Genomic DNA, 57671 nt, shown 5'->3' on the forward strand with positions numbered 1-57671 from the left:
GGATCGCCAACTACACCCAGGGCAACTTCGCCACCTACGAGCGCAACCCCGACTACTGGGACAAGACCGCCATCGACGGCAAGGAGTACCAGCTACCCTTCGTCGACAGCTTCACGTATCGCACCGTCAAGGACGAGAGCACCCAGCATTCGCTGCTGCGCACCGGCCGCGTGGACATCATGGAGCTTGTCCGCTGGAGCGCGGTGGAAGAGCTCAAGAAGAGCGCGCCCGATCTTCAGTGGCGCCGGGCACTCATGCATTCGGGCTATCTGCTGGCCCTGCGCAACGACGTCAAGCCCTTCGATGACGTACGCGTACGCCGCGCGCTGAACATGGCCGTCAACAAGCAGGAGATCATCGACGCGCTCTGGGGCGGCAACGGCGAGCTGCTGGCCTTCCCGCTGCATCCGGACTACCTGGGTATCTACGAGCCGCTGAAGGACATGCCCGAGGAGGTGCAGGCGGTCTTCAAGTACGACCCGGACGAGGCCAAGAAGCTGCTGGCCGAGGCGGGCTATCCCAAGGGCTTCAAGTTCCAGGCCCAGGTCTGCGCGTGCAATGCGACGCACATGGAGCTGATGCCGCTGCTCGCGGCCTACTACGAGCAGATCGGCGTCACCATGGAGATCGTACCCATGGAGTACGCGGCTTTCTTCGGCGCAATGAATGGAAAGAATCATGCCGCCGGCTACATGATGCAAAAGGGCCACAGCAATCCGACCACGGCGCTGCGCAACTCCTATACCCCGGGCGACCCCTGGAACGCGGCCGTGTATGACAACCCCAAGTTCAACGAGGGGCTGCAGGCCGCCTTCGACGAGCGTGACAATGAGAAGCGCGCCGAGATCCTGCGCGAGATCACCCGCGTCGGCCTGGCCGATGCGCCCTACGTCTACCTGCCCACGCCCTACATCTACCGCGCCTGGTGGCCGTGGGTGAAGAACTACGACGGCGAACTGTTCGCCGGTGCGGTCAAGCCCGGCCCGGTCTATTCGCGCATCTGGATCGACCAGGACCTGAAGAAAAAGATGGGGTATTGAGATGACCTTGTCGCCCATCTTTCGTGTACGACGTCTCTGCACCGCCGGCACGCTCGCGCTGGCCGCCGCGCTGGGTGTCGCCAGCGCCCAGGCAGCCGAAGCGCCTCGCCATGGCGGCCGCCTGGAAATCATCAACTACTACTCCCAACTGAGCGCGCTCAGTTGGGACCCGGCCGACTTCGCCTGGAAGATCAACGAAGATGCCGGCCATATCTACGATTCGCTGATCGTCGGCGACCTGGACCAGGCGCAGAGCCGCGGCGGCAAGTTCAACTTCGAGCCCGATGCCTGGCTGGCGCCGGAGGCCCAGCGCGGCGATCTGGCCGAGAGCTGGGAAGTCAAGGACGACCCCCTGCGCGTGGAAATCAAGCTGCGCGAGGGCGTCAAGTTCCCCGCCAAGGAAGGCGTGATGCAAGCCCGCGACCTCACCGCCGAGGACGTGGCCTACAGCCTGAACCGGATGCTGAAGTCGCCGCGCGCCATACCGCGCTTCTATGACTTCGTGGACCGCGTCGAGGCCAGCGGCCCGCGCGAGGTCACCATCTTCATGTCGCGCTACGACAGCGACTGGCCCTATCTCCTCGGCTACGGCTACTACACCCAGATCTATCCCAAGGAAGTGGTCGACAAGGGCATCAACGACTGGCGCAACGCCAACGGCAGCGGCCCCTTCAAGCTCACCGCCTACACCCAGGGCAACTCGGCCACCTACGAGCGCAACCCCGAGTACTGGGACAAGACCACCATCGACGGCAAGGAATACCCGCTGCCCTTCGTCGACGCCCTCACCTACCGCACGGTGGTCGACGAAAGCACCCGGCTCTCGCTGCTGCGCACCGGCCGCGTGGACATCATGGAGAACATCCGCTGGAACTCGGTCGAGGAGCTGAAAAAGAGCGCGCCCGATCTCCAGTGGCGGCGCGCCCTCATGCACGCGGGCAACCTGCTGGCCCTGCGCAACGACGTCAAGCCCTTCGACGACGTGCGCGTGCGCCGCGCCATGAACATGGCCGTCAACAAGCAGGAGATCATCGACGCCCTGTACGAAGGCAATGCCGAGCTGCTCGCCTTCCCGCTGCATCCGGACTACCTCGGCATCTACCAGCCGCTCGAGGAGATGCCCGACGACGTCAAGCAGGTCTTCACCTACGATCCCGAAGGCGCGAAGAAGCTGCTGGCCGAGGCCGGCTACCCCAAGGGTTTCAAGTTCCAGGCCCAGGTCTGCGCCTGCAACCCCAACTTCATGGAGCTGATGCCCCTGCTCGCGGCCTACTACGAGCAGATCGGCGTCACCATGGAGATCGTGCCCATGGAATACGCCGCGATTTTCTCGTCCATGAACTCGCGCAAGCACCTGCCCGGCTACATCATGCAAAAGGGCCTGAGCAACCCGGTCGCGGCGCTGCGCAACTCCTACACCAAGGACGACCCGTGGAACACCCCGCTCTATGACAACCCCGAGTTCGAACAGCGCCTGCAAACGGCCATGGCCGAACGCGACGACGCGAAGCGCGCCGAGATCCTGCGCGAACTCACGCGCACCGTCCTGGCCGACGCCCCCTTTGTGTACCTGCCTACGCCCTACGTCTACCGCGCCTGGTGGCCGTGGGTGAAGAACTACGACGGCGAATTGTTCGCCGGCGCGATCAGACCGGGTCCGATCTACGCACGTATCTGGATCGACCAGGATCTCAAGAAGACAATGGGTTATTGACATGGCCGTTGCCACTACCGAACACGAGCGCGTCGGCGCGCTCGACGCGCCAGGCGCGCCGCGATCCGACGCGGCGCCCTCCCGTCCGCTGCTCAGCGTGCGCGGCCTGGTCACCCGGTTCCGCACCGAACGTGGCCTGGTCACCCCGGTCAACGACGTCTCGTTCGACCTCGCTGCCGGCGAAACCCTGGCCCTGGTGGGCGAATCGGGTTCGGGCAAGAGCGTCACCGCGCTCTCGCTGCTGCGGCTCATCCCGACGCCTCCCGGCAAAATCGAGAGCGGCAGCATCACGCTCGAGGGCGAAGACCTGCTGGCGCTCGACGACAAGGGCATACGCCGCATCCGCGGCAACAAGATCGGCATGATCTTCCAGGAGCCGATGACCTCGCTCAACCCGTCCATGACGGTGGGCATGCAGGTCGCCGAGCCGCTGGTCCTGCACCACGGCATGTCGTGGGACAAGGCGATCGGGCGCGCGGTCGAGCTGTTCAAGGAAGTGCGCATTCCCGACGCCGAGCGCCGGGTGCACGACTACCCGCACCAGTTCTCCGGCGGCATGCGCCAGCGCGTGATGATCGCCATGGCGCTGGCCTGCGGGCCGCGCCTGATCATCGCCGACGAGCCGACCACCGCGCTGGACGTCACGGTCCAGGCACAGGTGCTCGACATCCTGAAGGAACTCACGCGCGAGGTGCAGTCCTCGCTGATCCTCATCACGCACGATCTCGGGGTGGTCGCGCGCTACGCCGACCGGGTGGCGGTGATGTACGCGGGGCGCATCGTCGAACTCGCTCCCGCGCGCGAGCTGTACGCCCGCCCGCGCCATCCCTACACCCTGGGCCTGATGGCCTCGGTGCCGCGCCTGGACACCGCCTCGCACGAGCGTCTGGTCCCCATCGAAGGCCAGCCGCCCGATCTCGCCAACCCGCCCGCGGGCTGCCCTTTCGCCCCCCGCTGCCGCTATGCCATGCCGCGCTGCACGACCGAGCGTCCACCGCTCGAAGCCGCCGCTCCGAACCACCTGAAAGCCTGTTTCGCCGATGTCCATGCCTGATACTGCTTCCGCCGCTACGGCCACCCAGGCGCCGCCGATCCTGGAGGTCGACGATCTCGCCGTGCACTTTCCCGTCACCAAGGGCGGTTTCTTTCAGCGCCAGGTCGGCGCGATCAAGGCCGTCGATGGCGTCTCGTTCACGCTGCGCAAGGGCGAGACGCTCGGCCTGGTCGGCGAGAGCGGCTGCGGCAAGTCCACCACCGGCCTCGCCGTGCTGGGCCTGTCCCCGATCACGCGCGGCCGCGTGCGCTTCGAAGGCCACGACGTCAATCACCTGTCGGGCGCCGAAACGCTGCGCTTTCGGCGCCGCGCGCAAATGGTCTACCAGGACCCCTACGGCTCGCTGAACCCGCGCATGACGGTCGAGGAGATCGTCAGCGAGCCCCTGCGCATCCACAACCACCCCGGCGGCGCCCCGGTGCGGCGCAAGCGTGTCGCCGAACTGCTCGATCTCGTCGGCCTGCTGCCCGCCATGGCGCAACGCTACCCGCACGAGTTCTCGGGCGGCCAGCGCCAGCGCATCGGCATCGCACGTGCGATCGCCCTGGAGCCCGACCTCATCGTCTGCGACGAATCGGTCTCGGCGCTGGACGTGTCCATCCAGGCGCAAGTGGTCAATCTGTTCATGGACCTGCAAAAGCAGCTCGGGCTCACCTACATCTTCATCGCGCACGACCTGGCCGTGGTGCGCCACATCAGCAACCGGGTCGCCGTCATGTACCTGGGGCGCATCGTCGAGATCGCCGACCGCGACGACCTCTACGACGACCCCAAACACCCCTACACCCAGGCGCTGCTCTCGGCGATCCCGGTGGCCGACCCGGTAGTGGAAGCCTCGCGCGCGCGGGTCAAGCTCACCGGCGAAGTGCCCAGCGTGATGAAGCCGCCCTCGGGCTGCCGCTTCCATCCGCGGTGCCCGCACGCCATGCCGGTGTGCAAGACCCAGGACCCGCCGCTGCGGCCGCTGGGGGCCGGCCTGCGCAGTGTGGCCTGCCATTTGCACGATCCCGCCATCGTCAAGGGGCACGCATGACGGCCGGCGCCCGCGGCGATGCCGCCGACGGCCTGGCCGCGCAGCGCGCGGCCGAGGCGGCGCGCTGCGCCTATCCGGGCGCACGCGCGCCGGACCGCCAGTACCGCATCGACAGCGGCGGCATCGAACTGGCCGTGCACGAATGGGGCGATGCCGCGGCGGCGCCGGTGCTGCTGGTGCACGGCGCCTTCGACTTCGCACGCACCTTCGACGTCTACGCCCCCCTGGTGGCGGACGCCGGCTACCGCATCGTCGCCTACGACCAGCGCGGCCATGGCGACTCCGACCATGCCGACCTCTATAGCTGGGTCGCCGACGAGCGCGACATGCTGGCCGTCGCCCACGCGGTCTCGCCCGAGCCCTGCCCGGCCATCGGCCATAGCAAGGGCGGCTCCATGCTCGCGCACACCATCCAGGCGCTGCCGCACCGCTTCACCAAGTTCGTGGCGATCGACGGCCTGCCGTTTCGCAGCCCGCACCCGGAATCCGCCATGCGCGAACGCAAGTCGATGACGGCGGAGAAGATCACCGAGTGGCTGGATCACCGCCAGCGCGCCGTACACGCAGCGCGTCGTCCGGGCACGCTCGAGGAGCTTGCACAGCGGCGCGCCCGCATGAACCCGCGCCTCTCGCACGAATGGCTGTGCTACATCGCCACCCACGGCGCGCGCCGCGACGCCGACGGCTGGCGCTGGAAGATCGACCCCTCGATGCGCATGGGCGGCTTCGGGCCTTTCCGCTCGCGCTGGATCACCGACCGGCTGCCCGGCTTCCCGGTGCCGATGCTGGCGATGTTCGGCACGGTACGCGAGCCCATGGGCTGGGACGTCACCGCGGAGGAGCTCGCGCCCTGGCTGCCGTCCACCACGCGCGTCGAAGTCTTCCAGGACACCGGCCACTTCCTGCACATCGAACATCCGCAGCACGCGGCATCGCTCACCATCGACTTCCTGCGGTCATGACCCAGTTCCTGCAACACAACCGTATCCGCCTGGCCCTGCACACGCTCAAACCCGGCGACGGGCTCGCCCTGCTGCTGCTGCACGGGCTGGGCGAACGATCGCCCGCCCGGCTGCCCGACGAGTACGCGCGCTGGCGCGGGCCGGTCCACGCGCTCGACTTCACCGGCCACGGCGCTTCGCAGATTCCGCGCGGCGGCGGCTACACCTGCGAGCTGCTGATGGCCGATGCCGACGCCGCGCTCGCCCACCTGGGCCGCGCCACCGTGGCCGGCCGCGGGCTGGGCGGCTACGTCGCGTTGCTGCTGTCCGGCGCGCGGCCGCAGCGGGTGCATGGCGCCATCCTGCGCGACGGCCCGGGCCTCGCCGGTGGCGGCACCAACACCAAACAACCCTACATTCCGGTCGTCGATACGGGCCAGCCGGCGCCGCCCGACCCGTACGCCCTCGCCGATCTCGCCACCGATGCGCGTCCGCCCGGCTACGCGGCCCACTACGCCACCCTGGCCAACCTGAACTCCCCCCTGTCGCGCCCCATCGCCATCTGCACGCGCGAGCAGCCGGAATGGCTGAGCGCGGTCATGGCGCTGGGCATCGAACGCGTCGAGCTCGCCGACGCCCTGGACGAGTACGCTGCCGAGGCACCATGAGAACCGCCGTCGCGCCGGGCGCCGCCGCCCCCGAGCGCATCCTCACGGAACGTGAGTACCGGGTACAAGTCTGGCGCGACCTGCGCCGCAACTACATCGCCAACCTCGCGCACGGCCTGCTCGGCATGACCGGCTTTCGGCTGGTCAGCGCGCCCACCTTCGTGCCGGCCTACGTGTTCCTGCTGTCGGGCTCGCAGCTCGCGGTGGGCTTCGCATTGTCGGCGCAGTTCCTGGGCATGGCGCTGTCCTCGATCTGGGGAGCGACCCTGATCGAGCACAGGCGCCGGGTCATGCCCATGGTGCATTTCGTGGGCTGGATGATGCGCGTGCAGATCCTCGCGCTGGCGCTCTCGGCCTGGTGGCTCACCGGCGGCGAGGCGCTGGTGGCCGCCTGCATCTTCCTCACCCTGTTCGGCTTCTTCGGCGGCATGCAGGGCGTGAGTTTTCACTTTCTCTTGTCCAAGGTGATCCCGGTGAACAAGCGCGGCCGGCTCACCGGCATGCGCAACTTCCTGGGCGGCCTGACCGCGGCCGGCGTGGCCTGGCTGGGCGGCAAGTATCTGGTCGGCGCGAACGCCTTCGGCAACGGCTACGCCAGCACCTTCTTCGTGGCCTTCGTGCTGACCAGCCTGGGGATCACGGCGCTCTCCTTCGTGCGCGAGCCGGCCTCGCCCCAGGTGCGCGTGCGCCGCCGCCTGCTGGGCAGCCTGCGCGACCTGCCCGAGCTGCTGCGCGCCGACCCCACGTTCACGCGCTTCTTCATCGCGCGCGCCCTGGCCGCCTTCGGCATGATCGCCGTGCCGTTCTACGCCATCTACGCGAGCCGCTACGTCGACCTGTCCGGCACCATGCTGGGCGCGCTGTCGGTCGCCTTCCTGCTCGCCCAGACCTTCAGCAACCTGGTCTGGGGCCGCATGGCGGATCGCTACGGCAACCGCCTCGTGTTTCTGGTCAGCGTCAGCCTGTGGGCGGCCGGCACGGTACTGCTGCTCGTCGCCGGCAACCTGCCCGGCTTCGTCGTCGCCTTCGGCGCGCTGGGCGCCGGGCTGGGCGGCTTTCAGGTCGGCTCGCAGAACCTGGTGCTGGAATTCGGCTCGCGCTCGGACCTGCCCATGCGCATCGCCGTGTCCGATACCGCCTGCTACGCCATGATGGCCTCCGGGCCCGTTCTCGGCGGGCTGCTCGCGCAGACTCTCGGCTTCACCATCGTTTTCTGCATCGCCATACTCGTGAAGAGCCTGGCCGTCGCCGCCATCCTCAGCGTACCCGAGCCGCGCCGCCGCCGGCTCGTGCGCACGCTCTGACCCCATCAGGAGCACCGCATGCAAGACCGCACTTATCCCGAGTTCAGTACGCGCTACCCTCTGCTCGTCACCACCTTGATGAAGCGCCCGGTCAGTCTCTATCCCGAACAGATCGGCGTGGTCTATCGCAACCATGTGAGCGGCGAGTACACCCGCCTCACCTGGGCCGGGTGGCACGAACGCGTGTGCCGCCTGGCCAACGCGCTGCGCGGCCCGCTCGCGGTGAGCCCCGGCCAGCCGCCCCGGCTCGGCGATCGCGTCGGCACCCTGGCCTTCAACACCCACCGGCACCTGGAACTGTATTACGCCGTACCGGGCATCGGCGCGACCCTGCACGCCGTCAACATCCGGCTCTCGCCCGAGCACATCACCTACACCATCCGGCACGCCCAAGACCGCGTCCTGTTCGTCGACGACATCGTGCTGCCGCTGCTCGAAGGCATCTGGGACAAGGTGTCGGACGTGGTGCGCACGGTCGTCTACATGAGCGACAAGCCCGGCCTGCCCGACACCCGCATCCCCAACCTCATCCACTACGAAGACCTGCTCGCCGCCCAGCCGCCCGAGCACGAATGGGCCTACCTGGACGAGGACACCAACGCCACCCTCTGCTACACCACCGGCACCACCGGCCTGCCCAAGGGCGCCACCTTCACGCACCGCCAGCTCTACCTCATGACGCTGCACATCCTCGCCGCGCAGAACATGAGCAACACGCCGGCGCACATCAGCCGCGAGCACCTGGGCGAGAACGCCGTGCCCATGCTGAACACCCCGCTGTTCCATGCGCATGGCTGGGGCGCCCCCTTCTTCTGCGTGTTCTCCGCGCAGAAGATCGTGCTGCCCGGCTCCTTTACCGTCAAGGGCTTCTGCGAACTGGTGCAGACCGAGCGCGTGACCTCGGTGAGCGTGGTGCCGACCATCGCCGCCATGCTGCTGGAATATCCCCAGTTGCACGAGTACGACCTGTCCAGCCTGACCCGCGTCGGCGTGGGCGGCGGCGCCCTGCCCCTGGGCCTGAAGACCAAGCTCGAGAAACTGCTGCCGAGCTTCCAGGTGTCGTCCGGCTACGGCATGACCGAATCCGCGCCCGCCGCCGTCAACGCCTTCGTCAAGAAGCACATGGTCGACTGGGGCAAGGAGCGCCTGGACGGCGTGCTGGTCAAGACCGGCGTGCCCATGCCTGGCCTGGAAGTCCAGGTCGTCGACGAAGCCGGCAAGCCCGTGGCGCGCGACGGCGCGAGCATCGGCGAGATCGTCATGCGCGGCCCCTGGATCACCGAGAAGTACTACGACAACCCCGAGAAGACCGCCGAAGTCTGGTATGACGGCTGGTTCCACACCGGCGACATCGCCACCGTGGACGCCGACGGCTTCATCGTCATCGCCGACCGCATCAAGGACGTCATCCGCAGCGGCGCCGAGATGGTGCCCACCGTGCTGCTCGAGAACCTCATCGCCATGGCCGACTTCGTGCTCGAAGCCACCGTCGTCGGCGCCCCCGACCCCGTGTGGGGCGAACGCCCGCTCGCCCTGGTGCGCCTGCGCCCCGGCCATGACGCCGGCGCGACCGACGTGGTGGACTTCCTCTTCGAACACGGCGTGCAGACCGGCCGCATCACCAAGTGGATGGTGCCGCGCCTCATCACCCTGACCGACGACATCCCGCGCACCAGCGTGGGCAAGTTCAACAAGAAGGCGGTGCGCGACCGCATCGACGAGTACGTGGCGCAGGCGGTGGACGTGTCGGAGCACGTGGGGAAGACACAAGGGTGAGGCAGGCGAGCACGAACACGCGCACCTCTCAGCCGGTTCGATAGTCAGAGCGCCCGCTTGCGCAGCCGCAGCGCATTGCCCACCACCGACGCCGAACTCAGGCTCATCGCCAGCGCGGCGAACATCGGCGAGAGCAGCCAGCCGGTGAGCGGATACAGCAGGCCGGCGGCCAGGGGTACGCCCAGCCCGTTGTAGATCAGCGCGAACCACAGGTTCTGCTTCATGTTGTCCACGGTGGCCTGCGACAGGCCTCGCGCAATGGAGATGCCGCGCAGGTCGCCCTTCACCAGGGTGAGCTGCGCACTGTTCATCGCCACGTCGGTGCCGGTGCCCATGGCGATGCCCACATCGGCCTTGGCCAGCGCCGGCGCATCGTTGATGCCGTCGCCCGCCATGGCCACCACACGGCCGCCCTTCTGAAGACGCTCGACCAGCGCCAGCTTGTCGGCAGGTTTGACCTCGCCGTGCACCTCGTCGATGCCCAGCCGCGCGGCGACGGCCTTGGCCGTGGTTTCACCATCGCCCGTCGCCATGACGATGCGCAGGCCCGCCTGGTGCAGATCGGACAAGGCCTCGGGCGTGCTGGCCTTGATCGGGTCCGACACCGCGAGCAGGCCCGCGAGCCGGCCATCGGCGGCGAGGTACATCACGCTCGCCCCCTCGGCGCGCAGCGCCTCGGCCTGCGGAGCCAGTTCGTCGACCGTGACGCCGGCCTGTTCCATCAGCACGGTGTTGCCGAGCGCCAATGCGCGGCCGGCGACGCGCCCGCGCACCCCGATGCCGGAACCGGATTCGAAATCCTCCGGATTGTCCAAGGTCAGCGCCTGCGCCCGCGCCTGCCGCACGATGGCGTCGGCCAGCGGATGCTCGCTGCCCTGGTCCAGGCTGGCGGCCAGGCGCAGCACCTCGTCGGCGCTGAAACCCGCGGCCGGCACCGCTCGCTCGAAGGCCGGCCGGCCTTCGGTCAGTGTTCCGGTCTTGTCCACGATCAGCGTGTCGACGCGGCGCAGGTTCTCGATGGCCGCCGCATCGCGGAACAGCACGCCCTGCGTGGCGCCGCGGCCGGTCGCCACCATGATCGACATCGGCGTGGCCAGCCCCAGCGCGCACGGGCAGGCGATGATGAGCACCGACACCGCATTGATGAGGCCGAAGACCCAACTCGGCTCGGGGCCGAAAAAGCCCCAGCCGAAGAAGGTCGCCACCGAGATGGCGACCACCGCCATGACGAACCAGCCGGCCACGCTGTCGGCCATGCGCTGCATCGGCGCCTTGGAGCGCTGGGCCTGCGCCACCATCTGCACGATCTGCGAGAGCATGGTGTCCGAGCCGACGCGTTCGCAGCGCATGACGAGCGCGCCGCTGGTGTTCAGCGTTGCGCCGATCAAGCGCTCGCCTTTGCGCTTGCTGACCGGCACCGGTTCTCCGGTGAGCATCGATTCGTCGACCGAGCTGCTGCCCTCGATCACGACGCCGTCGACCGGCACCTTCTCGCCGGGCCGCACACGCAGCCGATCACCCACGTGGACATGCGTGATCGGGATGTCCTGCTCACCACCGTCGTCGTTGATCCGCCGCGCCGTCTTGGGCGAGAGGCCCAGCAGCGACTTGATCGCCGCCGACGTCTGCGAGCGCGCCCTGAGCTCGAGCAGTTGGCCCAGCAAGGTCAGCGAGATGATGACCGCCGCCGCCTCGTAATACACGCCGATGCGACCCATCGAGACGAAGGAATCCGGGAACACGCCCGGCATGACGGTGGCGACGACGCTGTAGAGGAACGCCGCCCCCGTTCCCAGGCTGATCAGCGTCCACATGTTGGGGCTGCGATTGACGATGGACTGCCAGCCGCGCTGGAAGAACGGCAGACCGGCCCACAGCACCACCGGCAGAGTCAACACCAGCTCGACCCAGGTCTGCGTGCCCATGTCCATGAGATGCAACTGGTGGCCGAACATGGCCAGCACCAGCACCGCGACCGAAAAGGGCAAGCTCCACCAGAAGCGGCGCTGAAAGTCGCGCAGTTCGGGGTTGTCGTCGTCCAGCTCGGGCAGCAGCGGCTCCAGCGCCATGCCGCACTTGGGGCAGTTGCCCGGATGATCCTGGCGGATCTCGGGGTGCATGGGGCAGGTGTAGATGGCGCCAGGGTGGCTCGCCGGCAGGCTCGTGCCAGGTTCTTGTTCCCCATGGCCTGGGTGGAGGGAATGGGATGGGGCTGGACTCACGGGATGCACTCCTTGACTCGGCCTGCGGGTTTCCGGCGAAGACGCCTGGGACACGGCCTGGCTTCAAGCAGGATGGTGCTCGCGCGCACCCGCGCCGCCTGCCCATGCATCGAAAGCGTCATCGGCATCTTACCCGGCGGATACGGCAGTCGGCCCGGGCAGCGGCACGGCCGGCGGCGTCGACGCCGCGACCGGCCCGCCCCCTCAGAACCCCCGCAGCCGCGCGAACCTTTCCAACTGGAACCCGCGGTCGCCCAGCAGCATCTGCAGGCTTTGCGCGCGCTTCATGTAGAGGCCGATGTCGAACTCGTCGGTCATGCCCATGCCGCCGTGCATCTGCACCGCCTCCTGTACCGCCATGGCGGCCGAACGGCCGACGTGGGCCTTGGCGGCGCAGACCGCCTGGGCGGCGTCGACGGGGTCGGTGTCGAGCGTCTGCAGCGCCGTCATGACCATCGCGCGCGAGAGCTCCAGTTCGGTGTAGAGGTTGGCGGCACGATGCTGCAGCGCCTGGAATTCGCCGATGATGCGGTCGAACTGGCGACGCTCCTTGATGTAGGCCAGGGTGCGGTCGAAGGCTTCGGCAGCCACGCCGAGCAGTTCCGCGCTGGCCAGGGCGCGGCCGATGTCCAGGGCGCCGACGCAGGCCTGGGCGCCCGCTGCAGGGCCGCCCACGATGGCTGCGCCTTCCAGCCGGACATTGTCGAAGCTCACGCCGGCGGCGTTGTGGGCGTCCAGCATGATCGTGCGCTCGGTACGCACGCCCGGCGTGCCGGCCTCGACCAGGGCCAGGACCACGTCGCCCTCGCCCGCGTCCGCTTCCAGGCGCGCGGCCACCAGCAGCAGGTCGGCGATGTGGCCGTCGACCACGAAGACCTTGGCGCCGTTCAACACGTAGCCGTCGCCGTCGGCACGCAGGCTGGCCTGGATGCGCTCGGGGCGGTGGCGGGCCGTTTCGTCGACGGCCAACGCGGCCGTGATCTCACCGGCGGCGATGCGGCCCAGGTAACGCTCGCGCTGGTCGGCGCCGCCCCAGCGGGCCAAGGTGCCGGCGGCGACGCCCGAAGTGGCCCAGAACGGCGAGGCGGTCAGGTTGCGGCCGATCTCCTCCAGCACGATGCCGGCCTCGACGAAGCCCAGCCCGAGCCCGCCGTCGGCCTCGGGCACGAGCAGGCCGGTGAAGCCCATGTCGGCAAAGCCCGCCCACAGCGGGCGCGAGATGCCGTCGGTGTCGCGCGCGTCGCGCAGCTTGCGCAGGGCGGCGGGCGGCGCGTTCTCGCTCACGTAGCTGCGCGCGCTGTCCTGCAGCATGGTCTGTTCTTGGTTCAATACCAGTGCCATGGTGTTCTTCCGCGTCAGGCGCCGGGCAGCGCGAGGACGCGCTTGGCGATGATGTTCAGTTGGACTTCGGACGTGCCGCCCTCGATGGAATTGGCCTTGGTGCGCAGCCAGGCGCGGGCGCGGGCGCCGTCGCTGGAGCGCTCGCCTTCCCACTCCAGCGCGGCGCTGCCGCCGGCGGCCATGACGAGTTCATGGCGGCGCTTGTTCAGTTCCGAGCCGTAGTACTTGAGCATCGAGGCGTAGGCCGGGTTGCCCTGGCGGGCGATGGCCATGTCGCGCGCGCGGCGCATGGTGGCGGCGAAGGCCATCTCGTCGACCTCGAACGCGGCGATCTCGGCACGCAGCATGGGGTCGTCCAGGCGGCCCTGGGCGTCCCGGCCCACGGCCTCGAGCGCGATGTCGCGCGGGGCGAGCACACCCCGGTTGCCGACGCCCCCGATCATCTCGCGCTCGTGCTGCAGCAGGTACTTGGCGACCGTCCAGCCTTCGTTGAGGTTGCCTACCACGTTGTGCTTCTCGACACGCACGTTGTCGAAGAAGGTCTCGCAGAACGGCGACTTGCCGGAGATCAGCAGGATGGGACGCGTGGACACCCCGGGTGTGCGCATGTCGAACAGCACGAAGCTGATGCCGGTGTGCTTCTTGGCGGACGGGTCGGTGCGCACCAGGCAGAAGATCCAGTCGGCCTTGTCGGCGTACGACGTCCAGATCTTCTGGCCGTTGACGATGAAGTGATCGCCCTTGTCCTCGGCGCGGGTCTGCAGCGAGGCCAGGTCGGAGCCGGCGTTGGGTTCGGAATAGCCCTGGCACCAGCGGATCTCGCCGCGCGCGATGGGCGGCAGGTGCTCGGCCTTCTGTTCGTGCGTGCCGAACTTGAGCAGCGCCGGGCCGAGCATCCAGATGCCGAAGCTGCTCAAAGGCGGGCGGCAGCCCAGCGCCTGCATTTCTTCATTGAGGACGGCGGCCTCGGCGGGGCTCAGGCCGCCGCCGCCGTATTCCCTGGGCCAGGCCGGCACGGTCCAGCCGCGCTCGGCCATGCGTTCGAGCCAGACGCGCTGCGCCTCGCACGAGAACTGGGCGTTGCGCCCGCCCCAGCAGACATCCGCCTCAGTGCGCACGGGCTGGCGCATCTCGGGCGGACAATTCGTCTCCAGCCAGGCACGGGCCTCCTGGCGAAAGCTTTGCAGATCGCTCATGGTCTCCTCCAGGCCCGTGCGACGGGCCGGTGCGGATCGCCGCCCGCAGTCTGTGCTGCGCGTGCGGAAAGAAAAAAACAGGGGGCCGGCGCAGGCACGAGGCGCCCGGCGGCCCGTGGCGGGGGCCGCTCCAGCGGTCAGATCGTGACGCCGCCGTCGACGACCACCGCCTGGCCCGTCATGAAGCCGGAGGCGCGCGAGGCCAGGAACACCGCGGCGCCGGCGATCTCGTCGGGCTCGCCGATGCGGCGCAGCGGGGAAGTGGACGTGGCCTTCTTCAGGGTGTCCGGGTTCTCCCACAACGCGCGCGCGAAATCGGTCTTGATCAGGCCCGGCGCGATGCAGTTGACCCGGACGTTGTGCGGACCGTACTCGACCGCCAGGTTGCGGGCGAGCTGGAAGTCGGCGGCCTTGGAGATGTTGTAGGCGCCGATCACGGGCGAGCCGCGCAGCCCGCCGATGGACGACACGATGATGATCGAGCCTTCCTTGCGCTCGATCATCTGCGGGGCCGCGAAGTTGATCAGCCAATGGTTGGCGATCACGTTGTTCTCGAGGATCTTGCGGAACTGATCGTCCTCGATGCCGCCCAGAGGACCGTAGTACGGGTTGGACGCGGCATTGCAGACGACGATGTCGACCTTGCCGAGCTGGCGGTTGGTCTCGTCGACCAGGTGCTTCAGATCGTCCTTGGACGAGATGTTGGCGGGCACCGAGATGGCGTGCCCTTCGCCGTATTGCGCATTGATCGCGTCGGCGACGGCCTGGCAGGGCTCGGGCTTGCGCGACGAGATCACGACCTTCGCGCCGTGCTCGGCCAGGCGTTCGGCGATGGCCTTGCCGATGCCCCGCGAAGAACCGGTGACAATAGCGACTTTTCCATCCAGAGAGAACAAAGACGACATGGGGATATCTCCTCGGGGCTGTCCATGGCGGCAACGGCACAACGAACGCACCATATGTTCGAAATTCTCGCCAACCGCCGGTTTTATCTTTGATATGATGGATTTATAACATACCGCTTATTTTAAATTAAGAGCCGACGGCAAGCCCAGTCCGGCCGCCCGCCGCCACCAGACCAACCCGACATGACCCAGACCACGCGCACGCCCAGTCCACGCTTTCAGGCCAAGCGCGAAGCGGTGCTGGACGCCGCCGCCCATCTGTTCAACGCCCTGGGCGTCAAGGGCGCCACCCTGTCCGGCATCGCCGCGAGCGTGGGCCTCATCACGACCAGCGTCACCTATTATTACCGGCGCAAGGAGCAGCTCGCCGCCGCCTGCTTTCTGCGCACCATCGAGACGCTGGATGCCGCTGCGCTGGCCGCGGCCAGCGAGCCCGACCTCGGCTCCCGGGTCCGCGCCTTCTTCCGGCTGCACGCCGACCGCATGGCCCAGACCGCGCGCGGGCAGGCCCCGGCGCTGGTGCAACTCAACGACCTGCGCGCGCTGCCGGACCCTTACTTCGAGGAAGTCTCGGCCGCCTACACCGCGCTCTTCAAGCGCATGCGCGCCCTGCTCGACGCGCCGGACGCGCCGGCGCTGCCGCGCATCCAGCTCAACGCGCGCACCCACTACGTGCTGTCGATCACGCACTGGATGCGCAACTGGGCCGACCAGTTCGACGTCGACGAGTACGACCGCCTGGCCGAACGCATGACCGACATCGTGCTGCACGGTGTCGCCGCCCACGGCCAGGCGCTGCCGGACTTTCCCTACGATCCGACCGGCAGCTCGCTGGTCGACACCAGCGACCCCATGGCCGAGGCTTTCCTGCGCGCGGCCTCGGAGCTGGTCAACGAACAGGGTTACCGCGGTGCGTCGGTGGACAAGATCTCGGCGCGCCTGAACGTTACCAAGGGCGCGTTCTACCATCACAACGACAACAAGGAAGACGTGGTGCTGCGCTGTTTTGCGCGCACGTTCAGCGTGATCCGCGGCGTAGTGGCGCAGGCCCACGACATCGACACCGCCGACGGCTGGGCGCGCACCGCCTTCGCGCTGCTCACGCTCGCCCGCTTCCAGCTCTCGCCCGCCGGGCCCATGCTGCGCCTTGCGGCGACCTCCGCGCTCTCCGACCCCAAGCAGCGGGCGGACGTGACCGCCAACGTGCGCCGGGTGACGCAGCGCGTGGCCGGCCTGATCGTCGACGGCATGATGGACGGCTCGATCCGCCCGACCGACGCCCTGCTCGCGGCTCAGGTGGCGACCGCCGCGATCAACCATGCGTCGGAACTGCGCGATTGGGTGCGCAGCGCCGAGCCGGACAACGTAGGCGAACTGGTGGTACGCCCCCTGCTGCTGGGCATCACGGCACCCGCCTCCCCCTGACACCGGGCGCGATCCACCGCAGGTGAATCCGGTGCCTGCCGGAGCGGGGCGGCAGGCATCGGTACACTTGACCCTCGGTTCCCTCGGATTGCACCCATGATCTTCCCGCCCGTCCGCGCCGCGGCCCGCCCGCGCCTCCTGTCCCGCATCGTCCTCACGCCCCTGGGCGCCAGCCTGGCCGCGCTGCCCGGCGCCGGCCTGGCCCAGGCGCAGACGGCGCCAGCCGCCGCGCCCTATGTCGGCACGCTCGCGCCCGTGATCGTCACCAGCACACGCACCCGCACCGACCTGCTCGACACGCCGGCCTCGGTGAACATCGTCGAAGGCAGCGAGATGCGCAGCCTGCGTCCGCAGGTCGATCTTTCCGAAGGCCTGAGCGGCCTGCCCGGCGTACAGGTGCAGAACCGGCAGAACTACGCGCAGGATCTGCAGATCTCCATGCGCGGCTTCGGCGCGCGCTCGAGCTTCGGCGTGCGCGGCCTGCGCCTGTACGTCGACGGCATCCCCGCCACCATGCCCGACGGCCAGGGGCAGACCTCCAACATCGACCTCTCGACCATCGATCGCGTCGAACTCCTGCGCGGCCCGTTCTCGGCGCTGTACGGCAACTCCTCCGGCGGCGTGATGCAGATCTTCACGCGCGACGGCGAGCGCCCCCCCACCGTTGGCGCCAGCGTCGCGGCCGGCAGCCACGGCACCTGGCGCTACGGGCTCACGGCCAACGGCGCCAACGAGACCGGCGTGGGCGGACTGGACTACGCCGTCGGCGTGAACCGGATGACCACCGACGGTTGGCGCGAGCACAGCGGCGCGCGGCGCAACATCGCCAATGCCAAGCTCGGCCTGCAACTGGACGACGACAGCAGGCTCACGGTGATCGCCAATCACGTGGACATCCGCGCCGACGACCCGCTCGGGCTGACCCGCGAGCAGTACGAGAACGACCCGCGCCAGGCGCCGCTGGCCGAGCAATACGACACGCGCAAGACAGTGCGCCAGACCCAGGGCGGCGTGCGCTACGAGCGCCGCATCGACGCCAGCAACCAGGTCGCGGCCATGGTCTACGCCGGACGCCGGGCCACCGTGCAATACCTGTCGATCCCGGCCGCGCCGCAGCAGAGCCCGCTGCACGCGGGCGGCGTCATCGACCTAGAACGGGAATACGCCGGCGTGGACCTGCGCTGGACCCACGACACGCGCGTGGGCGCCATGCCGCTCACGGTGATCGGCGGCGTGGCCTACGATCAGATGAAAGAAGACCGCAAGGGCTATCTGAACTACGTGGACACTGACGGCGGGCCGGTGTTCGGCGAGCGGGGCGCGCTGCGTCGCGACGAGACCAATCGCGTGCGCAACCTGGACCCGTATGTACAAGCCAGCCTGGCCATCAGCCCGCGCTGGACGCTGGACGGCGGGCTGCGCTATTCCACCGTGCGCTTCGACTCGAACGACCACTACATCGCCGGGGTGAACGGCGACGACAGCGGCGACGCGCGCTATCGCAAGCTGCTGCCGGTGGCCGCGCTGCGCTATGCGCCGACCGAGCGCGTGAACCTCTACGCCGCCTTCGGCCGCGGTTTCGAGACCCCCACCCTCAACGAGATCTCGTACCGCCCCGACGGCGGCGCCGGCCTGAACTTCGCGCTGCAGCCGTCGACCAACACCAGCGTCGAACTGGGCGCCAAAGCCGAGGTCGCCGGCGGCACGCTGGCCGCCGCGGTGTTCCAGACCCGCACCGACGACGAGATCGTCACCGCCGTGAGCAGCGGCGGGCGCTCGAGCTACCGCAACGCCGGACGCACCCGACGTGACGGCGTGGAGCTGAGCTGGGAAGGCCGCTTCGCGCAGCACGCGCGCGCCCAGGTGGCTTATACCTATCTGAACGCGCGCTATCGCGAGGACGTCTGCGCGCCCGACGGCTGCTCGACGCTGGCGATCGCGGCCGGCAACCGCATTCCCGGCATCGCCCGCCACGCCGCCTACGCCGCGCTGGACTGGGCGCCGCCGGACGGCTGGCGCGCCGGCATCGACGCCCGCTTCCTCGGTAACATCCCCGTCGACGACGCCAATACCGACAGCGCACCCTCCTATGTCGTCATGGGCGCGGGAGCCGGCTACCGCTGGCTGACCGGCCCGTGGCGGGTGGACGCCTTCGCCCGCCTGGACAACCTGTTCGACCGCAAGTACGCAGGCTCGGTGATCGTCAACGACGGCAACGGCCGCTACTTCGAATCGGCGCCCGGGCGCAACTGGAGCGTGGGGCTGGCCGCCGCCTACGCCTTCTGACGCGGCGGCCACCCGAGCGCGGCCGGGGTGCGACGGCCCCGCGCCTGCGCGGCGACGGCACGGCGCGACGCCCCGCCTCCGGCCATGGCGTCGCGGGCCGCCGCTCACTCCGGCTCGAGCCCCGCGGTGTCGACGATCTTGCCCCAGGCCGCGATGTCCGTCTTCAGCCGGTCTGCGAATTCTTCCGGCGTCGTGCGCTCGCCCGGGCGCAGGTTCATGGCGATGAAGCGCTCCCGCTGCTCGGGCGATGTGATGATCGCGTTCACACTGTCGTTCAGGCGCGCGACGATCGCCGGGTCCAGGCCCTTGGGGCCGAAGATGCCCAGCCACGATGCCTGCTCGAACGGAATGCCCTGCTCCTTCATGGTGGGCACATTCGGCACCGCGTCGATGCGCACCGGCCCGCTCACGGCGATCGGGCGCGCCTTGCCGGCCTTGATGTGGCCCTGCGGCGAGACCGTGTCGGTGAAGCCGAAGGGCACGTGGCCGGCCGCGATGTCGTTGGCGCACTGCGTGGCGGTCTTGTAGGGAATGTGGCGCAACTCCAGATCGGCCTTGGCCTCCAGGAAGGCCATGGTCAGGTGGCCGCCCGAGCCCACGCCCCAGGAGCAGTAGCTCGGCGGCTCCTGGCTCTGCTTGACGTAGTCGATGAACCCCTGCAGATCGCGGATGGGCACTTCGGCGTTGACCAGCAGCACGTTGCCGCCCCCGCCGCTGGGCATGGCGATCGGCGTGAAGTCCTGGACCGGGTCGTACGACAGCGACTTGATGAGCCACGGATTGATGGCGTGCGTCGCCGCGTAGGTGAAGAGCAGGGTGTAGCCGTCGGGCTCGGCCCGTGCCACCGTCTCCGAGGCGACGATGCCGTTGGCGCCTGGCCGGTTCTCGATGACGACCGATTGGCCGAGCGTCTGCGTGAGCCCCTCCGCCACGACGCGCGCGGTCTGATCGGTGATCGTGCCCGGCCCGGACGGCACCACCATGCGGATCGGCCGCGCCGGATATTCGGCGGCGCCGGCGGCCGGCGCCGTGCCTGCGATGCACGCCGTGGCCAGCAGCCAGGCGAGATGTCGACGTTGCATTTGTCCCCCTCCTTGTAGCCGTCTCATGCGGCCTGTACATGTCGGGGCGGAGGTTCCGCCGCCCCATCGGATATGCTTGCCGGACCTTGCTGGACGGCCCCGGCTTGCATGTCGATCCTCAGCCAGCGCACGCGGGGTACCGCGGCCCGCGGGTTCAGGCCGCCAGGCGCTCCAGGTGCCAGGCCTCGTCGCCGAACAGGTTCGCGGTGGCCGCCAGGCGCTTGTAGGCGTGACCGACCACGTACTCGTCCGTCATGCCGATGGCCCCGTGCAACTGCACGGCCTCCTCGCCGATGCGGCGGCCTGCCGGTGAGATGAAGGCCTTGGCGAGCGATACGGCACGCGCGCGCTCGGCCGGGACATCGTCGAGCCGCGCCGCGGCGGCCTCGGTGATGGCGCGGCTCTGCTCCAGGGCCACGTACATGTCGACCAGCCGATGGCGCACGACCTGGTTGGCCGTGAGCGCACGGCCGAACTGCCGGCGCTCCCTGGCGTAGGCCAGTGTGGCCTCGTAGGCCAGCGCCATCGCGCCCACGGCCTCGCCGCACAGCATCACGGTGGCATGGTCCACGGCCCTTGCCAGGGCGGCGGCGCCATTGTCCTGCGTGCCCAGCAGCGCCTCGCGCGGCAGGCGCACGTCGGCGAGCACGAGATCGGCGGTGTCTCGCCCGTCGTACGTGGGCAGGGCCATGCAGGCCAACCCGGGCTGCTCGCGCGGCATCGCGAAGACGGCGATGCCGTCGGTCGCGTCGCTGGCGCCCGCGGTGCGCGCTGCGACCAGCACGATGTCCGCTGCGCCGGCGCCCAGCACCAGCGTCTTGCGGCCGTCCAGCCGCCAGCCCTCGCCGTCCGGCCGGGCCTGTGTCTCGATGTAGCGTGCGTCGTACCGGCCTGCGCGTTCCCAGGCCGCCACCGCGTAGCGCGTCTCGCCCGCCGCCAGCGCGGCCAGCAGGCCTTCGCTCTGCGCACCGCCGAGCGCCTGCAGCAAAGGCGCGGCAAGGCCGCAGTTCGCCAGCCAGGGCTCCACGCACAGCGCGCGTCCGAAGGCCTCGGCCAGCACGAGCTGTTCGCGCGCACCGCCCAGCCCGCCGACCGCCTCGGGCAGGCCCACCCCGAGCCAGCCCATGCCCGCCCAGGCGGCCCAACGCTGCGCCAGGCCCTCGCCCGGGGCGGCGAGCGCACGCATGCGCGCCTCGAAGCCGTATTCGTTGTCCAGGTAGCGCGCGGCGCTCTCGGCGAGCATGCCGCGTTCGTCGTCGTTCATGTCCATGTCAGCCTCCGCCCGGCCGCCCGAAGGAGGCTGAGGCCCCCTCGGGGGGCAGCGAACGTAGTGAGCGTGGGGGTCGTTTCATTTCCGTCTCCTCGCCGATGCTCGTCAGAGCCCGAGCACCTGTTTGGCCAGCACCTCGTGCTGGATCTCGCTGGAGCCGCCCGCGATCGTGTAGCCGCGCGTCACGAAGCGGCGCGCCGAGGCGGCCGGCGCGTATTCGCTGCGCCCCGCCACGGGAGCCGGCGGCTCGAAGTGGGCCGCGCGGTCGTAGGCCAGCGTGTCCGGGCCCAGGGCGTCGACCGCCAGGTTCTCGATGTCCTGGATCAGCGTGCTCCCGGTGAGCTTGAGCATGCCGGTCTCCGGCCCGAGGCGGTGGCCGGCCTCGGCGCGCAGGCGAAAGCGCATGACGGTGGCGGCCAGCGCTTCCAGCCGCACGTCCAGCGCCGCGTAGCGCTGGCGGAACCATGGCCGCTGGCACAGCGGCTGGCCCGCTTCGCGCACTGTCTCGCCGATGGCGCGCACCTTGGCGAGGCGGCGCCGGTTCTCCGCTACCCGCGCAAGGTTCAGGCGCTCGAACTCCAGCAGCGACTTGGCGATGGTCCAGCCGCCGTTCTCAGCGCCGACGCGGTTCTCCACCGGCACCGCGACGTCGTCGAGAAAGACTTGATTGAACAAGTGCCAGCCGTGGATGCCGATGATCGGGCGCAGGCTCACGCCCGGGGTGGCCATGTCGATGAGCAGGAAGCTGATGCCCTCCTGGGCCTTGGCCTGCGCGTCGGTGCGCACCAGGCAGAAGATCCAGTTGGCGTACTGCGCGTAGGACGTCCAGATCTTGCTGCCGTTGACGACGTACACCTCGCGGCCGTCGCGCGTCTCGCGCACCGCGCTGGTCTTGAGCGAAGCCAGGTCGGAGCCGGCGTTGGGCTCGGAATAGCCCTGGCACCACCAGTCCTCCAGGTTCAGGATGCGCGGCAGAAAGAAGCGCTTCTGCGCCTCGTCGCCATAGCGGATCAGGATCGGGCCGAGCATCTCGAACGTGATGCCGCCCGTCTCGGGCGCGTGGTTGGCGACCATCTCCTCCTGGAAGACGGCGCGCTGCGCCGGACTCCAGCCGCAGCCGCGCCATTCCTCGGGCCAATGCGGCACCAGCCAGCCGCGCTCGGCCAGCCGCTGCTGCCAGTCCTGGATCTCGGCGCGCGTCGGCTCCAGACCCAGACGGACTTTCTCGCGCGTGGTCTCGGCAAGGGCTTCGCTTATGAACGCGCGCACCTCGGCCCGGAAGCTGCCCGGATCCTGGGCATCCCTCATGGACATCGTCGTCTCCTGGTTGCGGCGGCCGCGGCCGCCGAAGTGTTCCTGCGCTCAGGCCCGCGCCGGCGGCCCCTGCGTACCGGCATTCGCTCCGGCGGGCAACGCCGCGGCGCACGCCTGCAGCCAATCGCCGGCCGGCATGCGCGCGGTGGCGGCGCGCAGGCCCAGCTTGCAGGCCGCCACGGCCGCGGCCGGGTAGGCGCCGATACGCGCGGCCAGCCCGCACGCACGCGTGACGACCGCGTCGTCGCCGACCACTTCGGTCGCCACGCCCAGCCGATAGAGTTCCTGTGCCGGGACGCGGTCGCCCAGCAGCGCGATGCGGGCGGCCACGGCTTCGGAATGCCGCAGGGCCAGCCAGGCGAAATTGCGCGGCGCGGCCATGCCGATCTGGATCTCGCCCACCTGCAGGAAGGCCTGCTCGCCCACGATCAGGAAATCGCCCGCGATGGCGAGCGCGGCCGCGCCGTTGATGGCGTAGCGCTCGAGCGCGACGATCAGCACCTGCGGGCAGGCGAGCAGCAGCCGGTGCACCTCGTCCCAATCCCGGGCGAACGTGGCTTTCCACTCCGGCTCGGGCGTGGCCGAGAAGGCCTTCAGGTCCAGCCCCGAGCAGAAAGCGTCGCCCGCGCCGCGCAGCACGATCGCACGGATCTCGCGTTCGCCCTGCAGCTCGCGCAGCGCCTGGCCGAGATCCCTCGCCAGGTGGCCGTCGATGGCGTTGCGCCGGTCCGGGCGGTTCAGCACCACCTCGGCCCAGCCTTCGTGACGTTCGCAGATGACGGTTGGCATTCAGCCCTCCCTGGCCGATGAGGTGTCGTTGTGCAAGGTGACGCGGTACTCCAGCAGCTCGGGCGTGCCGTAGGTCTCGCTATAGGTGGCGGGCTGCCCTTCGTAGTCCAGCCCGGTGGTCAGGACGCGCAGCAGCGGCGCGCCGGCGGGCTTGCGCAGGCGTCGCGCAACCATGCCCTGCGCGGCCACCGCCTGCACGGTGACGCGCGTGCGCGCCGTGCGCAGACCGAGCAGGCGATGCAGTACGTCGGTGACGTCGTTGTGCTCCAGATCCTGCGCGGCCAGCCGCTCGGCCAGTTCGGGCGCGAGGTAGGTCGTGCCCACGGCGAACGGGACATCGTCGCAATAGCGGGCCACCGTCACCGCGCCGACGGGTGTGCGCGGCGGCAGGTTGAGGGCCAGCGCCACCTCGGCGTCCGCCTTCTGCACACTGTGCGACAGCAGCCGGCCGTGCGCCTTCCAGCCGCGCTTGCGCATGGCTTCCAGCACGCCGACCAGCGGCCCCTGGCCGCCCGGCGCGCGCGGCTGGCTCACGAACGAACCCCGGCCGTTGACCGTGTGTACCAGCCCGCTGGCCTGCAGCTCGGCCAGCGCCTGGCGCACGGTGATGCGGCTCACGCCGTATTGGCGGCACAACTGCGCCTCGGACGGCAGACGGCCGCCGGCCGGCAGCACGCCGGCCAGGATGTCGGCCCGCACCGCGTCGCGCACCTGGGCGAAACGGGGCTGGGTTGCCTCGGTCGTCGTGGCCTCGCCTTCCAACGGCATGGCCTCTTTTACACCTGTCATAATAGCTCCTGATGATGTCATGATAGCTAACCCAATCGGCGAGATGCATCGGGGTTTTCCATAGCCCCGGGACGGCGCTGCATGTGACGCGGCTCCGCAACACGCCCGCCGCCGATCGAGTGGCCCTGCTAGGTGCCGGCTCGGCTGCGGATGTACCCTGAAACGATGTTGAACGACGCGCGGCGCTGCGGTTCGCCGCGCATCGGCCCAGCGCGGGTCACGGCGCCCAGTGCCCGGAACGCCAGCGCGACGCCGATCGTTGGGAGGAGCATCGTGTCGAAGTCCTGTACGGATGCCGTCAAAAGGAATCGGGTGGAGATCACGCCTGACCGGGTCGTCAAGGTGTTTTCACAAGGCGCGCACAAGTCGAGCAGATTCCATCACGAACTCGAAGCCCTGCGACGCCTCAGGGGCGTGGACGGCATACCGGTGCTGCTGTCCTATGCACCGACGGGGCGCCGCATCACGACGGCGCGCCTGCCCGGTACGTCGCTGGACGTGGCCCAGGCCGTACCCGACGCGGTGTTCCTGCGGCTGCGCGTGCTGGTGGAAGACATGCTCTATTGCGGCGTCGCCCGCCACTCCCTGCCCGCGCGCGACATCATTGTTCGTCCAGACGGAACGGTCAGCGTGGTCGATTTCGAGCGTTGCACGCTGCGCCGCTGGCGCTTCGGACCCATCTGGCGGATCTCCTGCCGGGTGGCGCGCTTCAACCTGCTGCGCCTGATCGAAGCGCATGCGCCGCATCTTCTGACGCCGCAGGAGCAGACAACGCTGCGCCGACAGCACCGATGGCGCGCTGCCTTTCACCGGCACAGGCACTGGTTCCATCGACTGTGACGCAGGCAGACGGACGCGCCCCGGCCGCGGGCGCGTCCTGACGGCGGGCCATGCCGCGGCGCGGCATGGCTCAGCCCTTCACGACGGCCCCGTCCAGCCCGTGGCGGACAGGATCGGGCGCCGAATCCGGCACCCATGAGGCCCGCGGCGTCGCCGCCGGCCAGCGCGCGTCGATCAGTCCTGCAGGCACAGGTACTTGATCTCGAGGTATTCCTCGATGCCGTGGCGCGAGCCTTCGCGCCCGAGGCCGGACTGCTTGACGCCGCCGAAGGGCGCCACCTCGTTGGAGATCAGGCCGGTGTTGATGCCGACCATGCCGTACTCCAGCGCCTCGGACACGCGCCACAGGCGGTTGCGGTCCTCGGTGAAGATGTAGGACGCCAGCCCGAAGACGGTGTCGTTGGCCTGGCGCACCACGTCGGCCTCGTCGGTGAAGCGGAACAGCGGCGCGAGTGGGCCGAAGGTCTCCTCGCGCGCGCACAACATGCGCTCGTCCACCTCGGCCAGCACGGTGGGCTCGAAGCAGGTGCCGGACACGCGCTTGCCGCCCGTCAGCACCTTGGCGCCGCGCTCGACGGCATCGGCGATGTGCTGCTCGACCTTGGCGACAGCGCCTTCGTTGATGAGCGGGCCGTGGGTGGTGCCCTCGGCCAGGCCGTCGCCCACGCGGAACTTGGCGACCTCGGCGAGCAGGCGCTCGGTCACGGCGTCGTAGATGCTGTCGTGCACGTAGACGCGGTTCGCGCACACGCAGGTCTGGCCGGCGTTGCGGAACTTGGAAGCAACGATGCCGGCGACCGCCTTGTCGATGTCCGCGTCCTCGAACACGATCAGGGGCGCGTTGCCGCCCAGTTCCAGCGACAGCTTCTTGATGGTGGAGGAACATTGTTCCATCAGCTTGCGGCCGGTCTCGGTCGAGCCGGTGAAGCTCAGCTTGCGCACCGTATCGCTGCCGGTGAGCACCGGGCCGATCTCGCTGGAGCGCCCCGTGATGACCTGCAGCACGCCGTGCGGCACGCCGGCCTCGATGGCCAGCGCGCCCAGCGCCAGCGCGGTCAGCGGCGTCAACTCGGCGGGCTTGACGATCATCGGGCAGCCCGCGGCCAGGGCCGGGCCGGCCTTGCGCGTGATCATGGCGGCCGGGAAGTTCCAGGGCGTGATCGCCACCGACACCCCGATCGGCTGGCGCAGCGTGAGCAGGCGCTGGCCCGACACCGGGCTTTGCAGGATCTCGCCGTCCACGCGCTTGGCCTCTTCGCCGAACCACTCGATGAACGACGCGGCATAGGCGATCTCGCCCTTGGCCTCGGCCAGCGGCTTGCCCTGCTCGCAGGTGAGGATGCGGCCGAGGTCGTCCTGGTGCTCCATCATCAGGTCGGCCCAGCGGCGCAGCACCTTGGCCCGCGCCTTGGCAGGCTGCGCAGCCCAGGCCGTCATCGCCCGGGCGGCCGCCTCGATGGCGGCCTCGGCGTCCGCCGCGCCCAGTTGCGGCACGCGGGCCAGCACCTCGCCGGTGTACGGGTCGGTCACGTCGATGGTGGCGCCGTCCAGCGCTTCGCGCCAGCCGTCGCCCAGCAGGCATGCCTGGCGCAGCAGGTCGGGCCGCTTCAATTGCAGTCGTTGACTCATGTTTTCCAACTCCCAAGGTGTGGCGCACGGCCCGTGCGGCCGCCGCTGTCTGTATTCCGTATCCATTACGCCGTGAGCCGCTTTTTTTCGCCCGGCATGGCAGCTTCCGGCCGACCCGCGGGCGAGTCCCGGCCCGGTCAGCCTTCGATGGCGCGCGCCAGGATGTCCAGTGCGCGCCCGAACAACTCGTCCTCGATGGTCAAAGGATAAAGCAGGCGGATGACGTTGCCGTACATGCCGCAGGAGAGCAGCAGCAGGCCCTGTTCCAGGGCGCTCTTCAGCACCGCCTGGACCTTCGCTGCGTCGGGCTGGCCTGACGCCGGATCGCGGAACTCGATGGCGATCATGGAGCCCAGGCCGCGCACCTCGGCGATGGCGGGCACCGTGGGCTTGAGCGCCTCGAGACGGGTGCTCACGCGCTGGCCCAGCGCCTGCGCGCGCTCGCACAGCTTCTCGTCGGCGATCACGTCGAGCACGGCATGCGCGGCAGCCACGGCCAGCGGGTGGCCGGCGTAGGTGCCGCCCAGCCCGCCAGGCCCCGGGGCATCCATGATGGCGGCGCGCCCGCTCACCGCCGACAGTGGAAAGCCGCCGGCCAGGCTCTTGGCCATCGTCATCAGGTCGGGCTCGACGTCGTGATACTCCATGGCGAAGGTCTTGCCGGTGCGCGCAAAGCCGGTCTGGATCTCGTCGGCGATGAGGACAATGCCGTACAGATCGCACAGCTTGCGCAGGCCGCGCATGAGTTCGGTGGGTGCGGGGTTGAAGCCGCCCTCGCCTTGCACCGGCTCGATGATGATCGCCGCCACGCGCTGCGGGTCGACGTCGGTCTTGAAGAGCTGGTTCAGGGCATCCAGCGTATCCTGCGCGGAAACATCCTGCAGGTTCGCGGGGAAAGGCACATGGTACACGTCGGTCGGGAACGGGCCGAAGCCGAGCTTGTACGGCGCCACCTTGCCGGTCAGCGCCAGTCCCATCAGGGTCCGACCGTGAAAGGCACCGCCGAACGCCACCACCGCCGAGCGGCCAGTATGGGCACGCGCGATCTTGACGGCATTCTCCACCGCCTCGGCGCCCGTCGTGAAGAAAGCGGTCTTGGTGTCGCCGCTGATCGGCACCAACGCGTTCAGGCGCTCGGCCAGCGCGATCGGCCCTTCGTAAGGCACGATCTGATAGGCCGTGTGGGTGAAGCGATCGAGCTGGCGACGCACGGCGTCGATCACCCGCGGGTGGCGATGGCCGGTATTGAGCACGGCGATGCCAGCGGCGAAGTCGATGTACTCACGGCCTTCCACATCCCACAGACGCGCATTCTCGGCACGCTCGGCGTGGAAATCGCACATCACGCCCACACCGCGCGGTGCGGCGGCGAGACGGCGTTGCTTGAGTTCTTCGTTGGTCATGGCGGGGGTTCTTGAGTTCCAGGTTGACAGTCGTTCAGGGCGATACGGCCCGCCAGCGCATTCTGCGACCGAATTGGCACCAAAGAGAAGAGCCACCTTATAAAATACTATGGTGCCAATAAGGAGCCAGCCATGCGTTCCGTCACCGCCGACCTGCTCCTGCAGCGCCTGAACGCCCAGGCGCCGTCCGGGCCGCGCAATCGCCGTCTGTACGAAGCGCTGCGCGCCGCGATCCTGGACGGCTCGCTGCCGCCGCGCTCGCGCCTGCCCGCCTCGCGCGATCTCGCCGCCGAGCTTGGCCTCTCGCGCAACACGGTGCTGCACGCCTACGAACAATTGCAAGCCGAGGGTTACCTGCACACGCGCGTGGGCAGCGGTACCTTCGTCGCCGAGACCGCCCCTGACCGCTTTCTGCACGCCAGCCGCGCCGTCCCGGCGGCGCCGCACGCCGGCCTGGCTCCGCGCCTGGCGCAACGGGCGCGCACGGCGCTCGAGCGCGCCTCGGCCTTCGAGCGGCAATGGGGCGCCTTCATGCCCGGCGTGCCGGACGTCAGGCAGTTTCCCAACCGCCACTTCGCGCGGCTGCTGGCCCGGCTGTGGCGCTCGCCGGAGCCCGCTCTGCTCACCTATGCCAACGGCGGCGGCGACATGCGCTTGCGCGAAGCCCTGGCGCAGCATCTGCGGGTCGCGCGTTCGGTGCGCTGCGAGCCGGAGCAGCTCCTGATCACCGAGGGCGTGCACCAAGCCATCGAGATGGCCGTCAAGATGCTGGTCGACCCCGGCGAAACCGTGTGGGTCGAAGACCCGGGGTATTGGGGCTTTCACAGTGTGCTGCGCATGGATCCGGCGATCACCGTGCGCGCCATTCCGGTGGACGAACAGGGCATGCGCCTGCCTGTGGAGGATGGTGCGCCGTCCCCGCGTCTGGTGTTCGTGACGCCTTCGCACCAATACCCGCTGGGCCCGGTCATGAGCATGGCCCGGCGCCAGGAGTTGCTCGCCTTCGCGCGCAGCCGGAACGCCTGGATCGTGGAGGACGACTACGACAGCGAATTCCGCTTCGGCGGACACCCGATTCCCGCAGTGCAGGGCCTGGAGGAAAACCCGCCCGTCATTTATATCGGAACATTCAGCAAGACGCTGTTTCCCGGCCTGCGCGTGGGCTACATGGTGCTGCCGCGCGAACTGGCCGCCGCGTTTCGCTCGGTGCACGCCGACCTCTACCGCGAAGGCCATGCGATCACGCAGCGCGCGCTCGCCCACCTCATCGAGGACGGCCACTACGCCGCCCACATCCGGCGCATGCGCGTGCTGTACGCGCGGCGGCGCGCGCTGCTGGTCGAGCTGATCGAACAGCACCTGAGCAGCGCCTGCCTGCACACGCAGGACAGCAACGCCGGTCTGCACCTGGTGCTGCGCCTGCCCGCGCACGTCAACGACGCGGCTCTCGCGCAGGACCTGATCGCGCGCGGCATCCTCACGCGGCCGCTTTCGCGCTACTACCTCGGCGACACCACAGCGCGCGGTCTGCTGCTGGGGTACGCCTGCGTGGAGGAGGCGGACATCACGCCCGCCTTCCACGCGCTGCGCCAGGGGCTGGCCGAGCACGGCATCTAGGCCCGGCAGCTTGCGCGCGGACGCGCAAGCTGCCTACTATTTGCGACTGCGCGCGGCCCCGCGCCGCCCTTTACTTCCTCGCCCACCCGCCCGCATGCCCCTGGATACTCCGGCCCAGCGCCGCACCGCCACCCGCAAACGTCCCGGCCGGGAGCGCATCATGCACGCCATCCGCGCCGCGGCCATCGCGGAATTCAGCCTGCGCGGCTTCAAGGGTGCCACCACGCAGGACATCGCCAGGCGCGCCGGCCTCACCAAGCCGCAACTGCACTACTACATCGCCGGCAAGGACGAGCTCTACCAGGAACTGCTGCGCGATGTGCTGAACGGCTGGTCGGCGGGCTTCATCTTCGAGTCGGACGAACACGACGCGGCCACGGTATTGCGCGAGTACATCCGCAAGAAACTCGAGTACGCGCTCGACAACCCGGACGTGTCGCGCATCTTCACGCGCGAGATCATGGACGGCGGGCCGAACCTGGGCGACTACTGGCCGCACGCGGTCGCCTCGATCCGCCACAAGGTGGAGCGCATCGAGCGCTGGATCGCCCAGGGCCAGATACGCCCGCTGGACGCCCGCATGTTCCTCATGCACATCTGGGCAATGACCCAGCATTACGCCGACTACGAAACCCAGGTGCGGGTCATGCTCGGGTGCGCCGCGCCGCAGCCGCTGGCGCGCGAACCGATAGTGCACGAGCTCACCGAGCTGGTGCTCCGTGGCGCGGGGGTCGCACCAAAATAAGGCGCGTCAGCCGGTCGTCGCGGCGGCCGTAGAAGCAGCGCGGAGTTGGCACGGGTTCTGCTTATTTTGACCAGTCGATCAAATTCACTGGTCAATGAAATGGACGCCGTGCTTTCCTCTCCCATCGCCACCACGCTGGAACTCGTCGTGCACGCGGTCGAGCAGCGCTCGCCCGACATCGTCGCCTGCACGCTGGCGCACCCGGAGGGCGAGCGCCTGCCCGCCTGGGAGGCCGGCGCGCACATCGACGTGCACCTGCCCAACGGCATGGTGCGCCAGTACTCCCTGTGCGGCGATCCCGCGCAGCCCGGCCGATACCAGATCGCTGTCAAGCGCGAAGCCGCCGGCCGCGGCGGCTCGGCGGCCCTGTGCGATGCCGCCTGTGCCGGCGCCCGCCTGCGCGTGGGCCTGCCGCGCAACCAGTTCGCCCTGGCCGATGCCAGCCACTATCTGCTGCTGGGCGGCGGCATCGGCGTGACGCCGCTGCTGGCCATGGCGCACACGCTGCACGCCCGTGGCGCCGAATTCACCCTGGCGGTATTCGCGCGCAGCCCGGGGCATCTGCCGCTGCCGGCCGACTGGGGCAGCCTGCCCTGGGCCGATCGCGTCCGCCTGCACCTGGACGACGGCGCCCCCAAGGAGCGCGCCGACCTCGCCGGCCTGCTCGCGCAAAGCCCGGCCACGGGCCGCGTCTACGTCTGCGGCCCCGCGGGCTTCATGGACGCCGTGCGCCGGGCCTCGCCGCTGCCGGCCGATCGCATCCACAGCGAACATTTCAGCGCGCCGGGCGCCGCCGGCGCCACCGCGGCCGGCGCCAGCTTCGAGGCCATCCTCGCCCGGCAGGACGGCCGGCGCGTCAGGGTGGGCCCGGACCAGACTCTGGCCGAAGCGCTGCACGCGGCCGGCGTGGACGTCGACATGGTGTGCGAACAAGGCATCTGCGGCTCCTGCGTCACCCGCTTTCTGGATGGTGCGCCGATCCACGGCGACACCTGCCTGACCGCCGAGGAGCGGCAGACGCACGTTGCCGTCTGCTGCGCACGCAGCGCCACACCCACGCTCACGCTGGATCTCTAGAATGGAACACCCCGCCACCCCGGAACGCCTGCGCCGCGCCCGCCTGCCCCGGTGGCTGCTCGGCAGCGACTGGCCCGTCATGGACGCGCAACCAGTCCTGGCGGACATCGCGCTCGCGCAAGGCCGTATCGCGGCCATCACGCCGGCATGCGGCCACACGCACGCGGCCGGCGACTGGGATCTGGCCGGCGCGCCCGTGCTGCCCGGCCTGATCGAAGCGCACGCCCACCTGGACAAGACGCTGACGCTGCACCGGCTCGGCCAGGTCGAGCCCGGCCTGCTCGGCGCGATCGAAGCCATGATGCACGACCGTGCGCGCTGGAGCGCCGACGACGTGCGCGAACGCGCCGAACAGGCCCTGCAATGGGCCTGGGCGGCCGGCGTGACGCGCATGCGCACCCATTGCGACTGGTGGGAACCCGCCGCCGTGCCCATCGCCTGGCACGTGCTCGCCGAACTCGGCCACGACTGGCGCGCACGCGTCGAGCTGGAACGCTCCGCCCTGATCCCGCTCACGCTCTTCGCCGAGCGCGAAGACGCCCGCCGCCTGGCCCGCCAGGTCGCGCGCCTGGGCGCCGGCGCGCATCTGGGCGGCTTCGTGCACACCAGCAACTGGAACCCGCAGGCGCTGCGGCACCTGGTCACAGCCGCCGCCGAGGCCGGGCTGGGACTGGATCTGCACATCGACGAAGAGCTCGCTCCGCAGGCGGCGGGGCTCGCCACCCTGGCCGCGCTGCTCGCCGACACCGGCTTCGACGGCCCGGTGGTCTGCAGCCATGCCTGCGCTTTGTCGGTACAAGATCCGGACCGCGCCCTGGCCACCCTCGACGCGGTGGCCCGCACGCCGATCACCCTGGTCAGTCTGCCCGCCACCAACCTGCTGCTGCAGGATGCGCAGACCGGCCGCACGCCGCGCACGCGCGGACTGACGCTCATCAAAGAGGCGCGCGAGCGCGGCATCCCGGTGCTGATCGGCTCGGACAACGTACAGGACCCGTTCTGCCCGATCGGCGACTACGACCCCGTGCAGGCCCTGGCCACGGGCGTGCTGGCCGGCCAGCTCGAATCGCCGTTCGATGCCTGGTCCGACGCGATCTGCCGCAACGACTGGCTGAACCGCGGCACGCCCCGCCCCGGCAGCATCGGCGGCCCCGCCGACTTCGTGATCTTTCCGCAAGCACGCGCACAGGGCTTTCCCGGCCGCACGCATGCGCGCATCGTGCTGCGCAACGGCCGGGCAATCGCCCCCGACACCGTTCCGGCAGGGTACATCCCGCTGTCTTGATCTTCCTTCTTCCGCAGGCCCGTTTCCTTCCTTGAGGATGCCATGAACACCCCGCTGCCCCACGCTCTTCGCCACTTCGCCCGCTGGGCCGCCCTGCCGCTGGCCGCCGCCGCCCTGGCGCCGGCCGTACACGCGGCAGAGAAATTCACGCTGCTCACCAACTGGTATGCCCAGGCCGAACACGGCGGCTTCTACCAGGCGCTCGCCACCGGCCTGTACGAGAAGCATGGCCTGGACGTGACCATCAAGATGGGCGGCCCGCAGGTCAACAACGTGCAGATGATGGTCGGCAACCAGGCCGACTGCGTGATGGGTTCGAGCGACCTGCAGATGATCCAGGCGCGCGCGGGCGGCGTGCCGGTGACCACGGTCGCGGCCTTCATGCAGAAGGACCCGCAGGTCATGATCGCGCACGACGACGTGAAGTCGTTCGAGGATCTCAAGGGCAAGACCATCCTCATCGCGCAGACCGCGCACCGCGCGTACTGGCCCTGGCTCAAGGCCAAGTACGGCCTGGACGACGGCCAGAGCCGTCCGTACACCTTCAACATCCAGCCTTTCATGGCGGACAAGAACACGGCGCAGCAGGGCTATCTGACGTCCGAGCCGTTCTCGATCCAGCAGGCCGGCGGCAACCCCACGGTGCTGCTCTTCTCCAATTACGGCTATCCGGCCTACGCCGCCACCATCACCTGCATGGAAAGCACGGTCAAGGAGCGCCGCGACACCGTCAAGGCATTCCTCGAGGCCTCGGCCGAAGGATGGAAGAGCTACCTGGAGAACCCGGCGCCCGCCAACGTGCTCATCCGCAAGGACAACCCGAACATGACCGAGGCGCAGCTCGACTACGGCGTCAAGAAGCTGAACGAAGAGCAGATGGTCACGGGCGGCGACGCCGCCACGCTGGGCATCGGCGTGATCACCGAAGCGCGCGCCAAGCAGAGCTACGACTTCCTGCTCGAGGCCGGCCTGCTCGATCCGGCCAAGGTCGACATCGGCCAGGCCTATGACGTATCGCTCATGCAGGACGTCAAGGTCCTGCCCTGAACGCAGCGCGGCGACCCTCCCGGCCGCCGCCCCCCCAACCCCGAACGCGCGCGCCCTGCCATGACCCTCGCAAAGACCTCGCTCTCGCTGGCCTACCCGACGCCAGCCGACTTGCCCGCCAGCGCCGATCCGCACGCCGCGCCGGTGGTCGAGATACTCTCGGCCGAGAAAACCTACGACAACGGCACACGTGCCCTGCTGCCGGTCGATCTGAAGATCGCGCGCGGCGAGTTCGTCACCCTGCTCGGCCCCTCGGGCTGCGGCAAGAGCACGCTGCTCAAGATGATCGCCGGCCTGCTCGAACCCACCGACGGGCGCATCCTGCTGTGGCGCCATCCGGTGCAGCAGGCCACCGGCGGCAAGATGGCGTTCGTGTTCCAGTCGCCCACCCTGATGCCCTGGGCCAGCGTGCAGACCAACGTGCGCCTGCCGCTGGACCTGGCCGGCGTGCCGCGCGCCGAAGCGGATGCCCGCGTGGCCGACGCGCTCGCGCTGGTCGGCCTCGCCAAGTTCCACAAGGCGCTGCCGCGCGCCCTGTCGGGCGGCATGCAGATGCGCGTCTCCATCGCGCGCGCGCTCGCCACCGACCCCGACCTCCTGCTGATGGACGAGCCCTTCGGCGCGCTCGACGAAATCACGCGGCACAAGCTCGACTCCGACCTGCTCGAGCTGCAGAGCCGCAAGAACCTCACCGTGGCGTTCGTCACCCACTCCATCCACGAGGCGGTGTTCCTGTCCAGCCGCGTCGTGGTGATGGCCGCGCGGCCGGGCCGCGTGGTCGAGACCCTCGACATCGAAGAACCCTATCCGCGCAACATCGACTTCACCACGTCCACCACCTTCGCCCGCTACGCACGCCACCTGCAGCACAGCCTGTTGAAGGCGAGCGTGGACACTGAGGAGGCACACTGATGGCCACCCGATCCACTCCGGTTCCCCTGCTGCGCCGTCCCGAGGTGCAGCGCATCGTCTACCCCGCGCTGGTCGGGATCGTGCTGATCGCCGCGTGGCAGCTCGCCGTCACCGCGCTGCAGTTGCCGCCCTACCTGGTGCCCTCGCCCTATCTGATGGCCGTCACGCTGTTCGAGCACTGGCAGCCGCTGGGCATGGCCCTCGCGACGACGGTGAAGATCACGCTGATCGCCTTTCTCGCGGCCACCGTCGCCGGCGTGCTGGTCTCGTTCCTGTTCGTGCAGAGCAAGCGCATCGAGACCGCCCTGTTCCCGTACGCCGTGCTGCTGCAGGTCACGCCCATCGTCGCGGTCGCGCCGCTCATCATCATCTGGGTCAAGGACCCGACGATCTCGATGGTGATCTGCGCCACCCTGGTCGCGCTCTTTCCGATCATCGCCAACACCACGCTCGGGCTGCGCAGCATCGACCCCGATCTGCAGGCCTACTTCAAGCTCAACCGGGCAACCCGCTGGCAGTCGCTGGTGCGCCTGCGCATTCCGAGCGCGCTGCCCTACTTCTTCGGCGGGCTGCGCATCTCGAGCGGGCTGGCGCTGATCGGCGCCGTGGTCGCCGAATTCGTCGCCGGCACCGGCGGCACGGGCTCCGGCCTGGCCTACCAGATCCTGCAGGCGGGCTTCCAGCTCGACATCCCGCGCATGTTCGCCGCCCTGTTGCTGATCTCGCTGACCGGCATCGCCCTGTTCGCGGCCATGTCGTGGCTGTCGAAGAAGGCGCTGGGCTCCTGGCACGCCAGCGAGACCTCGCACGACTGAGCACGAACCGACGCGCAAGGCCGGCCTTCACGCCTTGCGGCGGACGCCATCCCACGCGCCGGCCAACACGGCCGGCGCTCTCCCCAGACCTGCTTTCCGGCCGCCGACGCGCGCTCCGGCCGCCCCCACTCGGAGTTCCATCATGACTGTACATGCCAACCCCGCCGCCAGCCTGCCCGCGCAGTTGCCCGGGCTCGAATGGATCGTCGACCCGCTGAAGGTCGGCCGCCTGTCCAGCGACTTCTCCTGGTTCAGCCCGGTGCTCAAGGAGCAACTGGCCGGCAAGCGCGGCGACGTCGTGGTGCGTCCGCGTACCGAGGACGAGATCCGCAGCGTGGTCGGTGCCTGCGCCCGCCAGGGCATCCCGATCACCGTGCGCGGCAGCGGCACCGGCAACTACGGCCAGTCCACGCCGCTGCAGGGCGGCCTGGTGCTCGACCTGTCGGCCTACAACGCCTTCGGCTGGGCGCGCCGTGGCGTGGGCCGCGCCCAGGCCGGCATCCGCCTGGCCGACTTCGACAAGCACGCGCGCCCGCTCGGCTACGAACTGCGCTGGCTGCCCTCGACCTTTCGCACCGCCACGCTGGGCGGCCTGTTCGGCGGCGGCTTCGGCGGCGCGGGTTCGATCACCTACGGCCCGGTGGCCGCGACCGGCAACGTGCTGGGCGCCCGGGTGATGACCGTCGAGCCCGAGCCGCGCGTGCTGGAGCTGCACGATGCCCAAGCCATGCTGCTGCATCACACCTACGGCACCACCGGCATCGTGCTCGAACTGGAAGTCGCGCTCGCGCCGGCCCAGCACTGGATGGAAGGCGTGGCCGTGTTCACCGACTTCGAAAAGGCCCTGCATTTCGCCAACGACGTCTCGGCCAACCCGGCGCTGATCAAGAAGGACGTGTGCTTTCTCGGCGCGCCCATCCCGCAGTACCTCACGCCCATCGCCGAAGCCCTGCCGGCCGGCTGCCACGCCGTGCTGCTGGTCATCGCCGAGTGCAGCGAAGCCGGCATGCGCCAAGTGCTCGCGCAGCACGGCGGCGAACTCACCTACTGCAAAAACGCTGAGGAAGTGCAGGCGAGCGGGCGCACCCTCATCGAGTTCACCTGGAACCACACGACGCTGAACGCGCTGAAGCACGACAAGTCCCTCACCTACATCCAGAGCGCCTTCGACCCGTCGCCCAACGACTACCTGGGCCAGATCGTGGCGCTGGAGAAGGAACTGGCCGGCGAGGTGATGATGCACCTGGAGTTCCTGCGCACCAAGGAAGGCGGCCTGAACTGCAGCGGCATCCAGCTCGTGCGCTACACCACGCCAGAGCGCCTGAACGAGATCATGCAGATCCATCGCGATCACGGCGTGCGCATCAACAACCCGCACGTCTACGTCGTGGAGGACGGCAAGCAGGGCAAGGTCAACCCCGAGGTGGTCGCGCTCAAGCAGCGGCTCGACCCCCAGGGCCTGCTCAACCCGGGCAAGCTGCGCGGCTGGGACGAGCTGCGCGCGGCCGACGGGGTGGCGGCATGACGGAGCTGCTCGCCACCCTGCCGCCCGAGACCGTGGCCATGACCACGCGCGACGGCGTGCGCCTGGATGCGGACGTGTACCGCCCGGCCGCGGCCGGCCCATACCCCGTGCTGCTCATGCGCCAGGCCTATGGCCGGCGCATCGCCTGCACACTGTGCTACGCCCATCCGCGCTGGTATGCCGCGCACGGCTACATCGTGGTCGTGCAGGACATCCGGGGGCGCGGTACGTCCGAAGGCGTCTTCACCCTGGGCCGCCACGATGCCGAGGACGGCGCCGAGACCATCGCCTGGGCGGCGAAGCTGCCCGGCAGCAACGGCCGGGTCGGCATGTACGGGTTCTCGTACCAGGGCTACAACCAGTACATGGCGGCGAGCCTGGCCGGCCCGGAACTGCAGGCGCTCGCGCCCGCCATGGCGCCCTGGGACGCGCGCGAGGGCTGGTCGCACAGCCAGGGCGCGTTCCGCCTGCAGTCGTCGATGGGCTGGGCTACGCAGCTCGCGGCCGAGACCGCGCGCCACGCCGGCGACGCCGATGCCTATGCCGAACTCGCGCGGGCCGCCAAGGCGCTGCCCCTGGGCGAGCGCGTGCCCGCGCGCCCGGCCTTCATGGACAAGTACCGCGAGTTCTCGCACTACACGGCCTGGCGCGACACGCCGCCGGACGATCCCTATTGGCAGGACATTTCCCCGGCGGCGCGGCTGCGCGCGATCACCGAGCGCAAGCTGCCCGCGCTGCTGGCGGCCGGCTGGTACGACAGCTTCCTCGAAGGCAGCCTGGCCGGCTGGAAGGCCCTGCACGAGGCCGGCGCAGCGCCGGCGCACCTGGTGGTCGGGCCATGGGGCCACTTTCCCTGGGGCAGGCGCAGCGGCGCGGTCGACTTCGGCCCCGAGGCGGACGGCGGCATGGACGCCCTGCACCTGCGCTGGTTCGACCGCTGGCTCAAGGACGCGGACAACGGCGTGGACGCCGACGCCCCCGTGCGCCTGTTCGACCTGGGCAGCAAGTCCTGGCGCAGCTTCGACGCCTGGCCGCAGGGCTCGCACGCGCTCTTTCTGGCGGGCAGCGGACTCGCCTCGCTCGACGCGCAGGACGGCCGCCTGCTCGACGCGGCGCCGCAGGCCTCGCACCTGGTCGATTGCGTGGTCACCGACCCCTGGCGCCCGGCGCCTTCGGTGGGCGGCGCTTTCGGCACGCCGCCGGGCGCCGTCGACCGCGCCGGCGTCGATGCGCGCGGCGACGTGCTGACCTATACCAGCGCGCGCTGCACCGAAGCGCTGACGATCGCGGGCGACGTGGCGCTCGAACTGCACGTGGCCTGCGACCGACCGAGCTTCGACCTCGCCTGCACGCTTTCGCGCGTACAGGCCGACGGCAAGGTCATTCCGCTCGCCGAAGGCTACCGCCGCGTCGCCCCCGACGCCGACACCGCCGTCGCGACCGTGCGCCTGGCCGCCACCTGCGCCACCCTGCAGCCGGGCGAGGCCCTGCGCCTGTCGATCGCGGGCGCGGCCTTTCCCGCCTACGCCGTCAACCCCGGCACCGGCGCAGACCCCAAGACGGCAACCGGCGCAAGCGCCCTGGTCACCACGCTGGGCGTGCACTACGGCGCCGGACAACCTTCACGACTGCTGCTGAACCTTGTTTGAGGACCCATCCATGACGATCCGCCTGCCCCGCCGCCTCTGGGTGGACATGACGACGCGCGAGTTTTCCCGGCTGCCCAAGGACACCGTGGCGGTGCTGCCCGTGGCTTCGGTCGAGCAACACGGCCCGCACCTGCCGGTGTACGTGGACGCCTGCCTGAACGAAGGCATCGTGCAGCGCGCAATACAGCACCTGCCCGAGGAACTGCCGATCACCTTCCTGCCCATGCAGGCCGTCGGCAAGGCCAACGAGCACCTGGCGTTTCCCGGCACGCTCAGCCTGTCGGCCGAGACGCTGACCCGCGTGTGGACCGAGATCGGCGAGTGCGTGCACCGCGCCGGCATCCGCAAGCTGGTGCTGTTCAACTCGCACGGCGGCCAGCCGCAGGTGATGGACATCGTCGCGCGCGATCTGCGCGTGCGCCTGGGCATGTTCGTCGTGTGCTGCGACGGCGGCAGCTTCGGCCCGGTGCCGGGCGAGCCGTTTCCCGAGCTGGAGCGCCGTCACGGCATCCACGGCGGCAGCAAGGAAACCTCGATGATGCTGGCCCTGCGGCCCGACCTGGTGCAGATGGAACATGCGCAGGACTTCCGCCCGGCCAGCATCCACATCGAGGAGAACTACCGCTACCTGCGCGCCGAAGGCCGCGTGGGCTTTGGCTGGCAGGCCCAGGATCTGAACCCGGCGGGGGCCGCGGGCAACGCGCTCGACGCCGACGCAGAGCGCGGCGACCAGGTGCTCGATCACGCGGCGCGCGGCCTGGCCACGCTGCTCGCCGAGGTGCATCGCTTTCCCATCGACCACCTGCGCGCCACGCCGTGACCGGCGGCAAGCAACGGCATCCGGCGCCCGCGCCGTCCGGCGGGCGCGGCCACGTCCTGGCCGCACCGCCATCCAGCGCCAGCCCTTACACGCGGCCCGCCAAGGCCGCGGCAACCCCGTACGAGGCCCAGCCATGACATCCGCCCCACCCGCCGGCATCCCGCTCGGCGCCACGCCCCGCAACCAATGGCGGGTCGCCGCCGCCAGCGCCGACCTGGTTCGCACCCCGCCCGCGCCGCGCCCGGCGCGCTTCGCGGCCCAGCCGCAGGACCTCGCCATCGATCTCGCGCGCACCGCCATCGTCGTCATCGACATGCAGAACGACTTCTGCCACCCGGACGGCTGGCTGGCCTCGATCGGCGTCGACGTGGCGCCGGCGCGCAAGCCCATCGCCCCGCTGGCACGGCTGCTGCCGGTGCTGCGCGAGCAGGACGTGCCGGTGCTATGGGTCAACTGGGGCAACCGCCCCGACCGCCTCAACCTGAGCCCCTCGCTGCTGCACGTGTACAAGCCCACCGGCGTGGGCACGGGCCTGGGCGATGCCCTGCCCGGTGGCGCGCGCGTACTCGAAGCGGGTTCGTGGTCGGCCGGCATCGTCGACGAGCTCGTGCCGGCCCCCGAGGACATCCACGTCGCCAAGTACCGCATGAGCGGCTTCTGGGACACGCCGCTGGATTCCATCCTGCGCAACCTCGGCGTGCAGACGCTGCTCTTTGCCGGCGTGAACGCCGACCAATGCGTGCTGTGCACCCTGCAGGACGCCAACTTTCTCGGCTACGACTGCATCCTGCTCGAGGACTGCAGCGCGACCACCTCGCCCGGCTACTGCATGCAAGCGACCCTCTACAACACCAGACAGTGCTTCGGCTTCGTCGCCACCTCCGAAGCTCTCGCCGCAGGAATCCAGACATGCTGAAACCCGCCCCCGCCATCCGCAAGGTCATGGCCGAATGTCCGGCCTGGCGCATCTCGCCCCAGGACACCAACTACTTCGCCATGGTCTTCGACGCCACCGGAGAGGGCTGCGACCTCGTCGCCGTCGTCGAAATCTTCGAGCCGGGCGGACGCACACCGCCCAACACGCACGTGCGCGCGCATGAGATGTTCTTCATCCTGGAGGGCGAAGGCCGGGCCTACGCGGACGGCGAAGCACTGGAGTTGCGCCGCGGCGACGCCATGCTGGTGCGCCCGGGCAGCTCGCACGAAGTGGAGAACACCGGCCCGGGCAAGCTGTACTGCCTGACGGTGATGACGCCGGACGAGGACTTCGCCGCCCTGATCCGGCGCGGCGTGCCGGTGACGCTGAGCGCCGAAGACAAGGCAGTGCTGGGCATGGCCGGCACTTGAGGCCGGCGCGCCCGCGCATAAAACAGCCCGCGCATGACAAAAAAAAGCCGGCACGACTAGCGTACCGGCTTTTTTGAACAGGCCTTCCCGAAGGACCGACGGCGACAAGCCATCGTGAAACTGGGGCCGACCAACGAATTGGTCGGGGCGAGAGGATTCGAACCTCCGACTCCTGCGTCCCGAACGCAGTACTCTACCAGGCTGAGCTACGCCCCGAGTTTCCATCGAATACGCGCCTTGGCGCACCCGAGAAAGAAAAAGAGTATAGCGATTTTCTGACGCTTCGTAAACTAGTCACGCGCATTGCTACAACGAGCGCGCCAATGGCAGCTTGCTGCCCGCGATCGCGCGCTCCAGCAGCACGCCGCGGCGAAAGCGAAACAGCTTGGCGGGCCGCCCGGCGCCGCCCGCCTGCACTTCGCCGGTTTCCTCGACCAGCTCCTGCTGCTCCACCAGGCGGCGGAAGTTCTGCTTGTGCAGGCGACGCCCCGCCAGCGCCTCGACCGCCTGCTGCAGTTGCAGCAGCGTGAAGTCGCTGGGCATCAGCTCGAAGAATACAGGGCGGTACTTGATCTTGGCGCGCAAGCGAGCGATGCCGGTGGCGAGAATGCGCCGATGGTCGTGCCGCATGGCGTCGCCCGGCACGATGTCCATGGCCTGCTGCAGCGGCTTGCCCGCCCGGCGCACCGCCTCGGACACCAGACCGGCTTCGTACATGAGCTCGTAGCGCTGCAGCACCAGGTCTTCGTTCCAGCCATGCCCCTGCAGGCCGAAGGTGACGGCGACGCGTTCGTCGCGCAGCGCCCGGCTCTGCGCATCCGGCGCGGCGGCCACCCAGCGCCCGAGCGCGGGCACGATGCGGGCGTCGATCAGGGGCGGCGCGCCGGCGCGCCGGTCTTCCCATGGAAAATAGCGGTACCAGTTCTGCCAGCTACCCGTGACCGTCGCATCCGGCGCCGCCTCGCGGGTCAGCGCAAGATAGCTGATCGACATCGCCTGGACCTCGGCGCCGGAGGCGTCGATGCGGTCGCGGTCGGCGAAGGTGTAGAGCTGCTCGACGTAGCCGAGCGGATGATGCGTCTGCTGTTCGACCCAGGCGCGCAGCCCGGCCTGCAGCGAGCGGTGCCCCTGCTCAAACGGCCCGGCGGGCAGCGCCGTGGCCTCTCGCGTGGTCAGCACGCGCGGCTCGCCATCGGTGACGGCGACCAGCACCGCGACCAGATCGACCGCGAGAGCACGACTCGTGTGATCGGACATGGCAACAGCGAAAGGCGCGCCCGGGCGCGCCGCGGAAGGGACGCGCAGACGGCGGTTCAGGCGAGTTGGGCCAGCGCCTGCTCGCGCGTATCGACCACGTTCAGGATGGCCAGAAAGCCGCTGATGTCGAAGACCTCGCGCACATGCGGCTGCATGCCGAAGATGACGAGCTTGCCTTCGGCCTGCTTCAGGCGCTTGGCGAGGACGAGGACCACGCGCAGCCCGGCGCTCGAGATGTAGTCGAGCTTGCCGAAGTCGAGCGCCAGCTTGTGCGCACCGCCATTGACATGCGCGAGCAGCTCGGCTTCGGCTTCGGCCGAGTTCACGCTGTTCAGCTGCCCCTGGGGCGCCGCAATGAAGGTTGCACCGAGATTTTCACAGGCAATGGTCATGGTGTCGTCTAAGGGCGGTACGATGCGAGGAGTCTGCCAACGATGCGCCGGTCGGCCGCATGGCAAGCGATATTAACAGCACCTCGCTCACGCACACACGCATGCATCGCCCCGCCGCTTCCTGGTTACGCCTGCCGCCCTCGCCGACGGCACGACGCCGCACCCCCGACATCATCTACGGGGCCCAGGATCGACCGCCCACCGGTGTATTGCTGACGCTCGCCGCGCAGCACGCGGCCACCGCCCTGGCCCTGCTCACCTACGTCATCGCGGCCGGCAGCATGGGCCGCCTGGACGTCGGGCAGATCCAGCAGCTCGTCGCCGCCACCGCCTTGGGCATGGCGCTGTGCACCGCGCTGCAGGCATGGGGCGGCAGGCTGGGCTGCGGCCTGCTCGTCGTGCACATGCCCAATCCGCTGCTCATGCTGCTGAGCGCAGAGGTCCTGATCCGCTACGGCCCCGGTGGCATGGTCGGCGCGACCCTGGTGCTCGCCGTGTGCATGTTCGCCACCGCCTACTGCATGCCCTATCTGCGCACCGTCTTCCCGCCCGCCGTGGCCGGCGTGGTCATCTGCATGGCCGGCCTGTCGCTCGCCGGCTCGTCGCTGTCGCACGCCATCGGCCTCGGCCCCGACGGCCAGGCCGTGGGCAGCATGGCCTGGGTCTCGCTCGTCACGCTGGGGGTCATCGTCGCCTGCGCGATCTGGGGCGCGCGCACGCTCAAGCTGCTCGGCCTGCTGGCCGGCATCGCCGTCGGCGTGGTGCTTTCGGCCTTCGCCGGCCTGCTCGCGGGCTGGGATCAACTGAGCGCGGTCGCCTGGCTCGCCCTGCCCACCCCGCCGGCGCCAGTGTTCGCACTCGACCCGGGGCTGGTGATCGCGCTCGCCCTGATCGGCGTCATGAGCCAGCTCGACACCTTCGGCACGGTGGTGCTGATGCAGAAGATCGAGGACACCGACTGGCGGCGCGCCGACCTGCGCGCCACGGGGCGGGCGATGCGCGCAAACGGCATCGGCGACGGGCTCGCCGCATGGCTGGGTGCGTATTCCACGTGTACGTCGTCGGCGAACATCGCGCTCGCGCACATCAGCCGCAGCACCTCGCGCTACATCGGGCTGGCCACCGCCGCCCTGCTCGCCCTGGTGGCCCTGATGCCCAAGGCGAGCCTCGCGCTCAGCCTGATCCCGCCGCCCGTGATCGGCGCGATCGAAGTCTACGTCGCCGCCTTCCTGATCGTCGCGGGCATCGAACTCATCACCCAGCGCGCCCTGGACAGCCGCGCCATCTTCATGGTGGGCATCTCGCTCACGCTGGGGCTGGGCGTACTGGTCCTGCCCCAGGTCGCCCAGGACGTGCCGCCCGTGCTGCAGTTTCTGGTCGGCAACGGCGTCATCGTCGCCAGCCTGGTGGCGATCGCGCTCAACCTGCTGTTTCGCCTCGGTACGGGGCGCAGCGCCACGCTGACGCTGGACACGGCCGATACGCCCCATGCGCCCGCCAGCGCGATCACGGATTTCATCGAGCGCCAGGGAGCGGCCTGGGGCGCGCGGCGCGACGTCATCGTGCGCGCGGCCATGGCCGCGCTCGAAGCCAGCGAGGCCATCGCGGGCACTGGCCACGCGCGCCGCGTGCGTGCGCTGCGCGGCGCCTTCGACGAATACAACCTCGACATCGACCTGGAGCACGACGGCCCGCCGCTGGCGATGCAGCCGGCCGCGGCGGGCGACCTCGCGCGCCTGCTCGACGACGAGGACGACGTCAGGCTCGAACAGGCCGTGGCAGGGGCCTCGCTCGCCATGCTGCGCCACCTGGCCGACCGCGTGAATGCCGGTACGCGGCAAGGGCGCTCCTTCATCCATCTGCATTTCGACCACTGAGGCCCCGGGGAGGCCGTCTTGACCGCATCCGATTCGATCGACCTGGACCCGACCGCCACCGCGGTCGGCACGGCCATCGCCTGGCTCGAAACGCTAGCCGAGCGCGACCGCTGGCCGGCCCGGGTAGCCATGGGCCTGACACTGAGCGTGGACGAAGCACTCACCAATGTGGTGGCCTATGCCTTCGGCCAGCGCGACGCGGACAGCGCGCCACCGCGGGTGCGCCTGAGCTATGTGCGCCTGCCCGCCGCGCTGCGCGTGACCATCACGGACAACGGCATCGCCTTCGACCCGACCGCCGTCGCCCCGCCGACAGCGATGACGTCGGTCGAGCAGGCCAACATAGGCGGCCACGGCGTGCAACTGATGCGCCACTACCTCAGCCGGATCGCGTACGCCCGGCAGGACGGCGAGAATCGCCTGACGCTGGAGATCGACTGCCCGCAGGCCTGACCCGGCCTGCGCCGCATGCCGGCTGCAGCCCGTCCCGCTCCCGGGCAGGCGTCAGGACGGCGAACCGCCGGCAGACCGGCTCAGCAGCCGCGCCAGCGTGCGCGGCTGCACGCCGTACTGGGCCGCCACGACCTCCTTGGGCACGCCTTCGACTTCCACCAACTGGCGCGCCCGCGCGCACTGTTCGGGCGAGAGCGACGGCATGCGGCCGACGTGCTTGCCGCGCGCCCGGGCCGCGGCCATGCCGGCGCGCGTGCGCTCGCTGATGAGAGACCGCTCGAACTCCGCCAGCGCGGCCATCATGTGGAACACCAGCCGTCCGCCCGATGTCGCGGTATCGATGTGCTCGCACAGCGAGCAGAAGGCGACGCCCCGCTGGCCCAGGCGATCGAGGAGCTGGACCAGGTGGATCAACGAGCGGCCGAGCCGATCGAGACGCCAGACCACCAGCTTGTCGCCCTTGCGCAGGGCGCGCAGGGCCCGCGTCAGCCCGGAACGCGACGTGACCGCGCCGGACACACCATGATCGGTGTAGATCTGGTCGCAGCCCGAACGCTGCAAGGCGCGGGTCTGCAACTCCAGGTTCTGATCCTCGGTGGAGACGCGAGCGTAGCCTATGGTTCGTGCGGGAGCCTTCATCAATGCCTCGGGTACTGCCTGAATCCGCGTCGGCCACCGCACGAGGGCAGGCGGGCGCGCGCTCCCCGGCCGCGCGTGGCGACGCGCGGCTGGCGTTGACAAGAAGGGGTCCCATTGCGCTTACGGTAGCGAGCGTGGTCACCGGTTCAACTCAGGAAGCTAAGTCGTTGTTGTTAGTGACGCTTTACATCTACTCATTCTTTATCACAAGTGTTCCAGAAGGGACCCCTTTTGGTCACAAGCGCCACGCCAGTGCGTGTTCGCCGGGTTGATCGAGGCGGCGATCCCATGGAGCGCAGGGGCGATGCGAGGCGAAAGTGTAGTGCCGGCATCAGAGGACGGGCCAGCGCAACCTCGAACGTTCCGGGTCCGCCCGGCCAATCTTGCGAACACCGCCGAGCTGAGCGGCGCCACATTCGCCGAAACCGCCGCCGCGGCGCTCGCCCCGGCCTTCCTGCGCGACGCTCCCGGCCCCGCGCCCTGCCGTATGCCCGAGATCGTGGTCCTGGGAACGGGTCGCCACGCCGCCGATCCGGCGCAGGACTGCATGCTGCGCGAACTGGGCAATGTGCGCTACGTGCAGCACCCGCTCGAACTCGGACTGCTCCGCCACGCGGGCCTCGACCTGGTCATCGTCGAGACGTCGACGGGCGCGGCCTACGATGTTCCGCATCTCGTGTCGGTCCTGCGCAGCGACCCGCGCATCGGCATCGTCGTGCGGGTGCATGGGCATGCCGAGCGCCTGGCGGCGACGCGCGCCGGCGCGGACCTGTGCGTCTCCAGCCGTCTCGCCGCCGCTGCGCTGAAGCACGAACTGCAGGAGGTGCTGGCCTACTATGGCCGCCCGCCGTCCCCGCGGGCGCCTGCGCCCGAACCCGGCGTCCCGGCGCAAGCCACCGCCCAGGCCGTGCAGACCCCGGCAGGCTGGCGGCTCTCGGCATGCGGATGGCTCTGGCATGCGCCGAATCGCCGCCACATCACCCTGACGGCGCAGGAGCGCCAGGTAGTTCTCGCGCTGCTTGCCCAGCAGCAGTCCGACAGCCTGCCCGCGGGCCCCTCGGCCGAACCGGGCCACCAGGCCCAGCCGCTGGGGACGCGCCAACTCACCATGGCCGTCTGCCGGCTCCGCCGAAAATTCAACGCGGTGGGCGTGACCGCCCCGATCCGCTCGATACGCGGACGTGGCTACATGCTGAGCGCGCCGTGCGCGCGCGAGGGCGAGGCGCCGGCCCTGGTCACGCAGGCCGGCGGCGCGGCAGGTTGACCAGGCTGATACCGGCGAGGATGAAGAGCGCGCCGACGCCAAAGCTCGGCGCGAACGGCTCGCCCAGGAGGAGCACGCCGGCCGCGATGCCGAATACCGGGGTGAGGAAGCTGAAGACGGCCAGCCGGGACGCGAGATAGCGACGCAGCAACCAGAACCAGGCGAGAAAAGTGCCGAAGGCCACGACCACGGTCTGGAACGTCATGCTCGCCCAGGCGATGCCGGTCATGGGGCCGATCTCGTGCACGCCGGTCAGCACCGCGAAGACATACAGGCCGACGGCGGCGCAGACCAACTGGTAGAGCAGCGTACGGCTGGGCGGCGCCTCGGCGATCGCGCTCAGCCGGATCGCCACCGTCGTCATGCCCCAGAGGAAGCCGGCCAGCACGCCGCAGGCGTCGCCCAGCCACATCAGCGCATAGGTCTCACCGCCACCGCCACGCCAGCCGTCGGACATGGCGATCGCCACGCCGGCGAAGGCGGCCAGCACGCCCAAGCCCTGAACGGGCGAGAGCCGCTCGGCGGGCACCCGCCAGTGCAGGCCGAGCGCCGTGAAGATCGGCGCGGTATAGATGAATACGGACATGTGCGAGGCGCTTGTATAGTCAAGCCCGATGGCCACGAACAGGAACTCGCTCGCGAACAGCACCCCGGCCAGCAGGCCGGCGCGCTGGTGCTCGGGCGGGCCGAGCAGCGGCACCCGGCGCACCCGCATCACCGCGAGCAGCATCAGCCCGGCCAGCGCACAGCGGATCGCGATCTGCATGACCGGGCTGATCGACGGCGCCGTGACCTTGACCGCCACCTGCTGTATGCCCCAGGTCAAGCACAGCAGCAGCATGACACCCGCAGCGAAGCGGTCCAGGGGTTTGCGGCGGTCCATTCGGGTCTCCGGTACTGAGATTCTTGTTATGAGATCGAGCCCGGCCCTGGCGCGCGCGTCCCCGCAAGCGCACGCTGCGAGAAAACGGAGCCGGGTCGGGTCGGGCCGCGCCGGCGGCCCGCGTGCTGTCAGTGGCCGCGCTCGACGGCGAACTGCGCCAGCGCCAGCATGGCATCGCGATACGCCGAGGGCGGAAAGGCATCCAGCGCGCGCACGGCGGCCGCGGCCTCCACGCGTGCGGCCTGGCGCGTGTGCTCGAGCGCGCCGGTATCCCGGATCGCCGCGGCCACGGCGGCGAAATCACCGTCGCCGGCCTCGATCGCGGCACGCACCAGGTCGCGCTGCTCGGGCGCGCCGTTGGCCATCACGTGGATCAACGGCAGCGTCGCCTTGCCTTCGCGCAGGTCATCGCCCACGTTCTTGCCCAGTTCGGCCGCTGCGCCACCGTAGTCGAGCACGTCGTCGATGAGCTGAAAGGCCGTGCCCATGCGCCGGCCGTACTCGGCGGCCGCCTCGACGGCGTCGGGCGCGGCGTCGCAGAGCACGGCGCCCACCTGCGCCGCCGCCTCGAACAGGCGGGCCGTCTTGTAGCGCACCACCTGCAGGTAGCGTGCCTCGGTGACGTCCGGATCGTGCACGTTGAGAAGCTGCAGCACCTCGCCCTCGGCGATCACATTGGTCGCGTCGGCAAGAATACGCATGATCTGCATGCTGCCCGCATCCACCATCATCTGGAACGAGCGCGAATACAGGAAGTCGCCCACCAGCACGCTCGCCGCATTGCCGAACACGGCGTTGGCGGTGCTGCGCCCGCGGCGCAGGTCGGACTCGTCGACCACGTCGTCGTGCAGCAGGGTGGCGGTGTGGATGAACTCCACCACGGCGGCGAGCTCGTGGTGCCGCGTGCCTTCGTAGCCCAGGGCCCGGGCCACCATCAGCAGCAGCGCGGGGCGCATGCGCTTGCCACCGGCCTCGACGATGTAGTCGCCGATGGTGCGGATCAGGACGACCTGGGAATCCAGTCGGGCGCGAATGACCGCGTCGACCGCGAGCATGTCGTCGGCTATCGGCGCGAGCAGAGAGGGCAGACTCAAGATGCTTCCAGAAGGAGGTGTAACATTCGCGTACGGGCCACATTCGCGTACGGGCCGCGTACACGCCGCGCGCGGCAGCGCGACAGAACCCGACGATTATACGGGCGCCGTCGGCCAGGGTTTCACCCCGGATCTACTGGCACAGCAAGTTCTTGTTGTCAAGGCCGAAGCCCGGATGCTAGAATCGCATGTTCAGCTTTGGCTGGAACTTTTTTTAGGGGTTTCCTCAATGTACGCGGTCATAAAAACCGGCGGCAAGCAATACCGTGTTGCTGCCGGCGAAAAACTGAAAATAGAACAGATACCGGCAGACATCGGGCAGGAAATCGAACTTGACCAGGTACTGGCCGTCGGCGAAGGCGACCAGATCCAGGTTGGCGCCCCGCTAGTGTCGGGCGCCGTGGTCAAGGCTACGATTCTCTCGCAAGGTCGCCACGACAAGGTTCGCATCTTCAAGATGCGCCGGCGCAAGCATTACCAGAAGCGTCAGGGCCATCGCCAGAACTACACCGAAATCCGCATCGACGCGATCTCGGCGTAATCGGCTGACAGGCTAACCTACACGTTGCCGCGGCGCTGTCCGCGCAACGGTTTCATGGAGTCCAATCATGGCACAGAAAAAAGGCGGCGGCTCTACGCGGAACGGGCGCGATTCGGAATCGAAGCGCCTGGGCGTCAAGGTGTATGGCGGCCAAACCATCCCCGCGGGTTCGATCATCGTGCGTCAGCGCGGCACCCGTTTCCACGCCGGCCCGAACGTCGGCATGGGCAAGGACCACACGCTCTACGCGCTGGCCGACGGTGTCGTCCAGTTCGGCAAGCGCGGCGCGCTGAACAAGTCCACGGTCACGGTCGTCAAGGCCTGAGGCCCGCTGCGTCGCACCGCCAGGCGCTACGCAAGGGCGCGGCGGCAGACGCAGCGCCTCATCGCAAAGCCCCGCCCCGCATCGGCGGGGCTTTGCTTTTTTCGCCGAAGGTTTGGCCTTACAGTCTATCGACAGTCTCGCGCACTGCGACCGGCTTCCTCCCGCTGCCGCAACGCCGTGCCCGCGGGCATCCAGACCCGCATGCGATGAGCGGCGCCGAACTGTGGCTCGGCGCCTCCCGACCCTGGCGGACGGGCTCACACCGCCAGTCTCCGCCGGCCTCGTCCGGCACGAACAGGAATACCTGAAGCCATGAAATTCGTCGACGAAGCCACCATCGAGGTCCACGCCGGCAAGGGCGGCAACGGCGTGGCGAGCTTTCGCCGCGAGAAATTCATCCCCAAGGGCGGACCCGACGGCGGCGACGGCGGACGCGGCGGCAGCATTTACGCCGTGGCCGACCGCAACATCAACACGCTGATCGACTATCGCTACGCCCGGCTGCACCGCGCGCGCAACGGCGAGAACGGCCGCGGCAAGGACCAGTACGGCGCGGGCGCCGAGGACATCATCCTGCGCGTGCCGGTGGGCACCATCGTATTCGACGCCGACACCGGCGAGCAGATGTTCGACCTCACCCGGCATGGCGAACGCGTAGTGCTCGCCCAGGGCGGGCGCGGGGGCCTGGGCAACCTGCACTTCAAGTCCAGCGTGAATCGCACACCGCGCCAGTTCACGCCCGGCGAGCCGGGCGAATCGCGCCGCCTGCGCCTGGAACTCAAGGTGCTCGCCGACGTCGGCCTGCTCGGCCTGCCCAATGCCGGCAAGTCCACCCTCATCCGCAAAGTGTCGAACGCCCGCCCGAAGGTCGCCGACTACCCCTTCACCACGCTGCATCCCAACCTGGGGGTGGTGCGCACGAAGGCTGAACGCAGCTTCGTGATCGCCGACATCCCCGGGCTGATCGAGGGCGCTTCCGAAGGCGCCGGCCTGGGCCACCTGTTTCTGCGCCACCTCGCGCGCACCCGCGTCCTGCTGCACCTCGTGGACAGCGCGCCGCCCGAGGCACCCGAAGATCCCGTTGCCTACGCCGCCGGCCAGGCCCGCGCCATCGTCGAGGAACTGCGCCGCTACGACGAAAGCCTGTATGAAAAGCCGCGCTGGCTCGTGCTGAACAAGCTCGACATGCTGCCCGACCCGGACGCCTTTCGCGTCGCCCTGGTGCAGGAGCTGGGCTGGCAAGGGCGGGTGTTCTCGATCTCGGCCCTGACCGGCGCCGGCACCCAGGAACTCGTCTATGCGCTGCAGGACTACCTGGACGAGGAGCGCGCCAAGGAACAGGCACTCGAACCTGTCGAGGAAGACACCGGCCCGGCCGAGCCGGAGGGGCCGCAGGTCGACCCGAAATACGCGGACGAGGACCCGCGCTTTCGGTAGCCATCCGCATCAGTCCACGCGCACCGCGCTGCCTCAACGCGCGGTGAACGGGCCGGCGCCGGAAAGCGAGCGCATGAAGCGGGCTTCGGTGCCCGGCACTCTCGCCGAGCGCACCGGAGCTGGCTGGCCGCGGGAGACAAACCGGCCGCGGCCGGCGGCGGCCTGCAGAGTACCGGCCTCGACCACCGCCTCGCCCCGGCTGAAGACAACGTCTGGCCAGCCGGTGATCGTCATGCCCTCATAGGGTGTATAGCCAACCGCATCGTGCAGGTCGGCCCAGGTGATGCGGCGTTCACGAGCCGGGTCCCAAACGACGATGTCGGCGTCCGCGCCAGGCGCGATCGTGCCCTTGCGTGGGTGCATGCCGTACATGAGCGCATGGTTGGTGGAGGTGAGCGCAACGAACTGGTTGAGCGTGATGCGCCCCTTGCGCACGCCCTCGGAAAACAGCAGCGGCATGCGCACTTCGAGCCCGGGCAGGCCGTTGGCGATCTGCTTGAAGGTGGTCGCCTCACCGCTGGGCAGCTTGCCGGTCTCATCGAATCGATAGGGCGCGTGATCCGAGGAGAACAGTTGCAGCGTGCCGCCCGCCAGGGCGCGCCAGAGCGCCGCCTGCGAAGCGGGGTCGCGCGGCGGGGGGCTGCAGCAGAACTTCGCGCCTTCCACGCCGGGCAGATCGAGATCGTCGGCGGTCAGCAGCAGGTAGTGTGGACACGTCTCGCCATGTACCGGCGCGCCGAGCGTGCGTGCAGCATGAATGGCCTGCGCTGCACCCTGCGTGGACACGTGCACGATCATCACCGGAACGTCGAGCAGCGAGGCGAGCTGGATCGCGCGGTTGGTGGCTTCGGTCTCGGCCACCGGCGCGTGGCTGGTGGCGTGGTACTTGGGCGCGGTCAGGCCATGGCGCAGCAGATGACGGGCCACCCAGGTGATGACGTCGTTGTTCTCCGCGTGGACCATGGGCAGCGCCCCCTCGCGCGCAGCGATCGCGAACACCTCCAGCAGTTGGGCGTCGTCGAGCTTCAGGCGCTCGTACGTCATGAACACCTTGAACGACGTGATGCCCTCGCGGATCAGCGACGGCAGGTCGGTCTCGAGCGTCTGCGGGGTGGGATCCGAGACGATGAGGTGATAGCTGAAGTCGATGACGGATTTCGCCGCCGCACTGGCGCGGTACTGCTCGGCCACCTCGCGCAGCGACTGCCCGCGATGCTGCGCGGCGAAGGGCACGATGCAGGTGTTGCCGCCGTAGGCTGCGGACACGCTCGCCGAATACCAGTCGTCGGCACACAGCACGCCCATGCTCGAGAGCTGCTCGACATGGCAGTGGCTGTCGATGCCGCCCGGCATGACCAGACGACCGGCTGCGTCGTAGTCCCTGCGTCCGGGGGAAAGGCGTTCGGCGACGGCGGCAATGCGCCCGTCGACGATACCGATGTCGCCCTGGAAGTCATCCGTCGCGGTGATGATCCGGCCATGCCGGATGGTGAGATCGAATGCGCTCATGCGTGGGGTTCCTCTATGTCGGCGTGACGCCCGGTCGGACACCGCCAGATCATGCAGGCTTATCGGTACACAGTAAACCTCGCGCACGTCCGGGGCGCGGCGCAGCCCGTATGCGCCAACCCATTGAATAATCTCGACTTGCTCCCACTCGTCCGGATGAATCCTGGCGGGCGCTAACCTTCGGTTAAGGCCGCGCGACAGAAATTGATGCCCACGTCCATGCCTGAATGTCATCCCCCTGGCGGTGCGTGGCGGGAGGCACGGACACCGAAACGGTGCATACATGCACCGCCTCGCCCTATGTCCGCATCGGCGGTTAAGACCGACCGACACTCACGCAGCCGTCCCCGCGCGCCGGTCGCCTCATAATCGGCGGATGACCGGGCAAGAGCGTATGGCTGCGCACATCGTCCCGCCCGGACAGACCATGGAGATGACGATGGACTTTGCTGGCACTTTGGTGGCCAACGGGGAACCGTTCGAGGTCACGCTGCGCGGGCCGGACGGCGCCCCGGTCGTGATGTTCTCGAACTCGCTGGGCACGCGCATGGAAATGTGGGGAGCGCAGGCCGCGGCGCTGGCATGCGATTATCGTGTCCTGTGCTACAACCCGCGCGGTTTTCATCCGCAAAGCCGCGCCGACGGCGACTTCGACATCGCCCTGCTCGGGCAGGACGCGCTGGCCATCCTCGACGAACTCGGTATCGCGCAGGTCCACTGGTGCGGGATTTCGCTCGGCGGCGTGATCGGTCAATGGCTGCTGTTGCATGCTCCCGACAGGCTGGAGCGCACGGTTCTCGCCAATACCTCGACTTGGTTCGGCGGGCCCGACGGCTGGCTGCCGAAGATCGCCATGGTCCGGGCAGAGGGCACCTCCACCGTGGCCGAAGGCACAGCCCAGCGCGTGCTCACCGCGGGCTTCGCCGACGCGCACCCCGACGTGGTGAGCTTCGTGCGCGACATGGTGGCCTCGGCGCCGGCACGCGCCTGGGCCGGCTGCGCGGCCGCCCTCGCGCACGTCGACCACCGCGGTCGCCTGCGTGAAGTTTCCCGGCCGGTGCTCGTCATCGGCGGAACCGAGGACGTGACCACGCCGTATGCGGCGTCGCGCGAACTGCACGGCGAACTGCGCGGTTCCTCGCTGGTCGCCCTGCCGAGCGCCCACCTCTCCAACCTCGAGCAGCCCACGCGCTTCAACGAGGTGCTGCTGGCACATTTGCGGGCGTGAGCGCACGCGGGTATCGCCAGACGGGAGCAGAACGACATGGGCACGGTTCAAGTAGACGACGTCAGACACGGAATTTGGCACGGCTATTGCTTGAAAATGTCATGGCATCCACCTCGTTCCAACCGTCCATGCCAGGTCGACACGGCGCCGGGAGCCGGCCATGAACCTGCGGCAGATGGAGGTCTTCCATGCCGTGATGACAACCGGTTCGATCAGCGACGCCGCGCGTCTTCTTCACGTCTCGGCGCCAGCAGTCAGCCGTGTGCTGTCGCATACGGAGAGCCGCCTCGGCTTTCCGCTGTTCGAACGCATCAAGGGGCGACTCTACGCGACATCCGAAGCACGGCACATTTACCAGGAAGTGGAGCAGATCCACCGCCGCGTCCAGCGCGTGTCGGACCTGACGCATGAACTCGCTGGCCGCCGGCAGCGCAGCCTGAGTGTGGCGTCCAGTCCGTCCATCGGGCAAGTCCTCGTACCGCTCGCACTGGGGCTTTTCCGCCAGGCGCATCCCGGCGTCAAGCTGCACTTTCGCTGCCTGAGCCACGCGGCGCTGCAGGAACGGCTGTTGACCGGGGAGATCGACGTCGGCGTGTCGATCCTGCCGATGAGCCATCCGAATCTCGAGTCGGTGCCGCTGGTGATGGGCCGGCTGCTGTGTCTCTGCCCGCCAGCGCATCAGCTCGCTCGGCGCAAGGAGATCGGCATCGAGGACTTGCGCGACGAGTTCATCATCACGTATTCGCGGGGCACCCCTTTCGGCTCACGCATCGAGCGCCTGTATGCCGATAACGAAGAGGTACTACGCAGCGCGACGGAGGTCGGCTCGCCTCAGAACGCGTGCGCCCTCGTTCACGCCGGCGCGGGTGTGGCACTGGTCGACGAATTCTCGCTGCTCGCCTGGCCGATGGGCGATTTCCGTGCGCTGCAAGTGCGCAATGCGCCGCCCATCATCGCCGACCTCGTTCACTTGAGAACCGAGTCCCTGTCGCCGCTCGCCCATGCGTTCGCGCAGGCGCTGCGTCAGGTGGCCCATGACAGCAAGCTCGCCGTGCCGCATCGCGAAGGCGACCTGACGGTCGTCTGATGCCGGCGGCTCTGGGGCCCGGAACGGCGCTTGCCGCGACCACGGCCTCCCATGCACTGCATCGCACACGAATGGCGCCTTACTGCACCGTCGCGAGCCGTGCCCTTAACCCAGTATTAACGCAGCGGTACAAGAAGTCGCGCGACATTGCCGGGCGGCCCTACCCATAATGACTTCACCCTGCAGCCAGGTGCGGGTGAAGGGTGCCACGCGGCGTCCCGCCGCCTCGTGCCCCCAGCTCGCCACGTCCCGACTCTCATAGGAAAGCGCCATGAAGCTCCACCCTTTGATCTCTCACCGGAACCGACGTGCCCTCGCCCGCAGCGCGATCGCATGCGCCGTCGCGGGTTGCCTGGCCGGCCCACTGCAGGCGGCGGAAGGGCCCGTGCTGCGCTATGGCATCGAAATGGAGCTGGCCACGCTCGATCCGGTCCGCGTCTCGAACAATTGGGAGACCATGGCGGCGGTGAACCTCTACGACACGCTCGTGTTCCCGGATCCCGAGCAGGGCCTGATCCCGCGCATCGCCGAATCGTGGGAGGTTTCCGAAGACAAGAAGACATACACCTTCAAGCTGCGTGACGGCATCCCGTTCCACGACGGCAGCCTGATCACCGCTGAAGACGTCGTGTTCTCCATGCAGCGCACCCTGGCGATGCCGGGGCTGTCCGGCGGCTATCTGCGCAACGTCGACCCCGAGCGCCTCGAAGTGCTCGACCCGCAGACGGTCCGCTTTCACCTGAACTCGCCCGACCCGGCCTTTCTGCGCGCGCTGCTGCACATGAAAGTACTCAACAAGAAGTTGATCACGGCGAATCTCGCGGAGGGCAGCTACGGTGAGCTGGGCGACTACGGCGCGCGATTCCTGCTCACCAACGACGCCGGTTCCGGGCCCTACATGCTGACCGCATTCCGCGCCGGCGATGTGGCGGTAATGACCCGCTTCGAGGACTACCCCTTCGCCGACTGGAAGCCGAACTCGCCACACGAGCTGCGCCTGCAGATCGTGCCCGAGGCCGTGACCAACATCACCAAGCTGCGTGCAGGCGAGCTCGACGCCGGACCGCTGTCGATGGCGCCGCAGATCCTCAAGCCCATCGACTCCGATCCGCGCATGACGGTGGAGAAGCATGCGCAGCTCGCCACCTACTACGTCACGATGAACAACACTCGGCCCCCGCTCGACGACGTGCACGTGCGCCGCGCCATTTCGTACGCTTACGATGTCAACACCGTGATGAACCACATCCTGAGCGGCGGCACCCCCGTAGCGGGTCCCGTGCCGGGCCAGTTGCTTGGCGACTGCGAGGGCATCCCGAGCTACGCTTTCGACCTCGAGAAAGCACAGGCCGAACTTGCGAAGTCGAAGTACAGCGCAGCGCAACTCAAGGCATTCAACCTCGACATCGCGGCGGTCTCGACCAGCGAGCCGTTCAAGAACATCGCGCTCATGCTGTCCACCACGCTGAGAAAGATCGGATTGAACGCCTCGGTCAAGCCCGCGCGCTGGGCCGACATTGTGCAGGCGGCCACCAAGCCGGACACCGCCTTCGACATGGCGATCTACTACGACTCGGCGCGGCTGGGCCATCCGAGCCAGCTCATGATGTACTACACCGAAAGCGGCTGGGGCGCGGCGTATCCCGGGGGCGGCATCTACTGGAGCAGCAGCGAGGTGGATACCCTGCTTTCCGAGGCGGCCATGCTCGATGACAACAGCCCCGAACAGAAGCGCGCTTACTGCGAGGCGAACAAGCTGATCGCCGCCGACGCGCCCGCCATCTTCTCCCACTCGGCGCTGCGCACGCTACCGCACTGGAACTACGTCAAAGGCTTCCGAGCCGACGCCGGCGCGCCGTTCTTCGACCTCAGGTTCGAGGGCTACGAGTTCGACCTGGACGACCCCGCCTACGTCCAGAACCATGGCCGCAGTCGCTGACGGCACCAGCACAATGGGAGAGGAACAATGCGCCTGATCGAACGGCTGACGCACATGCTGGTCGTGCTGCTTGGCGTCTCGATGCTGATGTTCTTTCTCGTGCGCGTATTGCCGGGCGATCCGGTGGCCGCGGCGTTGGGCGAAGGCGTAGACCAGGCCCAGGTGGAGAAGCTGCGCGCCCAGATGCGGCTCGACAAGCCGATTCCGCTGCAGTACCTGAGCTATCTCGGCGACCTCGCCCGCGGCCACTTCGGCCCTTCATTGATAGAGTCGCGCGACGTCGGGCAGATCATCCGCGAACGGTTGCCGGCCACGCTCGAGCTCGTCCTCGCGGGTCTGTTCATCGCGGTGGTGGTCGGGCTGCCCCTCGGCGTGATCTCGGCCATACGGCGCAACACCAGGATCGACCATGCGGCGCGGGTCATCTCGTTGAGCGGGGTGTCGTTCCCGGAGTTCTGGGTAGCGCTCATGCTGCAGCTCGTGTTCGGCGCGTGGCTGGCCATGCTGCCGGTGACCGGACGGCTGAGCGGGCCTGCACCTGCCGACATCACCGGCCTGTATCTGCTCGACAGCCTGCTCACGGCGAACGGTGCCGCCTTCTGGGATTCCGCCCGGCACCTGCTCGCACCGGCCTTCGTGCTCGCGCTCGGGCCCATGACGAACATCGCCCGCATGGTGCGCAGCTCGATGCTCGACGAGTTGGCAAAGCCGTATCCGGCGCTGAGCCGTGCCGTCGGCATCCATCCTTTCATCGTCAATATGAAGTACGTGCTGCGCAACGCCTTTTCCTCGACGCTCACCGTGATCGGCTTTCTCTTTCCGCTCATGATCGGCGGTGCCTTCGTCGTCGAGAACGTATTCGCCTGGCCCGGCATCGCCCGCTTCG

At 69.1% G+C, this 57671-nt stretch carries 50 protein-coding genes and 1 tRNA gene (1 of these 51 running past the window's edge); 33 read left to right on the plus strand and 18 right to left on the minus strand.

Annotated elements, in window-relative coordinates; genetic code table 11:
* From FOZ76_RS17105 to FOZ76_RS17140, 8 genes are all read left to right on the plus strand, one after another.
* Window positions 1-1040, plus strand: a 1040-nt coding sequence (locus FOZ76_RS17105) for an ABC transporter substrate-binding protein (RefSeq protein ID WP_143949505.1), incomplete at its 5' end; no start/stop codon positions are given.
* Window positions 1041-1047: 7 nt separating this feature from the next.
* Window positions 1048-2754, plus strand: a complete 1707-nt coding sequence (locus FOZ76_RS17110) for an ABC transporter substrate-binding protein (protein ID WP_246129589.1) — start codon at window positions 1048-1050, stop codon at window positions 2752-2754.
* 1 nt (window position 2755) lies between these two features.
* On the plus strand, window positions 2756-3808 hold the full coding sequence (locus tag FOZ76_RS17115) for an ABC transporter ATP-binding protein (RefSeq protein WP_143949507.1): 1053 nt from the start codon (window positions 2756-2758) through the stop codon (window positions 3806-3808).
* Window positions 3801-4841, plus strand: coding sequence for an ABC transporter ATP-binding protein (locus tag FOZ76_RS17120; protein ID WP_143949508.1), 1041 nt, complete (start codon window positions 3801-3803; stop codon window positions 4839-4841). The genes FOZ76_RS17115 and FOZ76_RS17120 overlap by 8 nt, the downstream gene beginning before the upstream one ends.
* Window positions 4838-5803: an alpha/beta fold hydrolase gene (locus FOZ76_RS17125; protein WP_143949509.1), complete on the plus strand. Its 966-nt coding sequence runs from the start codon at window positions 4838-4840 to the stop codon at window positions 5801-5803. The genes FOZ76_RS17120 and FOZ76_RS17125 overlap by 4 nt, the downstream gene beginning before the upstream one ends.
* Window positions 5800-6450 (plus strand): alpha/beta fold hydrolase, encoded by a 651-nt coding sequence (locus FOZ76_RS17130; protein WP_143949510.1) that lies wholly within the window; start codon window positions 5800-5802, stop codon window positions 6448-6450. The genes FOZ76_RS17125 and FOZ76_RS17130 overlap by 4 nt, the downstream gene beginning before the upstream one ends.
* Window positions 6447-7754 (plus strand): MFS transporter, encoded by a 1308-nt coding sequence (locus FOZ76_RS17135; RefSeq protein ID WP_143949511.1) that lies wholly within the window; start codon window positions 6447-6449, stop codon window positions 7752-7754. Before FOZ76_RS17130 ends, FOZ76_RS17135 begins: the two co-directional genes overlap by 4 nt.
* Before the next feature lie 18 nt (window positions 7755-7772).
* Window positions 7773-9530 (plus strand): long-chain-fatty-acid--CoA ligase, encoded by a 1758-nt coding sequence (locus tag FOZ76_RS17140; RefSeq protein WP_143949512.1) that lies wholly within the window; start codon window positions 7773-7775, stop codon window positions 9528-9530.
* Window positions 9531-9574: 44 nt separating this feature from the next.
* Here the strand turns inward: FOZ76_RS17140 and FOZ76_RS17145 are convergent, their stop codons facing one another.
* From FOZ76_RS17145 to FOZ76_RS17160, 4 genes are all read right to left on the minus strand, one after another.
* Complete coding sequence (locus FOZ76_RS17145) at window positions 9575-11650, minus strand: copper-transporting P-type ATPase (RefSeq protein WP_143949564.1); 2076 nt, start codon at window positions 11648-11650, stop codon at window positions 9575-9577.
* Between the two features lie 306 nt (window positions 11651-11956).
* The gene (locus tag FOZ76_RS17150; RefSeq protein ID WP_143949513.1) at window positions 11957-13093 is read right to left on the minus strand and encodes an acyl-CoA dehydrogenase family protein; all 1137 of its coding nucleotides are present in this window, start codon (window positions 13091-13093) and stop codon (window positions 11957-11959) included.
* 14 nt (window positions 13094-13107) lie between these two features.
* Window positions 13108-14289 carry an acyl-CoA dehydrogenase family protein gene (locus tag FOZ76_RS17155; RefSeq protein ID WP_143949514.1) on the minus strand — a complete coding sequence of 394 codons (1182 nt, stop codon included), beginning with the start codon at window positions 14287-14289 and terminating at the stop codon, window positions 13108-13110.
* A 137-nt stretch (window positions 14290-14426) separates the two neighbouring features.
* On the minus strand, window positions 14427-15194 hold the full coding sequence (locus FOZ76_RS17160; protein ID WP_143949515.1) for an SDR family NAD(P)-dependent oxidoreductase: 768 nt from the start codon (window positions 15192-15194) through the stop codon (window positions 14427-14429).
* A 183-nt stretch (window positions 15195-15377) separates the two neighbouring features.
* Between FOZ76_RS17160 and FOZ76_RS17165 the strand changes: the two genes are divergently transcribed.
* On the plus strand, window positions 15378-16619 hold the full coding sequence (locus FOZ76_RS17165) for a TetR/AcrR family transcriptional regulator (protein WP_143949516.1): 1242 nt from the start codon (window positions 15378-15380) through the stop codon (window positions 16617-16619).
* Between the two features lie 96 nt (window positions 16620-16715).
* On the plus strand, window positions 16716-18905 hold the full coding sequence (locus FOZ76_RS17170) for a TonB-dependent receptor (RefSeq protein ID WP_143949517.1): 2190 nt from the start codon (window positions 16716-16718) through the stop codon (window positions 18903-18905).
* A gap of 104 nt (window positions 18906-19009) precedes the next feature.
* On the opposite strand, the gene FOZ76_RS17175 is transcribed toward FOZ76_RS17170, so the two are convergent.
* From FOZ76_RS17175 to FOZ76_RS17195, 5 genes are all read right to left on the minus strand, one after another.
* The gene (locus FOZ76_RS17175) at window positions 19010-19987 is read right to left on the minus strand and encodes a Bug family tripartite tricarboxylate transporter substrate binding protein (protein ID WP_143949518.1); all 978 of its coding nucleotides are present in this window, start codon (window positions 19985-19987) and stop codon (window positions 19010-19012) included.
* Window positions 19988-20141: 154 nt separating this feature from the next.
* Window positions 20142-21257, minus strand: a complete 1116-nt coding sequence (locus FOZ76_RS17180) for an acyl-CoA dehydrogenase family protein (protein ID WP_143949519.1) — start codon at window positions 21255-21257, stop codon at window positions 20142-20144.
* A 105-nt stretch (window positions 21258-21362) separates the two neighbouring features.
* A complete protein-coding gene (locus FOZ76_RS17185) occupies window positions 21363-22571 on the minus strand; it encodes an acyl-CoA dehydrogenase family protein (protein WP_143949520.1) in 1209 nt (402 codons plus the stop codon).
* Window positions 22572-22619: 48 nt separating this feature from the next.
* A complete protein-coding gene (locus FOZ76_RS17190) occupies window positions 22620-23360 on the minus strand; it encodes an enoyl-CoA hydratase/isomerase family protein (RefSeq protein ID WP_143949521.1) in 741 nt (246 codons plus the stop codon).
* Entirely contained in the window at window positions 23361-24149 is a 789-nt protein-coding gene (locus tag FOZ76_RS17195) for a GntR family transcriptional regulator (RefSeq protein WP_170235506.1), read from the minus strand.
* A gap of 273 nt (window positions 24150-24422) precedes the next feature.
* Between FOZ76_RS17195 and FOZ76_RS17200 the strand changes: the two genes are divergently transcribed.
* Window positions 24423-24989 carry an RIO2 family protein gene (locus tag FOZ76_RS17200; protein WP_143949523.1) on the plus strand — a complete coding sequence of 189 codons (567 nt, stop codon included), beginning with the start codon at window positions 24423-24425 and terminating at the stop codon, window positions 24987-24989.
* A gap of 174 nt (window positions 24990-25163) precedes the next feature.
* Here FOZ76_RS17200 and FOZ76_RS17205 read toward each other — a convergent pair whose 3' ends face one another.
* Window positions 25164-26618: an NAD-dependent succinate-semialdehyde dehydrogenase gene (locus tag FOZ76_RS17205; protein ID WP_143949524.1), complete on the minus strand. Its 1455-nt coding sequence runs from the start codon at window positions 26616-26618 to the stop codon at window positions 25164-25166.
* A 137-nt stretch (window positions 26619-26755) separates the two neighbouring features.
* The gene (gabT, locus tag FOZ76_RS17210) at window positions 26756-28021 is read right to left on the minus strand and encodes a 4-aminobutyrate--2-oxoglutarate transaminase (RefSeq protein ID WP_143949525.1); all 1266 of its coding nucleotides are present in this window, start codon (window positions 28019-28021) and stop codon (window positions 26756-26758) included.
* Between the two features lie 132 nt (window positions 28022-28153).
* On the opposite strand from gabT, the gene pdxR reads away from it, so the two are divergent.
* The 12 genes from pdxR to FOZ76_RS17270 all read left to right on the plus strand — a co-directional run bounded on the left by pdxR (window position 28154) and on the right by FOZ76_RS17270 (window position 40860).
* A complete protein-coding gene (gene pdxR / locus FOZ76_RS17215; RefSeq protein ID WP_143949526.1) occupies window positions 28154-29638 on the plus strand; it encodes a MocR-like pyridoxine biosynthesis transcription factor PdxR in 1485 nt (494 codons plus the stop codon).
* A 94-nt stretch (window positions 29639-29732) separates the two neighbouring features.
* Window positions 29733-30383, plus strand: a complete 651-nt coding sequence (locus FOZ76_RS17220) for a TetR family transcriptional regulator C-terminal domain-containing protein (RefSeq protein ID WP_143949527.1) — start codon at window positions 29733-29735, stop codon at window positions 30381-30383.
* A gap of 108 nt (window positions 30384-30491) precedes the next feature.
* Complete coding sequence (locus tag FOZ76_RS17225) at window positions 30492-31460, plus strand: PDR/VanB family oxidoreductase (protein ID WP_246129591.1); 969 nt, start codon at window positions 30492-30494, stop codon at window positions 31458-31460.
* 1 nt (window position 31461) lies between these two features.
* The gene (locus FOZ76_RS17230) at window positions 31462-32745 is read left to right on the plus strand and encodes an amidohydrolase family protein (RefSeq protein WP_143949529.1); all 1284 of its coding nucleotides are present in this window, start codon (window positions 31462-31464) and stop codon (window positions 32743-32745) included.
* Window positions 32746-32787: 42 nt separating this feature from the next.
* Window positions 32788-33792, plus strand: a complete 1005-nt coding sequence (locus FOZ76_RS17235; protein ID WP_143949530.1) for an ABC transporter substrate-binding protein — start codon at window positions 32788-32790, stop codon at window positions 33790-33792.
* A 60-nt stretch (window positions 33793-33852) separates the two neighbouring features.
* Complete coding sequence (locus FOZ76_RS17240; RefSeq protein WP_143949531.1) at window positions 33853-34704, plus strand: ABC transporter ATP-binding protein; 852 nt, start codon at window positions 33853-33855, stop codon at window positions 34702-34704.
* Window positions 34704-35519, plus strand: a complete 816-nt coding sequence (locus FOZ76_RS17245; RefSeq protein ID WP_143949532.1) for an ABC transporter permease — start codon at window positions 34704-34706, stop codon at window positions 35517-35519. The genes FOZ76_RS17240 and FOZ76_RS17245 overlap by 1 nt, the downstream gene beginning before the upstream one ends.
* A 142-nt stretch (window positions 35520-35661) precedes the next feature.
* The gene (locus FOZ76_RS17250; RefSeq protein WP_143949533.1) at window positions 35662-37044 is read left to right on the plus strand and encodes an FAD-binding oxidoreductase; all 1383 of its coding nucleotides are present in this window, start codon (window positions 35662-35664) and stop codon (window positions 37042-37044) included.
* On the plus strand, window positions 37041-38693 hold the full coding sequence (locus FOZ76_RS17255) for a CocE/NonD family hydrolase (RefSeq protein WP_143949534.1): 1653 nt from the start codon (window positions 37041-37043) through the stop codon (window positions 38691-38693). Before FOZ76_RS17250 ends, FOZ76_RS17255 begins: the two co-directional genes overlap by 4 nt.
* Window positions 38694-38703: 10 nt before the next feature.
* Window positions 38704-39513, plus strand: coding sequence for a creatininase family protein (locus FOZ76_RS17260; protein ID WP_143949535.1), 810 nt, complete (start codon window positions 38704-38706; stop codon window positions 39511-39513).
* A 133-nt stretch (window positions 39514-39646) separates the two neighbouring features.
* The gene (locus FOZ76_RS17265; protein ID WP_143949536.1) at window positions 39647-40429 is read left to right on the plus strand and encodes a cysteine hydrolase family protein; all 783 of its coding nucleotides are present in this window, start codon (window positions 39647-39649) and stop codon (window positions 40427-40429) included.
* Window positions 40423-40860, plus strand: coding sequence for a cupin domain-containing protein (locus tag FOZ76_RS17270; RefSeq protein WP_143949537.1), 438 nt, complete (start codon window positions 40423-40425; stop codon window positions 40858-40860). The genes FOZ76_RS17265 and FOZ76_RS17270 overlap by 7 nt, the downstream gene beginning before the upstream one ends.
* 139 nt (window positions 40861-40999) lie before the next feature.
* On the opposite strand, the gene FOZ76_RS17275 is transcribed toward FOZ76_RS17270, so the two are convergent.
* The 3 genes from FOZ76_RS17275 to FOZ76_RS17285 form a co-directional block, all read right to left on the minus strand.
* Window positions 41000-41076: transfer RNA gene (locus FOZ76_RS17275), tRNA-Pro, on the minus strand.
* A 90-nt stretch (window positions 41077-41166) separates the two neighbouring features.
* Window positions 41167-42117 carry an NUDIX hydrolase gene (locus tag FOZ76_RS17280; protein WP_143949538.1) on the minus strand — a complete coding sequence of 317 codons (951 nt, stop codon included), beginning with the start codon at window positions 42115-42117 and terminating at the stop codon, window positions 41167-41169.
* Window positions 42118-42173: 56 nt separating this feature from the next.
* Window positions 42174-42509 (minus strand): STAS domain-containing protein, encoded by a 336-nt coding sequence (locus tag FOZ76_RS17285; RefSeq protein ID WP_143949539.1) that lies wholly within the window; start codon window positions 42507-42509, stop codon window positions 42174-42176.
* Between the two features lie 59 nt (window positions 42510-42568).
* Here FOZ76_RS17285 and FOZ76_RS17290 point away from each other — a divergent pair, with 59 nt between their 5' ends.
* Both FOZ76_RS17290 and FOZ76_RS17295 read left to right on the plus strand, forming a co-directional pair.
* Window positions 42569-44386: a solute carrier family 23 protein gene (locus FOZ76_RS17290; protein ID WP_143949540.1), complete on the plus strand. Its 1818-nt coding sequence runs from the start codon at window positions 42569-42571 to the stop codon at window positions 44384-44386.
* Between the two features lie 18 nt (window positions 44387-44404).
* Window positions 44405-44839, plus strand: a complete 435-nt coding sequence (locus tag FOZ76_RS17295) for an ATP-binding protein (protein WP_143949541.1) — start codon at window positions 44405-44407, stop codon at window positions 44837-44839.
* 51 nt (window positions 44840-44890) lie between these two features.
* Here the strand turns inward: FOZ76_RS17295 and FOZ76_RS17300 are convergent, their stop codons facing one another.
* Window positions 44891-45478 carry a recombinase family protein gene (locus tag FOZ76_RS17300; RefSeq protein ID WP_143949542.1) on the minus strand — a complete coding sequence of 196 codons (588 nt, stop codon included), beginning with the start codon at window positions 45476-45478 and terminating at the stop codon, window positions 44891-44893.
* A gap of 322 nt (window positions 45479-45800) precedes the next feature.
* Between FOZ76_RS17300 and FOZ76_RS17305 the strand changes: the two genes are divergently transcribed.
* Window positions 45801-46742 (plus strand): helix-turn-helix domain-containing protein, encoded by a 942-nt coding sequence (locus FOZ76_RS17305; protein WP_170235507.1) that lies wholly within the window; start codon window positions 45801-45803, stop codon window positions 46740-46742.
* On the opposite strand, the gene FOZ76_RS17310 is transcribed toward FOZ76_RS17305, so the two are convergent.
* A complete protein-coding gene (locus FOZ76_RS17310) occupies window positions 46714-47625 on the minus strand; it encodes a DMT family transporter (protein ID WP_143949544.1) in 912 nt (303 codons plus the stop codon). The two genes, FOZ76_RS17305 and FOZ76_RS17310, sit on opposite strands and share 29 nt — an antisense overlap.
* Window positions 47626-47753: 128 nt before the next feature.
* On the minus strand, window positions 47754-48719 hold the full coding sequence (ispB, locus tag FOZ76_RS17315) for an octaprenyl diphosphate synthase (RefSeq protein WP_143949545.1): 966 nt from the start codon (window positions 48717-48719) through the stop codon (window positions 47754-47756).
* Window positions 48720-48948: 229 nt separating this feature from the next.
* Here ispB and rplU point away from each other — a divergent pair, with 229 nt between their 5' ends.
* From rplU to obgE, 3 genes are all read left to right on the plus strand, one after another.
* Window positions 48949-49260 carry a 50S ribosomal protein L21 gene (gene rplU / locus FOZ76_RS17320; RefSeq protein WP_143949565.1) on the plus strand — a complete coding sequence of 104 codons (312 nt, stop codon included), beginning with the start codon at window positions 48949-48951 and terminating at the stop codon, window positions 49258-49260.
* A 67-nt stretch (window positions 49261-49327) separates the two neighbouring features.
* Entirely contained in the window at window positions 49328-49585 is a 258-nt protein-coding gene (gene rpmA / locus FOZ76_RS17325; protein WP_143949546.1) for a 50S ribosomal protein L27, read from the plus strand.
* 312 nt (window positions 49586-49897) lie between these two features.
* The gene (gene obgE / locus FOZ76_RS17330; protein ID WP_143949547.1) at window positions 49898-51022 is read left to right on the plus strand and encodes a GTPase ObgE; all 1125 of its coding nucleotides are present in this window, start codon (window positions 49898-49900) and stop codon (window positions 51020-51022) included.
* Window positions 51023-51055: 33 nt separating this feature from the next.
* Here obgE and hydA read toward each other — a convergent pair whose 3' ends face one another.
* Complete coding sequence (gene hydA, locus FOZ76_RS17335) at window positions 51056-52531, minus strand: dihydropyrimidinase (RefSeq protein ID WP_143949548.1); 1476 nt, start codon at window positions 52529-52531, stop codon at window positions 51056-51058.
* A 439-nt stretch (window positions 52532-52970) separates the two neighbouring features.
* On the opposite strand from hydA, the gene FOZ76_RS17340 reads away from it, so the two are divergent.
* The 4 genes from FOZ76_RS17340 to FOZ76_RS17355 form a co-directional block, all read left to right on the plus strand.
* The gene (locus FOZ76_RS17340; protein WP_170235508.1) at window positions 52971-53759 is read left to right on the plus strand and encodes an alpha/beta fold hydrolase; all 789 of its coding nucleotides are present in this window, start codon (window positions 52971-52973) and stop codon (window positions 53757-53759) included.
* Between the two features lie 160 nt (window positions 53760-53919).
* Window positions 53920-54846, plus strand: coding sequence for a LysR family transcriptional regulator (locus FOZ76_RS17345; RefSeq protein WP_143949550.1), 927 nt, complete (start codon window positions 53920-53922; stop codon window positions 54844-54846).
* A gap of 271 nt (window positions 54847-55117) precedes the next feature.
* Window positions 55118-56785, plus strand: coding sequence for an ABC transporter substrate-binding protein (locus FOZ76_RS17350; RefSeq protein ID WP_143949551.1), 1668 nt, complete (start codon window positions 55118-55120; stop codon window positions 56783-56785).
* A gap of 27 nt (window positions 56786-56812) precedes the next feature.
* Window positions 56813-57671 carry the 5' portion of an ABC transporter permease gene (locus FOZ76_RS17355; RefSeq protein ID WP_143949552.1) on the plus strand. The gene runs 146 nt beyond the window's last position, so only the first 859 of its 1005 coding nucleotides appear in the window; it begins with the start codon at window positions 56813-56815; its stop codon lies off the right edge, out of view.

The sequence above is a fragment of the Verticiella sediminum genome, assembly GCF_007558815.1.
Lineage (GTDB): Bacteria > Pseudomonadota > Gammaproteobacteria > Burkholderiales > Burkholderiaceae_B > Verticiella > Verticiella sediminum.

Coding starts and splice junctions, on each gene's coding strand:
- FOZ76_RS17340 (WP_170235508.1), top strand. CDS start 52,971: ATGGACTTTGCTGGCACTTTGGTGGCCAACGGGGAACCGTTCGAGGTC.
- FOZ76_RS17180 (WP_143949519.1), bottom strand. CDS start 21,257: ATGGACATGAACGACGACGAACGCGGCATGCTCGCCGAGAGCGCCGCG.
- rpmA (WP_143949546.1), top strand. CDS start 49,328: ATGGCACAGAAAAAAGGCGGCGGCTCTACGCGGAACGGGCGCGATTCG.
- FOZ76_RS17155 (WP_143949514.1), bottom strand. CDS start 14,289: ATGAGCGATCTGCAAAGCTTTCGCCAGGAGGCCCGTGCCTGGCTGGAG.
- FOZ76_RS17125 (WP_143949509.1), top strand. CDS start 4,838: ATGACGGCCGGCGCCCGCGGCGATGCCGCCGACGGCCTGGCCGCGCAG.
- FOZ76_RS17350 (WP_143949551.1), top strand. CDS start 55,118: ATGAAGCTCCACCCTTTGATCTCTCACCGGAACCGACGTGCCCTCGCC.
- rplU (WP_143949565.1), top strand. CDS start 48,949: ATGTACGCGGTCATAAAAACCGGCGGCAAGCAATACCGTGTTGCTGCC.
- FOZ76_RS17265 (WP_143949536.1), top strand. CDS start 39,647: ATGACATCCGCCCCACCCGCCGGCATCCCGCTCGGCGCCACGCCCCGC.
- FOZ76_RS17250 (WP_143949533.1), top strand. CDS start 35,662: ATGACTGTACATGCCAACCCCGCCGCCAGCCTGCCCGCGCAGTTGCCC.
- gabT (WP_143949525.1), bottom strand. CDS start 28,021: ATGACCAACGAAGAACTCAAGCAACGCCGTCTCGCCGCCGCACCGCGC.
- FOZ76_RS17115 (WP_143949507.1), top strand. CDS start 2,756: ATGGCCGTTGCCACTACCGAACACGAGCGCGTCGGCGCGCTCGACGCG.
- FOZ76_RS17280 (WP_143949538.1), bottom strand. CDS start 42,117: ATGTCCGATCACACGAGTCGTGCTCTCGCGGTCGATCTGGTCGCGGTG.
- FOZ76_RS17240 (WP_143949531.1), top strand. CDS start 33,853: ATGACCCTCGCAAAGACCTCGCTCTCGCTGGCCTACCCGACGCCAGCC.
- FOZ76_RS17165 (WP_143949516.1), top strand. CDS start 15,378: ATGACCCAGACCACGCGCACGCCCAGTCCACGCTTTCAGGCCAAGCGC.
- FOZ76_RS17135 (WP_143949511.1), top strand. CDS start 6,447: ATGAGAACCGCCGTCGCGCCGGGCGCCGCCGCCCCCGAGCGCATCCTC.
- FOZ76_RS17190 (WP_143949521.1), bottom strand. CDS start 23,360: ATGCCAACCGTCATCTGCGAACGTCACGAAGGCTGGGCCGAGGTGGTG.
- FOZ76_RS17300 (WP_143949542.1), bottom strand. CDS start 45,478: ATGAAGGCTCCCGCACGAACCATAGGCTACGCTCGCGTCTCCACCGAG.
- FOZ76_RS17120 (WP_143949508.1), top strand. CDS start 3,801: ATGCCTGATACTGCTTCCGCCGCTACGGCCACCCAGGCGCCGCCGATC.
- FOZ76_RS17255 (WP_143949534.1), top strand. CDS start 37,041: ATGACGGAGCTGCTCGCCACCCTGCCGCCCGAGACCGTGGCCATGACC.
- FOZ76_RS17150 (WP_143949513.1), bottom strand. CDS start 13,093: ATGGCACTGGTATTGAACCAAGAACAGACCATGCTGCAGGACAGCGCG.
- FOZ76_RS17290 (WP_143949540.1), top strand. CDS start 42,569: ATGGCAAGCGATATTAACAGCACCTCGCTCACGCACACACGCATGCAT.
- FOZ76_RS17260 (WP_143949535.1), top strand. CDS start 38,704: ATGACGATCCGCCTGCCCCGCCGCCTCTGGGTGGACATGACGACGCGC.
- FOZ76_RS17245 (WP_143949532.1), top strand. CDS start 34,704: ATGGCCACCCGATCCACTCCGGTTCCCCTGCTGCGCCGTCCCGAGGTG.
- FOZ76_RS17285 (WP_143949539.1), bottom strand. CDS start 42,509: ATGACCATTGCCTGTGAAAATCTCGGTGCAACCTTCATTGCGGCGCCC.
- FOZ76_RS17195 (WP_170235506.1), bottom strand. CDS start 24,149: ATGACAGGTGTAAAAGAGGCCATGCCGTTGGAAGGCGAGGCCACGACG.
- FOZ76_RS17235 (WP_143949530.1), top strand. CDS start 32,788: ATGAACACCCCGCTGCCCCACGCTCTTCGCCACTTCGCCCGCTGGGCC.
- FOZ76_RS17140 (WP_143949512.1), top strand. CDS start 7,773: ATGCAAGACCGCACTTATCCCGAGTTCAGTACGCGCTACCCTCTGCTC.
- pdxR (WP_143949526.1), top strand. CDS start 28,154: ATGCGTTCCGTCACCGCCGACCTGCTCCTGCAGCGCCTGAACGCCCAG.
- FOZ76_RS17160 (WP_143949515.1), bottom strand. CDS start 15,194: ATGTCGTCTTTGTTCTCTCTGGATGGAAAAGTCGCTATTGTCACCGGT.
- FOZ76_RS17230 (WP_143949529.1), top strand. CDS start 31,462: ATGGAACACCCCGCCACCCCGGAACGCCTGCGCCGCGCCCGCCTGCCC.
- FOZ76_RS17345 (WP_143949550.1), top strand. CDS start 53,920: ATGAACCTGCGGCAGATGGAGGTCTTCCATGCCGTGATGACAACCGGT.
- FOZ76_RS17185 (WP_143949520.1), bottom strand. CDS start 22,571: ATGTCCATGAGGGATGCCCAGGATCCGGGCAGCTTCCGGGCCGAGGTG.
- obgE (WP_143949547.1), top strand. CDS start 49,898: ATGAAATTCGTCGACGAAGCCACCATCGAGGTCCACGCCGGCAAGGGC.
- FOZ76_RS17220 (WP_143949527.1), top strand. CDS start 29,733: ATGCCCCTGGATACTCCGGCCCAGCGCCGCACCGCCACCCGCAAACGT.
- hydA (WP_143949548.1), bottom strand. CDS start 52,531: ATGAGCGCATTCGATCTCACCATCCGGCATGGCCGGATCATCACCGCG.
- FOZ76_RS17130 (WP_143949510.1), top strand. CDS start 5,800: ATGACCCAGTTCCTGCAACACAACCGTATCCGCCTGGCCCTGCACACG.
- FOZ76_RS17205 (WP_143949524.1), bottom strand. CDS start 26,618: ATGAGTCAACGACTGCAATTGAAGCGGCCCGACCTGCTGCGCCAGGCA.
- FOZ76_RS17175 (WP_143949518.1), bottom strand. CDS start 19,987: ATGCAACGTCGACATCTCGCCTGGCTGCTGGCCACGGCGTGCATCGCA.
- FOZ76_RS17310 (WP_143949544.1), bottom strand. CDS start 47,625: ATGGACCGCCGCAAACCCCTGGACCGCTTCGCTGCGGGTGTCATGCTG.
- FOZ76_RS17145 (WP_143949564.1), bottom strand. CDS start 11,650: ATGCACCCCGAGATCCGCCAGGATCATCCGGGCAACTGCCCCAAGTGC.
- FOZ76_RS17270 (WP_143949537.1), top strand. CDS start 40,423: ATGCTGAAACCCGCCCCCGCCATCCGCAAGGTCATGGCCGAATGTCCG.
- FOZ76_RS17170 (WP_143949517.1), top strand. CDS start 16,716: ATGATCTTCCCGCCCGTCCGCGCCGCGGCCCGCCCGCGCCTCCTGTCC.